The sequence below is a fragment of the Arthrobacter sp. NPDC058130 genome, assembly GCF_042884475.1.
GTDB lineage: Bacteria > Actinomycetota > Actinomycetes > Actinomycetales > Micrococcaceae > Arthrobacter.
Genome location: NZ_JBHVTV010000011.1, coordinates 111862 through 168029, shown reverse-complemented (window position 1 = coordinate 168029; position 56168 = coordinate 111862). Strand labels below are relative to the sequence as shown.

At 67.0% G+C, this 56168-nt stretch carries 51 protein-coding genes (2 of these 51 only partly in view); 34 read left to right on the top strand and 17 right to left on the bottom strand.

Going from position 1 to position 56168, the window contains the following annotated elements; all coding sequences use genetic code 11:
- From ACFVTM_RS17730 to ACFVTM_RS17715, 4 genes are all read left to right on the top strand, one after another.
- Positions 1 to 142: the 3' end of an acyl-CoA thioesterase gene (locus ACFVTM_RS17730; protein ID WP_390205096.1), read on the top strand. 290 nt of this gene lie to the left of the window's left edge; only the last 142 of its 432 coding nucleotides appear in the window; its start codon lies beyond the left edge, outside the window; its stop codon occupies positions 140 to 142.
- Between the two features lie 32 nt (positions 143 to 174).
- On the top strand, positions 175 to 477 hold the full coding sequence (locus ACFVTM_RS17725; protein ID WP_390205080.1) for a hypothetical protein: 303 nt from the start codon (positions 175 to 177) through the stop codon (positions 475 to 477).
- A 92-nt stretch (positions 478 to 569) separates the two neighbouring features.
- Positions 570 to 2801: an McrB family protein gene (locus ACFVTM_RS17720; RefSeq protein ID WP_390205078.1), complete on the top strand. Its 2232-nt coding sequence runs from the start codon at positions 570 to 572 to the stop codon at positions 2799 to 2801.
- Complete coding sequence (locus ACFVTM_RS17715) at positions 2794 to 4215, top strand: restriction endonuclease (protein WP_390205076.1); 1422 nt, start codon at positions 2794 to 2796, stop codon at positions 4213 to 4215. Before ACFVTM_RS17720 ends, ACFVTM_RS17715 begins: the two co-directional genes overlap by 8 nt.
- 46 nt (positions 4216 to 4261) lie before the next feature.
- Here the strand turns inward: ACFVTM_RS17715 and ACFVTM_RS17710 are convergent, their stop codons facing one another.
- From ACFVTM_RS17710 to ACFVTM_RS17700, 3 genes are all read right to left on the bottom strand, one after another.
- Entirely contained in the window at positions 4262 to 4636 is a 375-nt protein-coding gene (locus tag ACFVTM_RS17710) for a hypothetical protein (protein ID WP_390205074.1), read from the bottom strand.
- Between the two features lie 148 nt (positions 4637 to 4784).
- Complete coding sequence (locus tag ACFVTM_RS17705) at positions 4785 to 5237, bottom strand: very short patch repair endonuclease (protein ID WP_390205072.1); 453 nt, start codon at positions 5235 to 5237, stop codon at positions 4785 to 4787.
- Positions 5238 to 5307: 70 nt separating this feature from the next.
- Complete coding sequence (locus ACFVTM_RS17700; RefSeq protein ID WP_390205070.1) at positions 5308 to 5742, bottom strand: pyridoxamine 5'-phosphate oxidase family protein; 435 nt, start codon at positions 5740 to 5742, stop codon at positions 5308 to 5310.
- Between the two features lie 199 nt (positions 5743 to 5941).
- Between ACFVTM_RS17700 and ACFVTM_RS17695 the strand changes: the two genes are divergently transcribed.
- Together ACFVTM_RS17695 and ACFVTM_RS17690 are read left to right on the top strand one after the other, a co-directional pair.
- The gene (locus tag ACFVTM_RS17695) at positions 5942 to 6595 is read left to right on the top strand and encodes a DUF6318 family protein (protein ID WP_390205069.1); all 654 of its coding nucleotides are present in this window, start codon (positions 5942 to 5944) and stop codon (positions 6593 to 6595) included.
- Positions 6596 to 6990: 395 nt separating this feature from the next.
- Complete coding sequence (locus ACFVTM_RS17690) at positions 6991 to 7518, top strand: PKD domain-containing protein (RefSeq protein ID WP_390205067.1); 528 nt, start codon at positions 6991 to 6993, stop codon at positions 7516 to 7518.
- A 64-nt stretch (positions 7519 to 7582) separates the two neighbouring features.
- On the opposite strand, the gene ACFVTM_RS17685 is transcribed toward ACFVTM_RS17690, so the two are convergent.
- Positions 7583 to 8920, bottom strand: a complete 1338-nt coding sequence (locus ACFVTM_RS17685) for a GAF domain-containing protein (RefSeq protein ID WP_390205066.1) — start codon at positions 8918 to 8920, stop codon at positions 7583 to 7585.
- Positions 8921 to 9123: 203 nt separating this feature from the next.
- Between ACFVTM_RS17685 and ACFVTM_RS17680 the strand changes: the two genes are divergently transcribed.
- The 14 genes from ACFVTM_RS17680 to ACFVTM_RS17615 all read left to right on the top strand — a co-directional run bounded on the left by ACFVTM_RS17680 (position 9124) and on the right by ACFVTM_RS17615 (position 24541).
- Entirely contained in the window at positions 9124 to 10914 is a 1791-nt protein-coding gene (locus ACFVTM_RS17680) for an NAD(P)-binding domain-containing protein (RefSeq protein WP_390205064.1), read from the top strand.
- A gap of 143 nt (positions 10915 to 11057) precedes the next feature.
- Complete coding sequence (locus ACFVTM_RS17675) at positions 11058 to 12116, top strand: 2,3-butanediol dehydrogenase (RefSeq protein WP_390205063.1); 1059 nt, start codon at positions 11058 to 11060, stop codon at positions 12114 to 12116.
- Between the two features lie 78 nt (positions 12117 to 12194).
- Positions 12195 to 13265 carry an alkene reductase gene (locus ACFVTM_RS17670; protein ID WP_390205062.1) on the top strand — a complete coding sequence of 357 codons (1071 nt, stop codon included), beginning with the start codon at positions 12195 to 12197 and terminating at the stop codon, positions 13263 to 13265.
- A gap of 190 nt (positions 13266 to 13455) precedes the next feature.
- Positions 13456 to 14166, top strand: a complete 711-nt coding sequence (locus tag ACFVTM_RS17665) for a GntR family transcriptional regulator (protein WP_390205061.1) — start codon at positions 13456 to 13458, stop codon at positions 14164 to 14166.
- A gap of 193 nt (positions 14167 to 14359) precedes the next feature.
- A complete protein-coding gene (locus tag ACFVTM_RS17660) occupies positions 14360 to 15694 on the top strand; it encodes an MFS transporter (protein WP_390205059.1) in 1335 nt (444 codons plus the stop codon).
- Positions 15691 to 16800 (top strand): 2-hydroxyacid dehydrogenase, encoded by a 1110-nt coding sequence (locus ACFVTM_RS17655; RefSeq protein WP_390205058.1) that lies wholly within the window; start codon positions 15691 to 15693, stop codon positions 16798 to 16800. The genes ACFVTM_RS17660 and ACFVTM_RS17655 overlap by 4 nt, the downstream gene beginning before the upstream one ends.
- A 76-nt stretch (positions 16801 to 16876) precedes the next feature.
- Entirely contained in the window at positions 16877 to 17881 is a 1005-nt protein-coding gene (locus tag ACFVTM_RS17650) for a sugar phosphate isomerase/epimerase family protein (RefSeq protein ID WP_390205056.1), read from the top strand.
- 124 nt (positions 17882 to 18005) lie between these two features.
- Positions 18006 to 19778, top strand: coding sequence for a dihydroxyacetone kinase subunit DhaL (dhaL, locus tag ACFVTM_RS17645; RefSeq protein ID WP_390205054.1), 1773 nt, complete (start codon positions 18006 to 18008; stop codon positions 19776 to 19778).
- A complete protein-coding gene (locus ACFVTM_RS17640; protein ID WP_390205052.1) occupies positions 19775 to 20257 on the top strand; it encodes a ribose-5-phosphate isomerase in 483 nt (160 codons plus the stop codon). The genes dhaL and ACFVTM_RS17640 overlap by 4 nt, the downstream gene beginning before the upstream one ends.
- A gap of 2 nt (positions 20258 to 20259) precedes the next feature.
- A complete protein-coding gene (locus ACFVTM_RS17635; protein ID WP_390205051.1) occupies positions 20260 to 21246 on the top strand; it encodes a 3-hydroxyacyl-CoA dehydrogenase family protein in 987 nt (328 codons plus the stop codon).
- Positions 21247 to 21282: 36 nt separating this feature from the next.
- Complete coding sequence (locus ACFVTM_RS17630; RefSeq protein ID WP_390205049.1) at positions 21283 to 22050, top strand: SDR family NAD(P)-dependent oxidoreductase; 768 nt, start codon at positions 21283 to 21285, stop codon at positions 22048 to 22050.
- 12 nt (positions 22051 to 22062) lie between these two features.
- The gene (locus ACFVTM_RS17625; protein ID WP_390205047.1) at positions 22063 to 22191 is read left to right on the top strand and encodes a hypothetical protein; all 129 of its coding nucleotides are present in this window, start codon (positions 22063 to 22065) and stop codon (positions 22189 to 22191) included.
- 112 nt (positions 22192 to 22303) lie between these two features.
- Positions 22304 to 23653, top strand: a complete 1350-nt coding sequence (locus ACFVTM_RS17620) for an MFS transporter (protein WP_390205046.1) — start codon at positions 22304 to 22306, stop codon at positions 23651 to 23653.
- A 60-nt stretch (positions 23654 to 23713) separates the two neighbouring features.
- The gene (locus ACFVTM_RS17615) at positions 23714 to 24541 is read left to right on the top strand and encodes a triose-phosphate isomerase family protein (protein WP_390205045.1); all 828 of its coding nucleotides are present in this window, start codon (positions 23714 to 23716) and stop codon (positions 24539 to 24541) included.
- A 114-nt stretch (positions 24542 to 24655) separates the two neighbouring features.
- Here the strand turns inward: ACFVTM_RS17615 and ACFVTM_RS17610 are convergent, their stop codons facing one another.
- Positions 24656 to 28336: a TM0106 family RecB-like putative nuclease gene (locus ACFVTM_RS17610; protein ID WP_390205043.1), complete on the bottom strand. Its 3681-nt coding sequence runs from the start codon at positions 28334 to 28336 to the stop codon at positions 24656 to 24658.
- A 203-nt stretch (positions 28337 to 28539) separates the two neighbouring features.
- Here ACFVTM_RS17610 and ACFVTM_RS17605 point away from each other — a divergent pair, with 203 nt between their 5' ends.
- From ACFVTM_RS17605 to ACFVTM_RS17585, 5 genes are all read left to right on the top strand, one after another.
- Complete coding sequence (locus ACFVTM_RS17605; RefSeq protein ID WP_390205041.1) at positions 28540 to 31110, top strand: Tex family protein; 2571 nt, start codon at positions 28540 to 28542, stop codon at positions 31108 to 31110.
- Between the two features lie 225 nt (positions 31111 to 31335).
- Entirely contained in the window at positions 31336 to 32730 is a 1395-nt protein-coding gene (locus tag ACFVTM_RS17600; RefSeq protein ID WP_390205039.1) for an OFA family MFS transporter, read from the top strand.
- A 1-nt stretch (position 32731) separates the two neighbouring features.
- Entirely contained in the window at positions 32732 to 32863 is a 132-nt protein-coding gene (locus tag ACFVTM_RS17595) for a hypothetical protein (RefSeq protein WP_390205037.1), read from the top strand.
- Between the two features lie 106 nt (positions 32864 to 32969).
- A complete protein-coding gene (locus tag ACFVTM_RS17590; RefSeq protein WP_390205094.1) occupies positions 32970 to 34751 on the top strand; it encodes a gamma-glutamyltransferase family protein in 1782 nt (593 codons plus the stop codon).
- 161 nt (positions 34752 to 34912) lie between these two features.
- Complete coding sequence (locus ACFVTM_RS17585; RefSeq protein ID WP_390205035.1) at positions 34913 to 35401, top strand: GNAT family N-acetyltransferase; 489 nt, start codon at positions 34913 to 34915, stop codon at positions 35399 to 35401.
- Between the two features lie 107 nt (positions 35402 to 35508).
- Here the strand turns inward: ACFVTM_RS17585 and ACFVTM_RS17580 are convergent, their stop codons facing one another.
- The 4 genes from ACFVTM_RS17580 to ACFVTM_RS17565 all read right to left on the bottom strand — a co-directional run bounded on the left by ACFVTM_RS17580 (position 35509) and on the right by ACFVTM_RS17565 (position 38436).
- Complete coding sequence (locus ACFVTM_RS17580; protein ID WP_390205092.1) at positions 35509 to 36231, bottom strand: DUF2071 domain-containing protein; 723 nt, start codon at positions 36229 to 36231, stop codon at positions 35509 to 35511.
- A gap of 61 nt (positions 36232 to 36292) precedes the next feature.
- On the bottom strand, positions 36293 to 37081 hold the full coding sequence (locus ACFVTM_RS17575; RefSeq protein ID WP_390205034.1) for an isocitrate lyase/phosphoenolpyruvate mutase family protein: 789 nt from the start codon (positions 37079 to 37081) through the stop codon (positions 36293 to 36295).
- A 41-nt stretch (positions 37082 to 37122) separates the two neighbouring features.
- Entirely contained in the window at positions 37123 to 37509 is a 387-nt protein-coding gene (locus tag ACFVTM_RS17570) for a DUF1622 domain-containing protein (protein ID WP_390205033.1), read from the bottom strand.
- A 39-nt stretch (positions 37510 to 37548) separates the two neighbouring features.
- Positions 37549 to 38436: an SDR family oxidoreductase gene (locus tag ACFVTM_RS17565; protein WP_390205031.1), complete on the bottom strand. Its 888-nt coding sequence runs from the start codon at positions 38434 to 38436 to the stop codon at positions 37549 to 37551.
- Positions 38437 to 38624: 188 nt separating this feature from the next.
- Here ACFVTM_RS17565 and ACFVTM_RS17560 point away from each other — a divergent pair, with 188 nt between their 5' ends.
- The 3 genes from ACFVTM_RS17560 (at position 38625) to ACFVTM_RS17550 (ending at position 40549) form a co-directional block, all read left to right on the top strand.
- Complete coding sequence (locus ACFVTM_RS17560) at positions 38625 to 39242, top strand: TasA family protein (RefSeq protein WP_390205030.1); 618 nt, start codon at positions 38625 to 38627, stop codon at positions 39240 to 39242.
- Positions 39243 to 39335: 93 nt separating this feature from the next.
- Entirely contained in the window at positions 39336 to 40157 is an 822-nt protein-coding gene (locus ACFVTM_RS17555) for a signal peptidase I (protein WP_390205029.1), read from the top strand.
- Positions 40154 to 40549: an Hpt domain-containing protein gene (locus ACFVTM_RS17550; RefSeq protein WP_390205028.1), complete on the top strand. Its 396-nt coding sequence runs from the start codon at positions 40154 to 40156 to the stop codon at positions 40547 to 40549. The genes ACFVTM_RS17555 and ACFVTM_RS17550 overlap by 4 nt, the downstream gene beginning before the upstream one ends.
- Here the strand turns inward: ACFVTM_RS17550 and ACFVTM_RS17545 are convergent.
- Positions 40515 to 41744 carry an ATP-binding protein gene (locus ACFVTM_RS17545; RefSeq protein WP_390205026.1) on the bottom strand — a complete coding sequence of 410 codons (1230 nt, stop codon included), beginning with the start codon at positions 41742 to 41744 and terminating at the stop codon, positions 40515 to 40517. The two genes, ACFVTM_RS17550 and ACFVTM_RS17545, sit on opposite strands and share 35 nt — an antisense overlap.
- Before the next feature lie 63 nt (positions 41745 to 41807).
- The gene (locus tag ACFVTM_RS17540; RefSeq protein ID WP_390205025.1) at positions 41808 to 42815 is read right to left on the bottom strand and encodes a response regulator transcription factor; all 1008 of its coding nucleotides are present in this window, start codon (positions 42813 to 42815) and stop codon (positions 41808 to 41810) included.
- Positions 42816 to 43028: 213 nt separating this feature from the next.
- Here ACFVTM_RS17540 and ACFVTM_RS17535 point away from each other — a divergent pair, with 213 nt between their 5' ends.
- Positions 43029 to 43490: a hypothetical protein gene (locus ACFVTM_RS17535; RefSeq protein WP_390205024.1), complete on the top strand. Its 462-nt coding sequence runs from the start codon at positions 43029 to 43031 to the stop codon at positions 43488 to 43490.
- 113 nt (positions 43491 to 43603) lie between these two features.
- Here ACFVTM_RS17535 and ACFVTM_RS17530 read toward each other — a convergent pair whose 3' ends face one another.
- Complete coding sequence (locus ACFVTM_RS17530) at positions 43604 to 44497, bottom strand: MSMEG_6728 family protein (RefSeq protein WP_390205022.1); 894 nt, start codon at positions 44495 to 44497, stop codon at positions 43604 to 43606.
- 218 nt (positions 44498 to 44715) lie between these two features.
- Between ACFVTM_RS17530 and ACFVTM_RS17525 the strand changes: the two genes are divergently transcribed.
- Positions 44716 to 45243 (top strand): hypothetical protein, encoded by a 528-nt coding sequence (locus tag ACFVTM_RS17525; RefSeq protein ID WP_390205020.1) that lies wholly within the window; start codon positions 44716 to 44718, stop codon positions 45241 to 45243.
- Between the two features lie 115 nt (positions 45244 to 45358).
- On the opposite strand, the gene ACFVTM_RS17520 is transcribed toward ACFVTM_RS17525, so the two are convergent.
- Both ACFVTM_RS17520 and ACFVTM_RS17515 read right to left on the bottom strand, forming a co-directional pair.
- Positions 45359 to 46012: a transglycosylase family protein gene (locus ACFVTM_RS17520; RefSeq protein WP_390205018.1), complete on the bottom strand. Its 654-nt coding sequence runs from the start codon at positions 46010 to 46012 to the stop codon at positions 45359 to 45361.
- A gap of 299 nt (positions 46013 to 46311) precedes the next feature.
- On the bottom strand, positions 46312 to 48936 hold the full coding sequence (locus ACFVTM_RS17515) for an ABC transporter (protein ID WP_390205017.1): 2625 nt from the start codon (positions 48934 to 48936) through the stop codon (positions 46312 to 46314).
- A gap of 49 nt (positions 48937 to 48985) precedes the next feature.
- On the opposite strand from ACFVTM_RS17515, the gene ACFVTM_RS17510 reads away from it, so the two are divergent.
- Entirely contained in the window at positions 48986 to 50059 is a 1074-nt protein-coding gene (locus ACFVTM_RS17510) for an adenosine deaminase (RefSeq protein WP_390205015.1), read from the top strand.
- Positions 50060 to 50130: 71 nt separating this feature from the next.
- Here ACFVTM_RS17510 and ACFVTM_RS17505 read toward each other — a convergent pair whose 3' ends face one another.
- Positions 50131 to 51105 carry an aldo/keto reductase gene (locus tag ACFVTM_RS17505; RefSeq protein WP_390205013.1) on the bottom strand — a complete coding sequence of 325 codons (975 nt, stop codon included), beginning with the start codon at positions 51103 to 51105 and terminating at the stop codon, positions 50131 to 50133.
- Positions 51106 to 51307: 202 nt separating this feature from the next.
- Here ACFVTM_RS17505 and ACFVTM_RS17500 point away from each other — a divergent pair, with 202 nt between their 5' ends.
- On the top strand, positions 51308 to 53044 hold the full coding sequence (locus tag ACFVTM_RS17500; RefSeq protein ID WP_390205011.1) for a SulP family inorganic anion transporter: 1737 nt from the start codon (positions 51308 to 51310) through the stop codon (positions 53042 to 53044).
- 72 nt (positions 53045 to 53116) lie between these two features.
- Here ACFVTM_RS17500 and ACFVTM_RS17495 read toward each other — a convergent pair whose 3' ends face one another.
- Positions 53117 to 53563, bottom strand: a complete 447-nt coding sequence (locus ACFVTM_RS17495) for a type II CAAX prenyl endopeptidase Rce1 family protein (protein WP_390205091.1) — start codon at positions 53561 to 53563, stop codon at positions 53117 to 53119.
- Positions 53564 to 53963: 400 nt separating this feature from the next.
- Between ACFVTM_RS17495 and ACFVTM_RS17490 the strand changes: the two genes are divergently transcribed.
- Together ACFVTM_RS17490 and ACFVTM_RS17485 are read left to right on the top strand one after the other, a co-directional pair.
- Positions 53964 to 54875: a glycosidase gene (locus ACFVTM_RS17490; RefSeq protein ID WP_390205009.1), complete on the top strand. Its 912-nt coding sequence runs from the start codon at positions 53964 to 53966 to the stop codon at positions 54873 to 54875.
- 170 nt (positions 54876 to 55045) lie between these two features.
- Positions 55046 to 55843, top strand: coding sequence for an alpha/beta fold hydrolase (locus ACFVTM_RS17485; protein WP_390205008.1), 798 nt, complete (start codon positions 55046 to 55048; stop codon positions 55841 to 55843).
- 315 nt (positions 55844 to 56158) lie between these two features.
- Here the strand turns inward: ACFVTM_RS17485 and ACFVTM_RS17480 are convergent, their stop codons facing one another.
- Positions 56159 to 56168, bottom strand: the end of a protein-coding gene (locus ACFVTM_RS17480) for an alpha-glucosidase (RefSeq protein ID WP_390205007.1). Its footprint extends 1823 nt past the window's final position; only the last 10 of its 1833 coding nucleotides appear in the window; its start codon lies beyond the right edge, outside the window; the stop codon is at positions 56159 to 56161.

Below are 56168 nucleotides of genomic sequence, written 5' to 3'. Positions count from 1 at the left end.
GGATCCCGTGACGCGGGAGGACTGCGTGCGGGCCACGAGCCACCTTGCATTCGTCAACGAGGCCACCGGCCGGGTGCTGCGGCTGACGCCGGAGCAGAAGGAGCGGCTGGCCCCGTACACCCGCGCCCACCCGGTCCCATAGCCTCTACCCCGGGCACCGGCGGGGCTCCTACAATGAACAATCCCGAGGCTAAAGGAGGCCTGGTCGCTGTGAACATGGGCAACAGGATGCACGAGAAGCACTCCCGCAGGAAGAAGAAGTGGAGCGAACTCTCGCCGATGGCACGGTTCGGAACCATCGTCGCGGCCACGGTCCAGCTGACGCTGCTCATTGCGGCCCAGCGGGATATCTCGCGTCGGCCGGCCGAGGAAATCCGGGGGAGCAAGGCGCTGTGGCGACTTGCCACCCTGGTGAACTTCATCGGCCCGGGAACCTATTTCGTCGTCGGCGTGAAGCGCCGTCCCGCAGTCAAGTAGGCACCGCAGACGGGCAGCCAGCGGTCTACTGGACGGTAGCTTAGGGGCGGCGTTAAATGCGGGCGTTCAGTTTAAGCCTGTAAATTGAACGTATGACCCCAACCAAGAAGCCTGCCCTGCACCGCGCCCTCGGCATCTCCAAGGAGATTGAAGACGCGGCATGGTTTGTGCTGGGCCCGGGGCTGCTCGGCAAGGCGTCCGCCCTGGACGGCCGCACTAAAACCTGGTCTGTCCAGGCCGCCGCGGAGTTGCTGGAACGCCTGGAACGCGGCGTCCCGGACCCCAAGGCGCCCATGATGACCAACCTGCGCCAGAACCTGGAAGATGCCACCCGCGGGGCGAAGCAGCTGGCCGTGGAGCTGCTCTTCCTCCAGTCCCTGCCGCTGGCCCACGAGGTCAAGTCGCTGAAGGTAAAGCGGGCCCGCGTGGCCGAGGCGGCGTCCTGGCTGGAGCCTGCCCTGGAGCTTCCCGACGAGCTCTACGCGGGCATGACGGACCACGGCGTCATCCGGGACCGCACCGCGGAATTCAACTGGACCATCTGGGACCACCTGAAATGGCTCTGCCGCTTCGTGCAGCACGTCGCGCAGCGGCCGGCCCACGTCGTCCAGGCCGCGGTCAAGGATCCGCTGGCCTTCCACAAGCTTGTCGCCGGCACCCCGGATGACCAGCCTGCCATCCGCCGCAGCATTGAGTTCTTGGTCTGGCCGAGCTATTTCGAACCCGTGGTGGCCGACGTCGAACGCCAGGAGATCCGCGACGCCTTCGCTTCCCTGGTGGGCGGTGCCAAGGGCGACAGCGACGAAGACATTTCGGCGGACATCCACCGGATCCGCCTGCACCTGGACCAGCAGGCCGGGCAGCGGATCGACTGGTACTCCCGCCAGCTGGTGAGCCAGTGGCGGAAGGTCGGCGACCCTGGCCGCCGTGCCTGGCTCCTGCGCACCCACCACGACAACCCCGAGCTGCTGGGGGAGTGGCGGGACGAGGAAGCGGTGACGCTCGACGTCGAACACCTCCGCCTGCTGGACCCCGGCGTTACCGCCGGGCTGGTCCAGAACGCCGTTGACGAGGATTACAAGCACCTCGGCTACGTGGAGCGCGAGGACACCAAGACGGCCGTCTTCGCCTTCCTGACCGTAATGAAGCCGGGCGACCTTGCCCTATTCCAGAGCTCGGGCAAGGTCCGGATCGGCGTGATCCTTGGCGAACCGGAGCACGGAAAGGACAACCGCCGGCTCCGCCGCAAGGTCCGCTGGTTCGACGAGGAACACGACGTCACCGGTCTGCCCCGCCACGTCCAGCGGCAGCTGACCACGTCCGGCAACATCGTGGACATTACCCGCGTGATCCAGGCGCTCGAGGGGCTCCTGCCGGCAGAAGCCGAAGCCGAGGAGGGCGACGGCGCCGAGCCGGATGCCGCCGTCGAGCCGGCCCATGACGGGTTCCGGCCGCTGACGCCGGAGTTCGCCGCGTCCCTGCACATGGACCTGGACCCGCTGCAGGAAATCGCCGAACTCCTCGAGGAGAACCGGCAGCTGGTGCTCTACGGTCCGCCGGGAACGGGCAAGACGTACCTGGCCAAGCACCTCGCCGCCGAGCTCGCCGGCGACACCACGGACGAGCGGGTCAAGCTGGTCCAGTTCCACCCCTCGTACGCCTACGAGGACTTCTTCGAAGGCTTCCGTCCGGACAAGACGGACGAGGGCCAGGTGTCCTTCAAGCTCGTGGCCGGTCCGCTGCGCCGGCTCGCCGAGGAAGCGGCCAAGCCGGGCAACGAGAACAAGCCGTACTTCCTGATCATCGACGAGATGAACCGGGCGAACCTCGCCAAGGTATTCGGCGAGCTGTACTTCCTGCTCGAATACCGCGATGACCGGATCTACCTCCAGTACAGCCCCAACGAGCCGTTCACCCTGCCGGACAACCTCTACATCATCGGCACCATGAACACCGCGGACCGCTCCATCGCCATGATGGACGCGGCCATCCGACGGCGCTTCTCCTTCATCGAGCTCCATCCAAAGACGGAACCCGTGAAGGGCTCGCTGCTGCGGTTCCTCCAGGCCCGCGACCTGGACACGACGCCGGCCCTGCTGCTTGACGCCTTGAACGACGCGATCGACGAATGGGACCGGGACCTCATGATCGGGCCCTCCTACTTCATGAAGAAGTCCGCGCAGTCGCCCAAGGGCCTCCGCAGAATCTGGAAGTACGAGCTCATGCCGCTGCTGGAGGAGCACTATCACGGCCAGCTCAACCGCGCCCAGCTCGAGGAACGGTTCGGACTGGAAAACCTGCTGGCCCGTCTGGCGCATGCCTAGGCTGCCGCTGGCCGGTAACACCGTGGCGTTGGCCGGCAGCGCCGTCGCCGCGGACCAGGACGCGTCGGGGCGCGGTTTTTCCGTGCCCGGTGAGGCCGTGCCTGGTGCGCCCGGACAGGGTTCATCGGGACGGGCTTCGTCGGGACGGGTTTCGTCGGGACGGGGCGTCTCCGGACGCGGCGGCGCGAAGCCCTGCCGGCACATAGTCCTCGACGAACTCTCCGCCGGCGTCGTGGAACGGCTGGATCCGGACACCGCCGCCTACGTCAACGCCAGCGGCCTGGCCAAAGCCTCGCCGATGGGCATGGGCCTGTACCGGATCGAACCCGTCGGGACCGTGGGCTCCGTGCGCACCCCCACCGTGCAGCTCGAGGTGCGGCCGAAGGGACGGCTCGGGCTCAGCCGGCTCCTGTTCCTGCTCGGCTACGCAGGAGACCAAGGCTTCCGCGACGATTCGGTCGCCGCCGTGGAGCACGCCGACCTGTGGAGCGCCCTGGCCGAATCCCTGGCGCAGCTCGCGGACCGCGCGCTCAGCCGCGGCGTGCTGCAGGGGTACCTCATGGTCGAAGAGTCCCTCCGGACCGTCAAGGGCCGGATCCGGATTTCGGACCAGATATCCCGCCGGCCCGGAATGCTGGTGCCGCTGGAAGTCTCGTATGACGAATTCACCGAAGACATCGCGGAGAACCGGATCCTGCGCGCCGCGCTGGAACGGATGTCCCAGGTTCCGCGCGTGCGGCCGGAAGTCCTTAGCCGGCTGCGCCAGCTGAAGGGAAAGCTCGACGTCGTGACGCGCCTTCAGTCTGGCGCACCCCTGCCGCAGTGGCGGCCCAGCCGGATGAACACCCGCTACCACGCGGTTCTCCGGCTCTCCGAACTGATCCTGCGGAACGCCTCGGCGGAGGCGGGCGACGGCAAGCAACAGTCGGCGTCGTTCGTGGTGGACATGGCAAAGGTGTTCGAGGACTTCGTGGGGACGGCCCTGCGGGAGGCCATGGCCGCCTACCCCGGAGAAATGCGGCTGCGCTACAACGCACTGCTGAACGAGGCCGTCCGCGACTCGGACCGGATTGTGGTCCAGCCCGGTGCTGTCCACTTCCTCGGCGGCCAGCCCGTGATGGTGTACGACGCCAAGTACAAGGCCGCCGCCGACGCCGGCGCGTCCCTCTCGGGCGACCACTACCGGATGCTCGCTTACTGCACATCACTGCGGGTGCCGACAGCGTGGATCGTTTACCCCGGGTCAGGGGAGATCAAGCTGCGCAGGATTCTCAATACCGACATCGATATTGTCGAGTTCCCGCTGGACCTGTCCTTGCCGCCGTCGGAAATCCTGGCCTCCGTGGCGGATCTTGCCCAACAGTCCTGGGGCGAAGTGCTCCGGCAGGCCAGTATTGGTCGGTCGGCAAGCTAAACCCGTTCAGGCAATTGCCGGGCAGTTAGCTAGGCGGCTCCGCCAGTTAGGCGGATTCCTCCTGCTCGACGGAGACCGTCAGCATATGATCCAGGAGCGCCTTCTCCGGCTTGCCAGGGTTGTTGGTGACATGCCAGCGCAGTTTCTCCCGCACGTCGGCCTCGTCCGGGTTGGTGTCAGCGAGAACCTCGTTGATGATCGACATCGCCTGCCGGCGCAGCGGCTCCAGATCCGGGTCGGCTCCGCGGAACGGGCGGGGCCGGTTGGTGCGGTGTGTGGTGTGGCCGAGGCGGCGGAACTGAAGGACCGTGGGACTGGACTCTGTGCCACTGGAATCCGTGGGGCTGGAATCTGCCGGCGTGGAATCTGCCGGAGCAGCAGCCGGGTTGGGCTCGTCGTTGGACATCAGCAAGTGCGGCATTGTGCGCTCTCCCGTGTTTGTAGTACGCAGCGGTACTGTCCGAATAATCCCTATATGCCCCCGGAGTCGAATATTAGCTGAGGCGGTCCAGCAGGCACTGGAAGCGGGCCGCGCGACACGCGGGATTTCTGCTCGGTATCGGGTGTCCTCAGGAGGGTTTGTGCGTGGCCGGGCCTTGGAGGCCCTGGAGGAAAGCATCCAGGCGGAGCTCCAGCGCCGAGGAATCCTTCAGCTCGCACTCCCACACCGTGAGCACTTCCCAGCCATCGTGTTCGAGCTGGAGCCGCTGGGCGGCGTCGCGGTTCCGCGTTCGCGTGCGTTTGGTTTCCCAGAACTCGGCATTTGCTTGGGGTGCGTGCTGCCCCACCCGGCACTCGTGGAAGTGCCAGAAGCAACCGTTGACGAAGATGACCTTGTGGCGGCCGGCGAAGACGAGATCGGGGTTGCCCGGGAGTTTGCCGCCGCGCGCGCTGCCGTGCAGGCGGTAACGGTATCCCTTCGCATGCAGCAGCCTGCGGACCAGCATTTCCGGCTTGGTGTTCTTGCCCCGGATACGGGACATATTCCAGCTGCGCCGCTCCGGAGTCAGCTTGTCCGCCATTCTTTAAGTCTAGGCGGCTGCTGTGTCTAGGCGGCTGCTGTGTCTTGGCGGCTGCTGTGTCTTGGCGGTGCTAAATCTCCCGCTCCGGCTGTTCGCCGAACAGGAAATGGCGACCGCTGACCGACGTCGGCGTAATTTCTACGTAGAAGTCCTTCAAGGTTGGAACCCAGGACTTGAGCCCGAGGGCCTCGGCGGCGGCTATATCGGCCGATTTGTCCAGGACACGTGCGGTGCCGCGCAGGACCACGGACCACGCTTCGTCGGACAGGACGCCGTCCGTTTCGAAGAGCACTTTGGCGTTAATGGTGAGCTCGGCCAGTTTGTTGCCCGGGGCCGTGCGGAGTATTAGTTTCCGTCCGCCGACCACGTAGTTGACCGGGAAAATGTCGGGTTCCCCGGCCACAGTGACCACGAGCCTGCCGTGCTTGGTACCCTCCAACAGTTTCCAGGTCTGCTCATCGTTCAGTTGCAGGATGGGATTGCCGCCTTCGTGATCGAACATCATGCGTTCATTCTTCTGGTCGCAGCGGGGAAATAGCTAGGGGCTAAAGGACTCAAGCCGGGTGAGCTGCCGGATTGCCGGGCCTCCGACGAGAGTAGGCACACAGCTGTGGATAACTTCGACAGGCAAAATGTGACGTCAGTTACCATTAGGCATTGCTTGGACTCGCGCGTCTTGATTTCTATCGGGGGAGTAGCTGACCATGACATCTCGCACTTCGCTTTCCGGCCCCCGGCGCGCGTGCGCCGCCCTGTTGGTGTCGATCTCCCTGGTATCGGTCGCAGCGTGCAGCGGGGGAGGCACTCCACCTCCCGGACCTCCACCGTCCGAGTCTCAAAGCCCCGCCGCGTCCAGTCCGAGCGCGACACCCACGCCCGCCGCCAGTTACAAACCGGCCGACGCGACCGGCAAGGCGCAGAACGTCCCGGTTCCAGTGCTGCCCGAGGCCGCGAAGGCGGAGACAAAGGAAGGTGCTGTTGCCTTTGCCAAGCACTGGTATGCGCTGCTGAATTACGCTTATCAGACGGGGGAATTCCGGCTGATGGATGAGGTGACCGACTCATCGTGCAGGTTATGCGCGAAGGTGCGCCCGGGAATTGTGGAGTGGAATTCCGAAGGACGATGGATCGCAGGAGGTCTCGTCCAAGCGAAGGGGGCCTATACCAACTTCGTCAAGACATCCCAGGGTAGCTACCAAGTGACCACACAATTGGAGCAATCGGCGGGAACGTTGTATCGAGCGAACTCAAGTGTCGAGAAATCCGTGCCAGCCTCTCAAGTACTCGCGGATATCATGATTCTCCGTTTTTCTGACGGTCGTTGGACGGCGATGGATATTGACCGGATCGGTGCATGAATCGCCTCCGACCTTCAGCGCGAAGACAATGGGGCATCGGGACTATATTCGCTGCTGTCATTTCTTTTTCTCTAACTATTGGCACTGCGGCCAACGCCGGAGCGTCGGACGTTTTTTGGAACGAGACCGGCGTGGGCGTGTGGCGGTATGACTCGACGTTCGGAGTTTGGGTGGATGCACCCGGGAACGTTCCGGAGAGCCCATTCCAATACAAATTTGACTATCTGTGTCTGATAGATAACAACAACTTCGATCTTCCGTGTCTCGCGGCGACGGCAGAATGTAACGCTGGCCAAAATGGTCGCCCAGTTCGATGGTGGTGGAAGCTTGTTGTTGCGGGACCGAATGATTGGAGTCGCATCTCACCGGACCGCTGCGTCTACCTCGAAGAACCCGTGGACGTGCTGGGCCAGATCGCCGCCCAGATTCAGACCAAATTTCAGCAGCTCCCCATCAACGCCGGCAGCAGCGTCACACAGCCGAGTCCGCACACGCTCAGGGGCGCCGAGACAAATCTCTACGCGGAAGCCGCCGAACAATCTTTCAGCGTGGACATGCTCGGTCAAAACGTCGCCATCATCGCCAAGCCGGTGCAGTACACCTGGAGCTACGGCGACGGTACTTCGCTGGGCCCGCAAACGGCGGCCGGCGCGCCGCTTCCGCAGGACCGCTGGGGCGAGAAAACGCTGACCAGCCACGTCTACGCCCAGACCGGCGACTTCGCCGTGGTGCTGACAACGCATTTCCAGGGCACCTACTCGGTGAATGGCGGACCGGCACTGCCCATTCCCGGCCAAGGCCAGTTCAGCTCGCCGCCGCAGACCGTCAGCGTCTGGCGGTCGATCACCAGGAATTACGCAGATACCTGCCTGCAGAACCCTGAAGGCCAAGGCTGCCCCGGCGTCGCCGCACCTCCGCCCTAAGTTCGCCCCACCTAGCCCTAAGGCTGCCGTAATGCGAGGGCGCCACGGTTCGGCCTAGGCAGAGCTAGGCGCGCAGCTCGCGGTCCACCCGCGCCATCCGGGCGCTCACCAGTTGGCAACGGGGATCGTCCGGTCCGATCAGTGCCGCCACGGCCGCCGCCGCTGCCATATCGGTGGATCCCATGTCGCTCGCGCACCACCGCAGCATCAGCCCGGCATCCCGGCTGGAGCGCACCGACGCTCCCACGGCCGTGTCGAGCTCGTCGCGCATGAACCCGATCGCCAGATTGGCCGAACGCGGGAGGAGCCTCGCCGGATAAGCCGCGAATGCCTCGGCAACCCGGCCTTCCCGAAGGTGGGCTGCCACCACCGAGGCATCCGTCACAACATCGACGGTAGTAGAGAAGCGGTAGGGGTTCGCCTCCAGGACATCGCCCAGGATGCTGCGTATCCGGTGCATCTCGGTCCGGATCGCCGCGCCGGTGCCCGCGTCGCCGTGGATCTCGCACGCCAGTTCATCGGCACTCCAGCCCTGGTCACGCGAGGCCAGCAGGGCCAGGATCTCGGCACGGCGAAGTGTCAGCGGACGACTGACGCCGCCGTCGACCGCCGCGGACGGCGCGTCCCCCAAAAGCCGCAGCATGAGCCGGGACCGGGTGCCGCCGTCGCGCGTTGTCCGCTCGTCACGTGGTGCCGGCTGCCGTGGGCGCCCGACGCCGGAGTCGGGATCAGGCGCCGATTTCAGCAGCTCCTCCGCGAGCCGCACGCCACACCGCACCAGCCGCAGGCTGTCCGGGGTGACCGACTCGAACGGGCCGGAGACATCGAGGACGCCGACGATTTCGCCGGTCAAAGGGTCGCGAATCGGAGAGGCGGTGCATGCCCAGTCGTGATGGGTCCGCACGAGGTGCTCGGCCGAGAACAGCTGCGCCGGGGCGCCGGTCACCAAGGCTTCGCTGATGGCGTTGGTGCCCACCCCTGACTCGGACCAGTCGGCACCCTCCACGAACTCCAGGGAGTCCGCAAGCCGCAGTGCCTGTTTGCTTCCGACGCGCCACAGCACTTCGCCGTCGTGGTCAGTCACGATGAGCAAATGGCGCCCGGTCGCCGTCTCATCGGCCAGCAGCTGTGACAGTGCAGGCATGACCGCGGCCAGCCGATGGCCTGCGCTGAGGGAGCGGGCCTCGGAGACTTCATGCCGGTGCAGCGGACGGTGCTGGTCCGGATCGATGCCCAAGGCGAGGGAACGCTGCCAGGACTTGATGAGCGACGGCGACAGGCGGGAGTCCGGAGTGCCGGACATGGTGGTCTCGTGCGCGGCGCGGAGGATTCGGGCGTACTCCGCCGGCGCTGAAAACCTGAGGTCTGAAGGATGCGTGATGGAGCCATTGGCCTGCCGCATCCTCATACTCCCAACTCGCCCTCGAATCGTTGTGCCGGCTGCCACCCCGCCGCCGTCGGTCACTGTGCGCGCCGGCCGACAGCATGGGAGCCCGTGTAACCCGATTGTAACCCCCTGCGAACTTTACTTGTGATGCGGGTCACTGCGTGGTCTAGGGGTCACGCAACGGGAGCGACCCACTGTCAGCAACGGAAAGAGGAATCATGCCTGAGACACCAAACGGCGTCGTCGGGGCGTGGTTGGCGCAGTTCGATGAAGCACTGCGCAGCCACAACACGGACGCCGCACTTGAACTTTTCGACGACGATTCGTACTGGCGCGACTTCGTCTCCTTCACCTGGAACCTGAAGACCCTTGAGGGCAAGGAAGACATCCGGCGCATGCTCGACGCGACCCTGGATGAGGTGCAGCCAAGCAACTGGATCCTCGCCGAAGACGCCACCGGGGACGCCGCCAACGCCGAGGCCTGGGTGAACTTCGAGACCGCCCAGGCCCGGGGCTACGCGCACCTGCGCCTCCGGAACGGCAAATGCTGGACCCTGCTCACCACCATGCAGGAACTCAAAGGCTTCGAGGAAAAGAGGGGACCCAACCGGTCGAAGGGCGTCGCCCATGAAATCACCAAAGGCCGCAAATCCTGGTTGGAACTGAAAGAGGAACAGGAGGCGCGCCTCGGCTACGAAGACCAGCCCTACACCGTCATCATCGGCGGCGGCCAAGGCGGGATCGGGCTGGGGGCGCGGCTGCGAAGGCTCGGCGTACCCACCATCATCATTGAGAAGAATGAGCGCGCGGGTGACTCGTGGCGCAACCGCTACAAGTCCCTCCACCTGCACGATCCCGTCTGGTACGACCACCTGCCCTACATGAAATTCCCTGACGACTGGCCGGTCTTCGCCGCCAAGGACAAGATCGGCGACTGGTTGGAAAACTACACGCGGATCATGGAACTGAACTACTGGTCCAAAACCGAGTGCACCAACGCCCGCTTCGACGAATCCTCGGGGGAGTGGGTGGTGGAGGTCATCCGCGACGGCGCACCGGTCACCCTGCGCCCCAAGCAGCTCGTCTTCGCCCTCGGCGTTTCGGGGTACCCCAGCGTCCCCACGTTCGACGGCGCCGAGTCCTTCCTGGGGGAGCAGTACCACTCGTCCAAACACCCGGGCGGCGGAGACTGGACCGGCAGGAAAGCCGTGGTCATCGGCTCCAACAATTCCGCGCACGACATTTGTGCCGACCTCTGGGAACACGGGGCCGACGTCACCATGGTCCAGCGGTCCTCGACACACATTGCCCGCAGCGAATCCCTCATGGACCTGGCTCTCGGCGACCTGTACTCCGAAAAAGCGCTGGCCAACGGCGTCACCACGGAGAAAGCCGATCTGCTGTTCGCCTCGCTGCCGTACCGGATCCTGCCCGAAGCCCAGATCCCCGTTTATGCGGAGATGGCCCGCCGGGACGCGGACTTCTACTCCCAGCTCGAGGCTGCCGGCTTTGACCTGGACTTCGGCGTTGACGGCTCCGGCCTGTTCCTGAAGTACCTGAGGCGCGGCTCCGGCTACTACATCGACGTCGGTGCCTCGCAGCTGATCATTGACGGCCGGGTCAAGCTGGCCAATGGCGAGGTCAGCAAGATCACCGGCAACTCCGTCGTGATGGCCAACGGAACGGAACTGGATGCCGACGTCATCATCTACGCCACCGGTTATGGATCGATGAACGGCTGGCTGGCCGACCTGGTCTCGCCCGAGGTGGCCGACGCCGTTGGCAAGTGCTGGGGGTTCGGATCGGACACGCCCAAGGATCCGGGGCCGTGGGAGGGGGAACTGCGCAACATGTGGAAGCCCACCAACGTGGAGAACCTGTGGATCCACGGCGGCAATCTGCACCAGAGCCGCCACTACTCCAACTATCTGGCGCTGCAGCTCAAGGCGCGGATGGAAGGACTGCCGACGCCGGTGTTCGAGCTGCAGCCCACCCACCACACCCGCTGACCCACCCGCTGACAAGAACGGGTCGTGACAATCCCAGGCACGGCCACCAAACTGGGGTTACGGCCCCGCTGTGAACATCCAAGACATTCCGTGGATGCGTTCGATCGGGCGCATCCACGGCCTGGAATCCGAAGGTGAAACCCATGAAAGCAGCACGATTCCACGCCCGCAAGGATCTCCGGATCGAAGACATCCAAGAGCCGGAACTGCGTCCGGGAACGGTGAAGATCGCCGTGGCCTGGTGCGGTATCTGCGGCACCGACCTCCATGAGTTCCTCGAAGGTCCAATTTTCACCCCGCCGCCCGGGCACCCCCACGGGCTTACCCACGAGGCCGCCCCGGTCACCCTCGGCCACGAATTCTCCGGCACCATCGAGGAACTCGGGGAAGGTGTCAGCGGCCTGGCCGTCGGAGACAACGTCGTCGTGGAGCCGTACGTCGTCTGCAACGAATGCGGGCCCTGCCTCAGCGGCCACTACAACCTGTGCACCCAGTTGGGCTTCATCGGCCTGGCGGGCGGCGGCGGCGGCCTGAGCGAGAAGATCGTTGTCGATACCCGGTGGGTGCACCCTGTCGGCGACATCCCGCTGGACGAGGCCGCACTCATCGAGCCCCTCGCGGTGGCGTATCACGCCGTCGGCAGGAGCGGCCTCACGGCCGGGGACGTCGCCGTCGTCGGCGGTGCCGGACCCATCGGGCTCCTGACCGCCGCCGTCCTCAAAGGCATCGGCATCACCACGATCGTTACCGAGCTGTCGGCCGCCCGCAAAGAGAAGGCGACGTCGTCCGGAGTCGCGGACCACGTCCTCGACCCCAGCGCCGACGACGTCAAGGCCCGTGTGCTGGAACTGACCAACGGCGCAGGGGCCAATGCGGCATTTGAATGTGCCGGCGTGAATGCGGTGTTGGACACCATGCTCGACGTCGTGAAGCCCGCCGGCGTCGTCGTCAACGTCTCGATCTGGGGACACCCGGCCTCGGTGGATATGCAGAAAGTGGTGCTGAAGGAAATTGATCTGCGCGGCACCATCGCTTACTGCGGTGATCATGAGGCCGCCATCAAGCTCGTCCAGGAAGGAAAAGTCGACCTGAAACCCTTCATTACCGGGAGAATCGCCCTGGACGACCTAGTGGACAAGGGGTTCGACACGCTGATCAACCACAACGACACCGCGGTGAAGATTATCGTCCACCCGTCGTGATCCGAGTCTCACATGGAATAGTTGCAGACGCCGTGCAGTTACCGCTAGTGAACCCATTCACTGTGAAAGGAATTGCGCATGCTGTTTTCCCCGATGACCCTCGGCGACCTGAAACTGCCCAACCGACTCGTGATGGCGCCGTTGACCCGCGTCCGCTCCGGTCAAGAAGGAATCCCCGGGGCGCTGGTAGTTGAGCACTACCGCCAGCGCGCCTCCCTCGGCCTGATCGTCAGCGAAGGCACCTACCCGAGCCCGGCCGGCCGGGGCTTCCCGGGCCAGCCCGGGATCGTCACCGACGAACAGCTTCAAGGCTGGTCCAACGTCACTTCCGCCGTGCACGCCGAGGGCGGCCGGATCTTCGCCCAGGTTATGCACGCCGGCCGCGTCACGCATGCGGACACCACCGGTGGCCACGAAGTGGTCGCGCCCAGCGCCATTGCGATCGACGGCGAAACCCGCACCTACGCGGGCAAGCAGCCGTTCCCTGTCCCGCGCGCCCTCACCACCCAGGAACTGCCGGGTATCCTCGAGGAATTCGTCACGGCGTCCCGCAAGGCGGTAGAGGCAGGATTCGACGGCGTCGAGCTGCACTCGGCCAACGGCTACCTGCTGCACGAATTCTTGACTCCGTCCGCCAACCAGCGCGACGACGTCTACGGCGGCTCCCCGGAGAACCGGGCGCGCTTCGTGATCGAAGTTACCCAGGCCGTAGTGGATGCCATCGGCGCCGACCGCGTCGGCATCCGCATCTCGCCGGAACACAATGTCCAGGGTGCCCTCGAACTCGATGCTGCAGACGTCCGGGCCACCTACGGCCACCTCGTGGACGCTCTGGCTCCGCTGAAGCTGGCCTACCTCAGCATCCTGCACAAGGACCCCACCAGCGGCTTGGTCCAGGACCTGCGCGCACGGTTCAACGGCACGTTCCTGATCAACACGGGCTTCGGCGTCGTCACCACGCGCGACGAGGCCACCGCGCTGGTCGCCGACGGCCACGCTGACGCCGTCGTCGTCGGGCGCCCGGCCATCGCGAACCCGGACCTGGTGCGCCGCTGGCGCGAAGGCCTGCCGGTCAACGAGGCGGATCCGGCCACGTTCTACACCGAGGGCGCCGTGGGCTACACCGACTACCCGGCCTACCAGAGCTGACATGTAGATGCTCCTAGGGTCGGCGTAACTGGCGGCCGCGGAACTGGGCTCTGCCGCGCTACTAGTTAGGGCGGCGGCACCTCCGCCGCCGGACATGTCCAGCCTTGGCCACAAAGAGTGGGCAGAACACCGTTCTGCCCACTCTTTGCGCTAAAGAATGGGCATGTCCGGCGTCCTATAGGATCTGAACATGCAACTAGCTTCCTCCGGGAGTCGCCCTGAGGGCCACCACGCGGGCCGTCCCATCAGCCGCCAGGTCCTCGCCGACCACGTCTATGAAGAGCTTCTGGCGTCACTGATGGACGGGCGGCTCGAACCCGGGACAGCAGTGAGCATCGATGGAACCGCCAGGGAGCTCAATGTTTCCCCGACGCCGGTGCGCGAGGCGCTTGCGCGGCTCGAACACACCGGAATGGTCCGCCGCGTCGCACTCAAGGGCTACCGGGTTGCGCCGATGTTCACCCAGGAGGACTTCGCCGAACTGATGGAGGCGCGGCTGGCCATCGAGCCCGTCAATGCCCGCCTGGCGTGCGCCCGGTTGACGCCGGCGCACCATGCCGAGCTGGCCCAGGCTGTCGCCGACCTCAAGAAAGCGCCGCGGGGCCCGTCGTTTGCCGAGTACCGCGACTATCTGGAAGCCGACGAGCGCTTCCACCGCCTGATTGCGGAGCAGACCGGCAACCAGTTCATGGTGGCCGCCTATGCCGCCCTGGGCGGGCAGGTCCAGCGCTTCCGCCTCTTCGGCGGCGTCGGCATCACCGACGCGGAGCAGGCGATCGCCGAGCACCAGGCGGTCCTGGACGCGCTGTCCTCGGGCGACCCGGAGAAGGCCGCAATTTCCATGGCCGAGCACGTGCAGAAGGTGCGTGGTCGCGCCATCGCGGACGCTCCCGCAGAATAGTCTCCGCCCCGCAGGCCGCCACAACAGGCTCCGCGGTCGTCACGTCGGCGCCCTCCAAGCCGTGCGCAGACCCCCAAACGCGCCCCCGCAAAAGCTTTCTTGTGACCCCCTTCACAGCTGATAGAAGACCCTATAGGATCTTCGATTGTGACGGCTACGCTGCCGACATGGGGGACTCACAAGGGAGTGAAAAGTGCATACAGAGACTTTGGCCGCAGGGCCCAGGGAATCGGCAACGCGCCGCACCATCAAGAATCTGCGGTGGTGGATCCTTGGCTGGGCGCTGGCCGCCGGCATCATCAACTACATGGACCGCAGCGCGATCTCCATTGCCGCGCCGCAACTGATCAAAGACTTCGGCATGACTCGCACGGACATTGGGCTCCTGGGTACGGTGTTTTCCTGGACCTACGCATTTGCCCAGCTGCCCGCCGGCTGGCTCGTGGACAAGCTGGGCGCACGCCGGATGTACTTCCTGGCGATCGCGGGCTGGAGCATTGCCACTGCGCTGATGGCCATCGGCGGCAAGATGTGGCAGTTCATCACCTTCCGCTTCCTGCTCGGCATCACCGAAGCCCCGAACGGTCCGGCATCGGCCAAGCTGACCGCGGACTGGTTCCCCCGGGCCGAGCGCGGGCAGGCCACCGCCATCTGGGACAGCGGCTCCAAGTGGGGACCCGCCATCGCCCCGCCCATCCTGACCGCCATCATGCTCGCCTTCGGCTGGCAGGCCATCTTCATCTTCCTCGGCGTCGCGGGCCTCGTGCTGGCCCTGGCCTTCTTCATGTACTACCGCGCTCCCGAGGAGCACAAGCGCATCAGCGCGAAGGAACTGGACTACATCGAAAGCCAGCGCAGCACCCAGCTCCTGACGGCCAAGAAAGTCTCGTGGCTCGGACTCTTCAAGCACCGCCAGATCTGGGGCATGATGGCCGGCTTCTTCTGCGTCATCTGGATCTGGAATATCTTCATCGTCTTCCTGCCGCTCTACCTGCAGGAAGAACGCGGCGCCAGCATCGCCAACTCCGGCTGGCTCGCGGCCGTCCCGTACCTCGGCGCAGCCATCCTGGGCATCACCGGCGGCTGGGTCATGACGCGCTACTCGAAAAAGGCAGGCCGCGACCCGCTGCTGGCCAAGCGCCACGTGATGTCCATCGCCGCTATCGCCGCCGGCATCCTGATCTGCCTCATCCCGTTCGTGGATTCGCTCCCGCTCGCCATCGGTGTCATGACCGTGGCACTGGGCTTCGTCGCCACCATGCAGGCAGCCGCCTGGGCCATGCCCGGCGACATCGTGGACAACTCCCAGGTCGCATCCGTCGGCGCCATCCAGAACTTCGGCGGCTACTTCGGCGGCGCCTTTGCCCCGCTGCTGACCGGCGTCATCGCCGACGCGACCGGCTCCTACGCGCCGTCGTTCGTCATCGGCGGCATCATCGCGGCCCTCGCCGCCGTGGCCTACACGGTACTGGTCCGCGAACCCATCAAGGACAAGACCGCAACACTGCGGACGGAAATAGACGCATGAGCACAGCAACAAACGCGATGACGACGACGGCGGCCGCCACGGGTGCGGCCGCCCCGGCGCCGGGAATCACCCCTGTGGGAACCATCAGCCCGCCCTTCAACGTAGCCATCACCGCCGACGCCGCCCGGCCCGACGGAAGCTCCATCCACGGTGACCTGGGCCTGCAGCGGCTCAGCGAGAACGGCATCGGCTGGAGCGTGCTGCCCAGCTACACGGACCCGGTTCCGCTCGGCGACCTCGCCGGCGTCCAGGCCGTCCTGTCGCTGGGACACATCGCCTTCGACGCACGCACCGTGGACCATGCCCCGGACCTGAGGCTGATCGCCCGGTTTGGGGCAGGGTACGAGACCATCGATCTGGACGCCTGTACCCGCGCCGGCGTCGTGGTCACCAACACCCCCGACGCCATCCGGCGGCCGTTGGCAGTGGCGGGGCTTACCCTGCTGCTGGCGCTCTCGCACAAGCTCCTGGCCAAGGACAGGCTGACCCGGGCCTCGGACTGGGCGCAGCGCGAGCACTACCGGGGCGCGCCGCTGATGGGGCAGACGGTCGGGATCGTCGGCTTCGGCAGTGTGGGCGCCGAGCTCGCCCGCCTGCTGGCCCCACTCGGGATGAATGTGGTGGGCAACAACCGCAGCGGCCGCCACGCGGAGGCCGCCGAGCTCGGCGTAGAACTCCTGGGCCTGGACGAACTCCTGGAGCGCTCGGATTACGTGGTGCTTTGCGCCGCGCTGACCCCGGCGACCGAAAAGCTCATTGACGCCGCCGCGTTGGCCCGAATGAAGCCGAGCGCCTTCCTGATCAACATCGGCCGCGGAAAGCTCGTGGACACGGATGCCCTCCGGGTCGCCTTGCGGGAGAGCCGGATCGCGGGCGCCGGGCTGGATGTCTTCGAGCCGGAGCCCCTGCTTCCCGACGACGAGCTGCTGACCTTGGACAACGTGGTGCTGTCCCCGCATTCCCTGTGCTGGACCGAAGACTTCACCCGGGATGTCGCGGCCAGCGCCATTGCGGCGATCCTGTCCGTCGCGGCGGGGGAGCGCCCCGCCAACGTCCTGAATCCGGAGGTCTTCGCGACCGCGGCGTTTGCCGCGAAGGGCGCGTAACCCGGGATGTGACCTTGACAACATCCCCTGGAATAGTAAATCCTATAGGAAACAGGATTCCACGAAGGAGTGACCCATGGCTTACACAGCCGAAAACTGGCCCATCACCGCGGCCCTGCTGCAGTTCCCGGGCACCGACGCCCAGGGCACCCACATCAACGACGCTCCGGCCTCCGCCTGGGCCGAGGTCTTCACCGAGGTCAAGGACGCCGGTTTTGCCGACGCCGACCTGACGGACAGCTGGGTCCGCCCCGGCGACCTGAGCTCCGCCCGGCTCGCGGAGTTCAAGCAGGCCGCGGAGACCGTCGGCATCGGCATCCCGGTCATCTCCGCCATCCGGCGCAGCGTGATCGAGGAAGGGAACTGGGAAGCGAACCTGGCCTACAGCCACCGCACCATCGACGCCGCGGCCGAGCTTGGCTGCGAAGTGGTCTCCTTCGGGCTGCATCAGGCCATCACCGCCGAGCAGCAGAAGCAGCTCTGGTTCTGGACCGTCGAAGGCTACAAGGACCCGGTCGGGGACAAGGAAACCTGGGGCAAGGCCGTGTCCCGCCTGCGGGAACTCGGCCAGCACGCGGCCGAGGTCGGCGTCCTGCTCTCACTCGAAATGTACGAGGACACGTACCTCGGCACCGCGGATTCCTCCGTCCAGCTGGTCCAGGACATCGGCCTGGCCAACGTCGGCATCAACCCTGACATCGGCAACCTCATCCGGCTCCACCGCCCGATCGAGGACTGGCGCGAAATGGTCGCCAAGACCCTCCCGTACTCCAACTACTGGCACATGAAGAACTACATCCGCGATGAGGACGTGGCCCGTGACACCTACGTCGCCATGCCGGCCCCGATGGAAAGCGGCCTCATCAACTACCGCGAGGCGTTCAAGATCGCACTGTCGGTGGGCTTCCAGGGCATCCTCTGCACCGAGCACTACGGCGGCGACGGCCTGTCCGTCACGGCCAGCAACCAGGACTACCTCCGCCGCCAGGTTCTGCCGAAGACCGACGGCTACGCCCTCGGCCAGAGCCAAGTCGCCCAGGGACGGCAGCAGCCCGCAGCCACGGCACTCGCAGGCGTCTGATAGGCGCCTGAGACAGCGCCTGACACCGGGGCCTGGTGCGGCCGTCAAGCCAATTGGGGGCGGCCGCACCACCCCAGTTCTACCCCCCAGCATTACTTCTCCAACACGGATTCAATGAGGAACCATGACCCAGATCTTCGACAATCCCGCTGATTTCGCGGATGAGGCACTGGACGGCTTCGTTGCGGCCAACCGCGGCTACGTTGCCCGTGTCGACGGCGGCGTCGTCCGCTCCACCGAGGTCCCGGCCGGGCAGGTCGCCCTGGTGGTCGGCGGCGGCTCCGGACACTACCCGGCCTTCGCCGGCCTCGTCGGGCCGGGCCTGGCCACCGCCTCGGCCTGCGGCAACATGTTCGCCTCGCCCGCGGCCGGCCAGGTCTACCGCGTGGCCAAGGCCGCCAACGCCGGCGGCGGCGTGCTGCTGAGCTACGGCAACTACGCCGGTGACGTCCTGCACTTCGGCCAGGCCCAGCTGCGCCTCAACGCCGAGGGCATTGAAACCCGCACGGTCCTAGTCACCGACGACATCGCCAGTGCCCCGCTGGAGCAGATCGAGAAGCGCCGCGGCATCGCCGGGGACCTGACGGTCTTCAAGATTGCCGGCGCCGCCGCGGAGGCGGGACTGAACCTGGACGACGTCGAACGGCTGGCCATCCGGACCAACTACCGCACCCGCTCCCTCGGCGTGGCCTTCGACGGCTGCACCCTGCCCGGCGCGGACGCGCCGCTGTTCACGGTCCCCGCGGGGCACATGTCCCTCGGCCTGGGCATCCACGGCGAACCGGGCATCTCCGATCACCCCATGCCCACCGCCTCAGAACTGGCCGAACTCCTGGTCAGCCGGCTGCTGGCGGACAAACCGGACGACGCCGGCACCCGCGTGGTCGCAATCGTCAACGGCCTCGGCACGGTCAAGTACGACGAACTCTTCCTGCTGTTCGGCAAGATCGAGAAGCTCCTCACCGCCGCCGGCCTCACCGTGGTGGAACCGGAATGCGGCGAACTCGTCACGAGCCTGGACATGTCCGGACTTTCCCTCACCCTGTTGTGGCTGGACGAGGAACTCGAGCAGTACTGGGCCGCCCCGGCCGACACCCCCGCGTTCCGCAAGGGAAATCTGGCACCCCGTGCCCGCCGCGAACTCGCCGGTCCGGAAGCCGCCCAGGCCGCCGACGTCGAGCGCCCCACCGCAGCTGCGGCAGCCCTCGGCCAGCTGGCTGCCGACCTGCTCGGCCAGACGCAGAACGTGATTGTTGAGCATGAGGAAGAACTCGGCCGCCTGGATGCCATCGCCGGCGACGGCGACCACGGCATCGGCATGCGCCGCGGCGTGGACGCGGCAGTCACCGCGGCCGAACAGGCTGCGGCGAACGACGGCGGCGCGTCGCCGTCGCGCGTCCTGACCGCGGCGGGGGAGGCCTGGAGCGAACGCGCCGGCGGCACCTCGGGGGCGCTCTGGGGCTCGGCGATCATCGCGGCCGGACAAGCCTTGGGCAACCAGGACAGCTACAGCGGGGAGGACGCGGCCGCCGCGGTCACGGCCTTCGTTGACGCCATCAGCGAGCTCGGTAAGGCCGAGCTCGGTGACAAGACCATGGTGGACGCCCTCGTGCCGTTCCGGGACACCTTCCTCACCGCGTTCGACGCCGGCACGCCAGTGGCTGCCTCGCTCGCCGCAGCAGCGGAAGCCGCCACCGCCGCCGCAGACGGGACGTCCGAATTGCGCCCGCTCAAGGGCCGCGCCCGCCCGCTCGCGGAAAAGAGCCTCGGCCACCCCGACCCCGGTGCGGTGTCCTTCGCGCTCATCGCCACACGGATTTCCGCGCACACCGAAACTTCCAGCACAGGAACCCGGCTCGCTACCTCCGAGCCGGCGGAACAAGGAGCAAAAGCATGAGCACAACAACAGGCTGGCGCATCGTCGTCGGCAACGATGAAGCCGGCGTCGAATACAAGAACGCCCTGAAGGCCCTGCTCGAAGCCGACCCCCGCGTCGCCTCCGTGCTGGATATCGGCGTCGGACCGGACGACTCCACCGCCTACCCGCACGTGGCCGTCGACGCGGCCCGCAAAGTCGCCGAGGGCGACGCCGACCGGGCGCTGCTGATCTGCGGCACCGGCCTGGGCGTGGCCATCGCGGCCAACAAAGTCCCCGGCATCCGTGCCGTCACCGCTCACGACAGCTACTCCGTGGAGCGGTCGGTCCTGAGCAACAATGCCCAGGTCCTCACCATGGGCCAGCGCGTCATCGGCCTGGAACTCGCCAAGAAGCTCGTGGGCGAATGGCTGAGCCACCGCTTCGATGAAAACTCCTCTTCCGCCGCCAAGGTGGACGCCATCTGCTCCTACGAGCCCGAATACACGAAGGCAGTCTGAACATGACCGAATCAACTGAAACCGCAGCCGCCATCAACGCCGCCCGCAAGATCGCCGTCGTCGGCTCCGGCTACATGGGCGGCGGCATCGCCCAGGTCCTGGCGCTCGGTGGCGCCCGGGTTGCGCTCGCGGACGTGTCCGCCGAAGTGGCCCAGAAGAACTACGAGCGGCTCCTGGCCGAATCCGACGAATTCGTTGCCGCCGGGCTCTTCCCGGCCGGCTCCACCGCCATCCTGAAAGAAAACCTCTGGGCCGCAAAGGACATCGAGGAAGCCGTGGCGGACGCGGACTTCATCGAGGAAGCCGTCCCCGAGGTCATCGAGATCAAGCACCAGACCCTGGCCCGCATCAGCGCGGCAGCCAGGCCGGACGCCATCATCGGCTCCAACACATCCACGATCTCCATCGCCGACCTGTCCGAGCCGGTCACCAACCCGGAACGCTTCCTGGGCGTGCACTTCTCCAACCCGTCCCCGTTCATCCCCGGCGTCGAAATCATCCCTCACGCCGGCACCTCGGTGGCCACGGTTGGCGCCGTCCGCGACCTCGTGCACGCCGCCAACAAGCAGACCGCCGTCGTCAAGGACGTCACCGGATTCGTGCTCAACCGGCTCCAGTACGCGCTCTTCCACGAGGCCGCGCAGCTGGTGGAGCAGGAGATCGCGACGGCGGAAGACGTCGACACCCTGGTCCGCACCACCTTCGGTTTCCGGCTGCCGTTCTTCGGCCCCTTCGCGATCGCCGACATGGCCGGGCTGGATGTCTACAACTTCTGCTACAAGTCCCTCCAGACCGACTTCCCGGAACGCTTTGCGACGCCGAAGATCCTCACCGAACTGGTGGAGGCCGGAAAGCTGGGCACCAAGACCGGCGCGGGATTCCTCAACGTCCCGGCCGAGCGCACGCCGGAACTGATCGCGTACCGGAACAAGGCGTACGTGGCCATGCAGAAGCTCATCGACGAGCTCGGCCCCGCACCCATCAACTGAGTCTGCCCCGTCCACTTTCACCTCAGGAGCATCCCCATGAGCACTTTCCCCGCAGAACGCACTGCCATCATCACCGGCGCAGTGTCCGAGCGAGGCATCGGCCGCGCCACCGCCAGCTACCTGGCGGCGCAGGGCTGGAACATCGGCATCATCGACCTCGATGACGCACGCTGCAAGGCGGCGGCCAAGGAACTCGCCGCCGAGCACGGCGTCAAGGCCTTCGGCGCCGGCGCCAACGTGTCCGACGAAAGCTCGGTCCGCGCGGCCATCGACGCCATCGAGGCGGAGCTGCCGCAGATCGTGGCGCTCGCCAACGTGGCCGGTGTCAGCTCCCCGGTTCCGTACCTGGAACTCGACGCCGCCGAATGGGACCGCGTGCTCAACATCAACCTCAACGGTGTGCACTACGCCACCCGCCGCGTCGCGGAATCCATGGTGAAGAACAGGATCGGGCGCATCGTGAACATCTCCTCCGTTTCCGCGCAGCGTGGCGGCGGCACGTTCTCCAAGACGCCGTACTCGGTGGCGAAGGCCGGAGTGATCGGCCTGACCCGGGCGACGGCCCGCGAACTGGGCGAATACGACATCACCGTCAACGCCATCTCCCCGGGCCCCATCGACACTGACATCATGGGCGGCACCCTCAGCGAGGAACGCAAGGACGAACTCACCCAGGACCTCGTGGTCAACCGCGTTGGTTCCACCCGGGACATCGCAGCAGCCATCGCCTTCCTCATCAGCGAGGACGCCGGCTACATCTCCGGCCAGACGCTGAATGTGGATGGCGGACTCTACATGCACTAAGGAAGAAGCATCGTGGCACAACACAGCCAAACCCCCGCCGCCTCCGGATTCGCAGCCTGGAGCAAGGGACGGAAGATCTACCTCGCCGTCGGGATCCTGGCCTGCGTGGCCGGGGTACTGATGATCGCTTTTTCACGCTAGTTCCTTGGCCGGAGCCGCCCTGGCCCTTGGCGCCGGGCGGGTTCCGGCCGCTCTCCACGCAACTGATCCACCCACTGAGTTACACCACTGATTGCTCGACGAGGAGTTTTTGATGTCCCTAACAACAACGTCCACCCGGGACCTACTAGAGACACCGGTCCTTAAATCGGCCATCTCCAAGGCCTCCCGCCGGCTGATGCCGATGCTGGTGATCCTGTATGTGGTCGCCTTCCTGGACCGCACCAACGTGGGCTTCGCCGAAGCCGCCCTCGGCGTGGACAAGGGCATCACCGCCGGCGCCTACGCCCTGGGCGCCGGGATCTTCTTCATCGGCTACGCCCTGTTCGAAATCCCCAGCAACCTGCTCCTGACCAAGTTCGGGGCGAAGGTGTGGCTGGCCCGCATCGCCATCACCTGGGGCATCGTCTCCGCCTGCTTCGCGTTCGTCCAGGGCGAGACGTCCTTCATCATCCTGCGCTTCCTGCTCGGTGTCACCGAGGCCGGGCTCTTCCCGGGCGTCATCATGTTCCTGGCCGCATGGTTCCCCAACAAGGTCCGCGTCAAGATGTTCGCCATCTTCTACCTGGCCCAGCCGTTCTCCCAGATGATGGGCGCACCGCTGTCCGGCTGGCTGATCAACATCGGCGACCAGGTGCCCGGCGTCCAGGGCTGGCAGGTCATGTTCTTCGTCGAGGGCATGCTGGCCGTCCTCGCCGGTGTGGCCGCGTACTTCTTCCTCATCAACAGCCCGCAGGACGCCAAGTTCCTGGACAAGGACGAGAAGAAGGCGCTCCTGGACGTCATGGCCCTGGAAGACACCGTCAAGGAAGAATCCGGGCCGCGGGGTGTGCTCGCCGCCATGAAGAACGGCAAGGTCTGGTACTTCACCATCATCTACTTCTGCCTGCAGATCGCCGTGTACGGTGTTACGTTCTACCTGCCGCAGCAGGTGGCGCAGCTGACCGGCCAGAAGGTGGGTATCGCCGTCGGCCTGATGGCGGCCATCCCGTGGTTCTTCGGCATCTTCGCCTGCTACTTCATCGGCAAGGCTGCCAACACCGTGGTCCGCCGCCGGGTCTGGGGCACCGGGCTGTTCATCTCCACCGGACTCTGCATCTTCGGATCCGCGTGGGCCGGCGCGAACCACGTTCCGGCACTCGGCATCATCTTCATCAGCCTCGCGGTGTGCAGCTTCCTCTCGATCGGACCCATCGCGTGGTCCTACCCGACGGCATTCCTCACGGGAACGGCCGCGGCTGCCGGAATCGGCCTGATCAACTCGCTCGGAAACCTCGGCGGCTTCGTTGCGCCGATCCTGCGGACCTCGGTCAACCAGATCACCGCCTCGGACACCGGAACCATGGGCGTCTACGCCCTGGGCGTCCTCCCGTTCCTGGCGGCAGCCATGATGTTCGCGACCCGACGTTTCAAGAACAAGGCCGACGAACTGCTGGAGCAGTAAGGCCAGCCCGCACCCGCCTTCCAGCCCCCATCAACTGGATCCAGCAGAAAGCACCAACACATGCAGCACAGTCCCAACAGCCAGGCTCCCAGCACCCGCATCCTGGTGGGGGTCAGCACCAAGATGTACCTCGGCTACCGGGACAGCCAGGACTGGCTGGAGCGGCTGCTGCACGAAGTGGACACCCGTCCGGCCCTGGCGGCCGGGCGGGTTGTCCCGTTTGTCATTCCGTCCTTCCCGGTCCTGCCCGCGGCCGCCGGACTCCTGGCGGGTTCGCCGGTGCTGCTCGGGGCACAGAACTGCGGCTGGGCGGACGGCCCCTGGACCGGGGAGGTGGCCCCGTCCATGCTCGCGGAACTCGGCGTCCGGCTGGTGGAGATCGGCCACGCTGAACGCCGACAGCACTTCCACGAGGACGATGCCATGGTGGCCCTGAAAGTCCGGGCCGCGGACGACGCCGGAATCACCCCGCTGCTGTGCGTGGGGGAGCACGACGGCGGCAACCCGGCGGCCGCGGCGGACGTTGTGTACCGCCAGATCGAGTCGGCCGTCGACGGCGACTGGGACCTCGCGGGCCGGCTCACCATCGCCTACGAACCCGTCTGGGCCATCGGCGCTGCCGAGCCCGCAGACGCCGCATATGTGTCCGACGTCGTCCAGCGGCTCCGGGCTCAGCTCACCGCTGCCGGAGCGCCGGGGCTGCCGGTCATTTACGGCGGATCGGCCAAGCCAGGACTGCTGCCCACGCTCGACGGCGTCTCCGGCCTCTTCCTGGGCCGGTTTGCGCACGACCCCGCGAACTTCGGCACGGTGCTGGACGAGGCCCTGCTGCTGGCCGAGGGTTTCCCCGCGTCGGTGCCCGCCACCGCTGGACATGTCCTCCCCTGACCTTTGACAGCCAAGGGACATGTCCAGTCTTGGTCGTGAAGAGTGGGCAGAACACCCTTGTGCACACTGAGGGAGGCGAAGAATGGGCATGTCCCGAGGGGTGGCGGGCGAAGCTCAGGAAGCCACCGACCGCTGGCACAGGCCGATGAAGCCGCCCAGTTGTTCCATGCCCTCCGGATGGGTGGGCAGGTAGTTCGTCAGTTCCGGCGCGCGGACGATCACTGCGCGCCACTGTCCGCGGGAGACCGCTACATTGATCCGGTTCCGCGAGAGCAGGAACTCCATGCCCCGCGGAGCCTCGGCCACCGCCGAACACGCCATGGACACGATCACCACCGCGGCTTCCTGGCCCTGGAATTTATCCACCGTTCCGACGCGGACCTCGGCCAGGCCGGCGGCTTCCAGGGCTTCGCGGATCACGTTGACCTGGGCGTTGTAGGCCGCCACCACCAGAATGTCGGACGTTTCGAGGGGCCGGGCGCGCTGATCCGTGTGCCACTGCAGCCCCAGATGCCGCCGCACCTGATGGACCACTTCGGCGGCTTCCTCGGGCGATGACGTGGTGTTGCCCGCGTGCTCCACCATGACAGTTTCTATCCCGGCAGGAACTCCGTCCAGGCGTCGGAGCCCCGCGGCCGGCGCGGACCGCAGCTGCCCTTCGTAGGCGAGCTCGGACACGGCCAGGCACAACTCGGAATTCATGCGCCATGTGTCGGCCAGGAAATATCCGAGCTCCGGCGGAAGCGTCGCATGCCCCGCGGAAATCCAGCCCAGGGCGGACTCGTCGACCGGCTCCGGATGCGCACCCTGGCTGACCTGCGGCAACTGTTGGGGATCGCCAAGCAACAGCAGCCTGCTGCTGGCCTGCGCGACCGCTAGCGTATTGGCCAGGGAGAACTGGCCGGCCTCGTCGATCACCAGCAGGTCCAGCGACCCCGCAGGAACACTGGCCCCTGTCATGGTCCATGCCGTGCCGCCCACCAGTGCTCCGCCGGGCGAACCGAGGAGCCGTGCGACGTCCTGCGCCGACCGCTGGTCCCATTCGAGCGGCTCCCCGTGCTTCACGTCCTTGGCAACAACGGCGGGGTCCACTCCGGCCTTGGCCACTGCCGTCTTCAGCAGGTTCTCGACGACGGCGTGGGACTGGCCCACGACCCCGACTTTCCAGCCGCGGGCCACGAGCCGGGCGATCACGTGCGAGCCCACATGGGTTTTGCCGGTGCCGGGCGGACCCTGGACAGCCACATAGGAGTGGTTCAGGGCACCGACGGCTTCGGTGATGGCATCAATGTAGCGGTCCGTGCCCTCGCCGGGCTGGGGCAACGGCTGGCCCGCTGCAAGCCGCGGCGGCACCCGCCGGACCAGATCCAGGGCCGGGTGGCGAGGAAAAGCGGCACGGAGCATCGCGTCGTCCGGGCTCTTGCCGCTTCTGGTCGCCCGGCGCAGGCCGTCGGCGACAACTTCGGCCAGGCCCGCCAGCGCCTCCTCGAGGCTCTTGGTCTGGATGGGCTGGTCTTCGGTCAACGCGATGGGCAGCTGCGAGTAGGGTTCGATATTCCTCCGGAGCTTGTCCCGGATGACGACAGTGTCCTTCCCGTCCTCATGGCCGAGCTCCAGGATCTCGGTCCCGAACCAGCCGTTGCGCCCGGTCCCGTCGATGCCCGTGCCTTGGAGCCCGGAGGGAAGCGGGGGCCCATACATGCGGAACCAGGTGCTGCCTTCACGGAGGTCCGAACCGGGGCTGACGGTGCCGATCAGTTTTACCCGGCGTTCGGGCAGCTTGGCGCCGTCCTTCCACCAGTCCTCCAGCACCACCGCGTCCTCGACCAGGAAGACGTTGCGGTCCTGCTGGTGGTGGGTGTCGGGGCCGTTCTCGCAGCGGTCAAAGTGGGCCCACCAGAACGCCTTGCGCTCGCGGCGGTGATAGCTGACGGCTGCGGCCAGCATGGCTACAGCTTTTCGATCCTCCTCTGGCAGTCCGCCCTCCGGATCGGCGAACGCGGCCAGCGCCAGTTCGGCGGAACTTAGACCGGCATCCACCACACCGCCGTCATCCCCGGCGACGGTTTCCCTCGCACTGGTTTCCTTGGCGCCGGAGTCTTTGCCGCTGGGGGACGCGTTCGGGGCGCCGGCGCCCTGGGTGATCCCGCGCTCCTTCGCCAGGCCCAGGAGCCAGTTCCGGAGTTCGAGCGTGGACAGGCAGTCGTATTCGTTGTAGTCCGAGATGCTTGCCAGGATCTTTTCTGCTTCCTCGGCCCGCTCATTGTCCCGTGCATCGCAGTAGTGGGCGTAGGCAACCACGGAAGCGCCGGCGTCTTTGACGTCCCCGGAGCGCAGGTTGGTCCCCATGTAGAGCGGCTCGAGCTTCTTGATGCTGTAGGAGTTCTCGGAGATCCGGATGCTGTTCCGGACCGTCTGGTAGAGGTCCACCAGGAGGCCGTCCCGCAGCCACTGGTCCACGGTGTCCTCCCCGGCGACGTGCATCACGGAGAGCTTGCGGAGGGCCGTTTTCTCGTACGCGGCGTAGTGGTAGACGTGCATGTCCGGGAACTCTTGCCGGCGCTTTTCCACGTAGGCGAGGAAATCCAGGAAGGCTTGCTTCTCGGCCTCCCGGCTGTGGGCCCAGAACGGCCTGAAGACTCCGGCGGCGCCGGGCACGGTCGGGGCCTCGATGACGCCGAACAGGTACTCCAGCCCCCAGACCCCGGTGGCGCTTTCCTGCCAGAGCGGGTCGCCTTCGAAGTCGAAGAAGATGTCGCCGCTGCTGGGCGGCGGCAGCTCGGCCAGGGTGTTCTCCGGAATGACCGCGTAGCGGAGCGAATGCTCCTCGCCGTCCTTGATGTACCGGACGCCGCCGTCGGATCCGCCGATCCCGCTCTGCATCCTCGCCTGTTGCTGCAGGCGCAGGAGCGCGGCATTGGCCGCCGGGAGGCTGGCCTGCGCAAGGTCCTTGACCGAATAGATGCCCTGTTGGTGCAGCTTCTTGCGCTGCGCCGAGTTCATCCGCGCCACCAGGAGAAGGTCGTCGGTGGCTTTGACCATCTCCTGGCAGTAGTCGCAGCGGCCGCAGGCGGTGAGGCCGGCCGCTCCCCAGCGCACGGGGCCGGGCTGCGCCCTGTGGCCGGCGGTCAGGGCGAGGAAACGCTCCCGGCGTTCCCGGAACACCGGCAGGATGTCTGCGAGTTTGTGGTGGCTGCGGACGTAGTCGAAGCCGCCGCCCGGCAACGGGATAGTGGCCCCGAGCACCAGCGTTACGGCCGGGTCCGGGGTGACTCCGGCCTTCAGGAGCTGGTCACCGTAGGCGGCGAGCTGCAGCAGCGCCGTCACCTTCGCGTGGCGCGCCAGCTTGGTGTCGAACACGGCGTAGCTGCCATCAGCCTGCCGGACCAGGAAGTCGGAGCGCCCGTGGAACTGGCCGTCGAAGAAGGCTGCCTGGAACACGACGTCGGCGCCGGAACGCAGCGCTTCAATGGACTCCGAATGCTTGGCCAGCAGCGTGCCGCGGTCCATGGCTTTGGCCGGGACGACGTCGTAGACGCCGCGGGCGGTGGCCGGATCCCACATCCCGAACTCGGCGACGAAAGAGTCCAGCACCCGGTGCTCGTGAACATCGCCGAGCTTGGCCGCGTGCTTGAGCATCTCGTCATCCTCGAAAGAGGCCTTCGGCGAGCGGCCCAGCTTCTCGTCGAGTTTCCGGAGCAGCTGATATTCGCAGCTGGCCGCGATCACGAGGTCACTCGCGGAGAAGACCAGGTCCGGTGCGGAACCTGGCACGTCCGGTTCAAGAAAAAACACTGCGCCCCCGTTGTTGTGGCCCTTTTTGCTACGGCACGGTCTGCTTTGACCGCGTCGCCTTGTTTTGACCGCGTCGCCGGTGGTGACTGCCGCCGTCGATCTCTTCCTGCCAAGCTATCAAAGGCCACCGACAATCCAACCCGTAATCCACACCGACAGTCCGGCCGGTTCCCCGCTTCGCGCCGTAGGGCAAAATGGATGGGGTGACCCAACTCCCGCAGCGCCCCGCCTCATCCGCAGCTAGCCCGTCGCCGAAGACCGGCACCCCACAGGCTGGAGCTCCCGGTGCCGGGGCGCCAAAGGCCGGTGTACCGCAGTCCGGCGCGCCCCAGACGCAGGAGTCCGGCATCGCCGCCCAGATCGCCGGCGAGTTGGGCGTGCAGGCGTGGCAGGTCAAGGCCGCCGTTGACCTGCTCGACGCCGGGTCCACCGTTCCCTTCATCGCCCGGTACCGCAAGGAAGCCACCGGCACCCTGGACGACACCCAGCTCCGCGACCTGGAGGAGCGGCTGCGGTACCTCCGCGAGCTCGAGGACCGCCGCCGGAGCATCCTCGAAGCGATCGCCGCGCAGGGTGCCCTGACCCCGGAACTGCAGGCCGCCGTCGTCGGGGCCGACACCAAATCCCGGCTCGAGGACATCTACCTCCCGTTCAAAACGAAGCGGCGCACCAAGGCGCAGATCGCCCGCGAGGCCGGACTGGAGCCGCTCGCGGACGCCCTGCTCAAGCGCCCCGAGCTGGACCCGGACCGCGAAGCGGCCAAGTACCTCAACGCCGAACATTCCATCGGGGACGCCGCCGCCGCGCTCGCCGGTGCCCGCTCCATCCTGGTCGAACGCGTCGCGCAGGATGCCGACCTGGCGGAAACGCTGCGGGAGCGGCTGTGGACCCAGGGCCGGATGGTGTCCCGTGTGAAGAAGGGCAAGGACGCCGAGGGGCAGAAGTTCAAGGACTATTTCGAGTTCTCCCAGCAGCCGGCCGGGATGCCCTCGCACCGCGTCCTGGCGCTGCTGCGCGGCGAGAAGGACGGGGTGCTGGAGCTGGATCTCGCCGAGGCCGAACCGAACGACGACGCCGCTCTCACGGCCGCCCGCGGCCGGTACGAAGCCGCTGTGGCCAGGTTCCTCGGGATTGCCGACCGCGGCCGGCCCGCCGACGCCTGGCTGGCGCAGACCGCGCAGGTGGCGTGGCGTTCGCGGGTGCTGGCCCGGCTGACGGCGGACCTGCGGAGCCGGATGTTCGCCGCCGCCGAGGACGAGGCCGTGCGGGTCTTCGCCGCGAACCTGCGTGACGTGCTGCTCGCCGCGCCGGCCGGGAACCGCGCCACCCTGGGCCTGGATCCGGGCCTGCGCACCGGCGTGAAGGTCGCCGTGGTGGACGGCACCGGCAAGGTGGTCGCGACTGACACCATCTACCCGCACGCCCCGGCCCGGAAATGGGACGAGGCGCTGCGGACGCTTGTGGGCCTGGCGGAGAAGCACGGCGTCGAACTCGTCGCGATCGGCAACGGCACGGCGTCGAGGGAGACCGACAAGCTCGCCGCCGAACTGCTGAAGCAGCTCGGCGGCTCGGACTCTGCCAACCCAGAGGCCAACCCGGCCAAGCCGCAGAAGATCGTCGTGTCCGAGGCCGGCGCCTCGGTCTATTCGGCGTCGGCGCTCGCCGCCGCGGAACTGCCGGGCATGGACGTATCCCTGCGCGGTGCCGTCTCGATCGCCCGGCGGCTGCAGGATCCGCTTGCGGAGCTGGTGAAGATCGAGCCGAAGTCGATCGGCGTCGGGCAGTACCAGCACGACGTCACGGCCGCGAAGCTGGACCGCAGCCTGGACGCCGTCGTCGAGGACTGCGTGAACGCGGTGGGCGTGGACGTCAACACCGCCTCGCCCGCGCTGCTGAGCCGGGTGGCCGGCGTCGGGCCGCTGCTGAGCGAGAACATCGTGGCGTACCGGAACGAGCACGGGCCCTTCAACAAGCGCAGCGAGCTGAGGAAGGTGCCCCGGCTGGGCGCCAAGGCATTCGAACAGTGTGCCGGCTTCCTGCGGATCACCGGGGGAGCGGAACCGCTGGACGCCTCCAGCGTGCACCCGGAAGCGTACCCGGTGGCCCGAAAAATCAAGGCCGCTGCCGGAAAGGCGCCCGCTGCGGGGAGCTATGCGGCGCTGAATCCCCAGGACTTCGTGGACGGCAGCTTCGGGCTGCCCACGGTGCGGGACATCATCGCCGAGCTGGAGAAGCCCGGCCGTGACCCGCGTCCGGCCTTCGCGGCGGCGGCGTTCTCCGAGGGCATCGAGAAGATCTCGGACCTCAGGCCCGGGATGGTGCTGGAGGGAACCGTGACCAACGTGGCGGCGTTCGGCGCGTTCGTCGACGTCGGTGTGCACCAGGACGGCCTGGTGCACGTGTCCGCGCTGGCCAACCGGTTCGTCTCCGACCCCCGCGAGGTGGTGAAGTCCGGGCAGGTGGTCCGGGTCAAGGTGCTGGAGGCGGATCCGGAGCGGAAACGCATCTCCCTGACGCTGAGGCTCGACGACGAACCGGCAGCTTCCGGGGGCAGCGCACCGTCCGCCCGGCAGGGTCAGCCCCGGCAGGGGCAGCCTCGACAGCAGCAACCCCGGCAGGGGCAACCCGGGCAGCAGCCCCGCCAGGGACAAGACCCGAAGGCAGCCGGCCGGCAGTCGCAGCCGCAACGGTCGGCCTCCCAGCCGAGGCCCACGCCGTCGCCCGTCAACACCGCGATGGCCGAGGCCCTCCGGAAAGCCGGCTTGGGCAAGTAGCGCTCCGCAGCGCCCCGCCGAACGACGCCCCTTCCCGACGGCGCCCCCGCCGCTTATCGCTGAAAACCTACCGCTTGGCGCATAAGTAGTACGTTTGCTGACGATCTGCACCATGATGGCCGGAGGCGTCGGTCCTCTGCCGGAAGCTCGGTCAGAGGCCCTGGCAGGGGACCGTCGCTGCAAAGTGCCGGACACCGATGTCGTTGACGAGCAGGGGGAGCACTCATGGGCTGGCTGGACCGCGAACGAACCATCGCCGCGCCGGGATTCAACCGGTGGCTCGTACCCCCTGCAGCGCTTGCGGTGCACCTGTGCATCGGCCAGGCCTACGCGACGAGCGTCTACAAGACGGCCTTGGTGAAGCACTTCGGCGCCAGCCTGACCGAGATCGGCGTGATCTTCTCGATCGCGATCGTGATGCTGGGCCTCTCGGCCGCCATCATGGGCACCTGGGTGGACAAGAACGGCCCGCGCAAAGCGATGTTCACCTCGGCAGTGTTCTGGGCGAGCGGCTTCCTGATCGGCTCCCTCGGCATCTTCAGCGGCCAGCTCTGGCTCGTTTACCTCGGCTACGGGTTCATTGGCGGGATCGGCCTGGGCATCGGCTACATTTCCCCGGTCTCCACCCTGATCAAGTGGTTCCCGGACCGCCCCGGACTGGCCACGGGCATGGCCATCATGGGCTTCGGCGGCGGCGCCCTGATCGCCAGCCCCGTGTCCACGGCGCTGCTCAAGATGTACGACCCCAACTCCGGTGCCAAAGGCTGGGTGGCCAGCGGCGACGCGGTGGGCAAGCTCTTCCTCACGCTCGCCGTCGTCTATCTGGCCTACATGCTCTTCGGCGCTTTCACCATCAAAGTCCCCGCCGAGGGCTGGAAACCGGCCGGCTTCGACCCGACCAAGGTCAAAGCGGCCAAACTCGTCACCACAGAGAACGTCTCCGCGAAGAACGCCGTCAAGACCAGGCAGTTCTGGCTTGTCTGGGTCGCACTGTTCTGCAACGTCACGGCAGGCATCGGCATCCTCGAACAGGCCGCACCGATGATCCAGGACTTCTTCCGCCAGTCCGACGGCGTGTCCCTGGTCAGCGCCGCCGTGGCCGCCGGCTTCGTGGGACTTCTCTCGATCGGCAACATGTCCGGCCGCTTCGCCTGGTCCGCCACCTCGGACATCACCGGACGCAAGCGCATCTACATGGTCTACCTCGGCGTCGGCGCGTTGCTCTACACCGTGCTGGCGCTGGCCGGGTCGACGACGACCGTCCTCTACGTGGCGCTCGCATTCGTCATCATCTCTTTCTACGGCGGCGGGTTCGCGACCGTCCCTGCGTACCTGCGGGACCTCTTCGGCACCTTCCAAGTGGGAGCCATCCACGGCCGGCTGCTGACCGCCTGGTCCGCCGCAGGAATTGCCGGGCCCCTGATCGTCAACGCTTTCCTGGATGCCCAGGGCAAGCCCGGCGCGCTCAATGCTGCGTCGTACCAGCCCGCGCTGCTGACTATGGTGGGGCTGCTGGTGATCGGCTTCATCGCCAACCTGCTGGTCAAACCGGTGGACGCGCGTTTCCACCAACCTCGCCAGGATCGCGACCGGTCCGAAGAACCCGCCATGGAGGCTTGAGATGAGTGCAGCAGACCTTTCGCACGGAAAACCGTCCACCGGAAAATTAGTCATCGCGTGGGCCCTTGTCGGCGTGCCGCTCGCCTATGGCGTGTATGAGACCCTCACCCGCGTGGCGGCCCTCTTTGGCTGACACCGTGGTTAGAGAAGTCTCCGGCGGCCGCCCGCCCGCGGCCCGTGTGCCGTTCACAAGCCCGGAACCATTCACCACGCGGCCCACGCTGCAGGGCACCTTCGGGATGAGCACGTCCACGCACTGGCTTTCGACGGCGGCGGCCCAGGCGGTGCTCGAACGCGGCGGCAACGCCTTCGACGCCGCGGTGGCGGGAGCGTTCGTGCTCCACGTCGTGGAACCGCACCTCAACGGACCCGGCGGCGACATGACCGGTGTCTTCGTCACCGCGGACAAACCGGACCGGCCGGTAGTGCTGATGGGCCAGGGCCCGGCGCCGGCCCGGGCCACCGTGGAGCATTACCTTGCCGAAGGCCTGGACCTCGTTCCGGGCTCGGGAGCCCTGGCCGCCGCGGTGCCTGCCGCCGTCGACGCCTGGCTGTTATTGCTGCGCGACCACGGAACGTGGGAGCTGGACGCCGTGCTGGAATTCGCGATCGGCTACGCGCGGGACGGCCACCCGATGCTGGGCCGGGTCGGAACCACCATCGCCGCCGTGTCCGCACTCTTCCAGACGCATTGGCCCACCTCGGCAGAGTTGTGGATGCCCGGCGGAAGGATCCCTGACGAAGGCGAGCTGGTGTGGAACCCCGCCTACACCCGAACACTCGAACGGCTCGTGGAGGCCGGAATTTCGGCATCTACCCGCGAGGCAGGCATTGATGCGGCCCGCCGAGAGTGGCGGGAGGGGTTCGTGGCCCGGGCGATGGTGGAATCCGTCCGGACCCCGCACCGGCACTCCTCGGGTACGGATCATTGTGGGGTGCTCGCCCCGGCGGATCTGGCGGGGTTCGAAGCCGGGTACGAGGCGGCCACCACTGTGGAATTCCGCGGCCACACCATCGCCAAGACCGGTCCTTGGGGACAAGGGCCGGCGCTGCTGCAGACACTCGCCATCCTGGCCGGCTTCGAGGACCGTTGCCTCGATCCGTCCACTGAACTGGGGGCGCACACCATCCTGGAGGCGCAGAAACTCGCGCTTGCGGACCGGGAAGCGTACTACGGCGACACGGACGTGCCGCTGGACTACCTGCTGTCGGAGGAATACTGCGCCGGGCGGCGGGCCTTGATCTCGGAGCGGGCGTCCTACGATTTCCGGCCCGGCGCCGTGCCCGGCCGGGTGCCCTACCGGCCGCCGCTGCGTACCGACTACACGCCGCCGGCGCTCGCGGGCGATGCCTCCGGGGCCTCCGAGGTGTCCGCCGCCTCCGCGGCCGGGCTCGGCGTCGGAGAGCCCACCGTGGCACGTACGGGGGAGACCCGCGGCGACACGTGCCATATCGACGTCGTGGACCGGTGGGGAAACATGGTGTCGGCCACTCCGTCCGGCGGCTGGCTGCAGTCCTCTCCGGCGATCCCGGAGCTGGGCTTCTGCCTGGGCACGCGCCTTCAGATGACCTGGCTGGAGCCCGGCACGCCGTCCACGCTGACGCCCGGCAAGCGCCCGCGCACCACATTGACGCCGACCCTCGTGCTGCGCGACGGCCATGCCGTGGCCGCGCTGGGTTCGCCCGGCGGCGACCAGCAGGACCAATGGCAGTTGCCGTACCTGCTGCGCACCATCGTGGGCGGGTACTCGCCGCAGCAGGCGATTGACGCACCGACCTTCCATACGACGTCGATGCCCGGCTCGTTCTGGCCTCGCACCTGGGAGCCCGGCGGCGCCGTCGTCGAGGACCGGCTGGGGTCGGATGTTATCGAGGGACTGGAGCGCCGCGGGCATGTCGTCTCCCGGGCAGGTGATTGGGCGCTGGGACGGCTGTCCGCCGTCGTTCGGGATCCTGAGACTGGGATCCTGCAGGCCGCGGCGAATCCGCGGGGTGCGCAGGGGTACGCCGCGGGCCGGTAGGAGATTGCGCTCAGCCGATGAACTCTCGTTGAGTGCAAGGGCGTTGCTTTAGGCAGCTCTTTTTCTGGCCGTATTCCCGATACGGGACCGATTACAAGGGATCGGGTTGGACCTTTGTGTCTTGGCCTGGCTGTATTCCTGCTGGCAGGGATACTGGTGAAATGACTCTCGCTGAACTGGAAGTACCTGGCGGCCCATTCACCATAAGGAAAGCTGAAGCTTCTGATGTGGGGTCAATCGTTGGTCTTCTGGCGGCCGACCAGCTCAGAGCATCTGTCGATTCGATTGCGATCGAGGACCGGCTCTCCTACGATCTTGCTTTTCAGGCAATTGACTCTGATCCTGCGCACCTACTTGTCGCCGTCGTCTCGACGGAGAATGAGGTGGTTGCGACCATGCAACTGACATTCATTCCCGGACTCGCCCGAGCTGGAGCCCTGCGAATGCAGATTGAAGCGGTGCGCGTCCGGTCGAACCTTCGAAGCAATGGTCTTGGAGGGGCGATGATCAAGTGGGCGATCGCCGAAGGGCGTCGACGCGGTGCCAGACTGGTCCAGCTCACATCTGACGAGTCCAGGGTCGAAGCGCACCGGTTCTATGAGCGCCTTGGCTTCGAGCCCTCGCACGTCGGTTTCAAACTGTCTCTTTGAAGGCCAAAGCCGATTCTGGGCCTCCGGGCCGTGCCCCCAGGATTCACAGCCCCAAGGATCTGCGCAATCACCGACCTCAGATCACCGGAAATGCCTGAGCGGAGGACTTATGGCGTGGGCTCCAGGACCCGTGGCCGGCCAAACTGTGTGTGGACTCCGGGCGAAAACAGCACGGACTCGGGTGGTCCGGCGACTTCGATTCCCGCGGCGCGCACGAGCTGATCCTCAAGGCCGATCAGTCGCGCCCGGTACAGCGGCCATGCACTGTGCGTGTTGGGGATGTACAGGGTCCGGTCCTTGAATCGGGAATGCAGACCGAACCGGGCCGTCAGGTGGATGGACTGCGCGTCGGTCGCTGCGACGTCGGGCTCCGGGACGACGCTGAAGTTGCTCCGGGCGCCGCCCCGGAAGCGGCGCACGGAATACCCAATGGTCGCACCTCCTGCGCCAGCGCTCGGGTCCGCCAGGTCCGCGGAGTGCAAGCCGTTGGCACCAAGGAAGCTCGTGCGCGACCACACATATGGAATCCCGCCCGCCCGCGCCACCAGCACGGCCGCCAAGCGTGACGCATCCAGGCTGCGGAAAACGACGCCCCGGGTGCCGTCCGGTTCCCTGGAGTAGAGCCGGACATTGATCTCGTTGAAGCGTCCGAAATAGGGGATGCCGGGACCGCGACCAATTCCGGCGCGCTGCATGCGGAACCCGATCAGCCCCACCCAGGCGGATCCGTCGAAGACGTCGGGTGCGACGCCCGGTGGCATGAATGACGCCGCCACTGCCTCAGGGATGCGCCAGTGCAGGAAGACCGCGTCCACCCACCGCTGGTCCATGATGATCGGTGCCGGAACCCCGGGTGCATCCGGCCACGGATCTGCGCCCAATCGGATCAAATCAGTTCAGCTGCCGTGTGCCGTCTGGAAGCACCCCGCCGGCCAGCAGCTCCGCGGTGGCGTCGGCCAAGGCCGTGAGGGCCACCCGCTGGGTCCACGGGCCGTAGGAAATGCGGGCCACGCCAAGTTCCTGCAATTTCGCCGGAGCCAGGGAACCGGGCACGTTGATGACCGAAATCTTGTTCCAGCCGATTCCTTCCACCAGGGCGGTGACGGTGGCCTCGTCCAGCAGGCCGGGCACGAACACGTTGGTCGCGCCCACGTCGAGGAACGCCCGGCCGCGCTCAATGGCATCGGCCAGTACGGCGGCGCGGTCGCGGTCGCCGGCTTTGAGGAAGGCGTCGGTGCGGGCGTTGAGGACGAAGTCGACGCCCTCACCGGTGGCGGCGCGCACGGCGGCGCTCATCTGCTCAACGGCCTCGGAGAGCGGCCGCATCTGGTCTTCGATGTTCGCTCCGACAGCGCCGGCGCCGATCGCCTTGCGTACCGTTTCGCCGGGGTTCCCGTACCCGGCTTCCAGATCGGCGCTGACGGGCAGCGACGTTGCGGAGGCTATGAGCCCGACGGCGGCGATCATTTCGTCGACCGGGATGTGCTCGCCGTCCTCGTAGCCATGGGACGCGGCAATGGAGTGGCTGGCCGTGGCCAACGCCTTGGTTCCGGGGACGTCGGCGACCACTTTCGCGGTGATCGCGTCCCAGACGTTGATGACCTGGAGGATCTCCGGGGCATAGTGGAGACGGAGCAGTTCGGCGGCTTTGGGGGCATGGGAACGCACGTTTTCTGTCATCCCCCGAGCCTAACCGGGGCCCGAGACACCCGAAAGAGCCCCTACCTTGCGGCCGACGCCGAGGATCCCGCGGTCTGGGTCTGCCAGGGCCACCGCCCGGTGATTTCGAGCTCGAGCGAGAAACTCAGGAAGGTCCGGATGAGCACGATGATGGCGAGCACGCCGACGCTCTCGAAGGTTGGCGTCACGGCGACGGTACGGATGATGTCGGCCGCGACCAGCAGTTCCAGGCCAAGGAGGATGGAGCGGCCCAGCAGCTGCCGGTAGGACCGGTAGACGGAGAGCGGTTCGGATCCCGCGGGCCGGCGCCGGGGCTGGAATCCGCGCAGCGCCATGGGGATGGACACGATGGCGCCGACCACCATGACGGTCACGCCGGCGAAGTCCATGAAGCCGCCGACCGTCTCAATGATGTGCTGAAATTCCATGGTCCTCCTCAGGGAAAGTGGGCGGCGAACTCAACGGGCCTAGGGGTGCCGGACGCCGGTGCCGGCGAGAATGGCCCGGTAGCCTTCCCGGAAACTCGGGTACTGAAACTCGAAACCCGTACTGCGAAGCAGCCCGTTGCTGGCTCGCTTGTTGCCGCCCCGCGAGGCTTCGCCGCCCGCCGCGCTCACCGCCGCACCCACGGACTCCGACGCCGGCCGGGGGAGTCCCAGCTCCTCCGCCAGGAATCCCAGCACCTCGCCGAGCTCGGCCGGTTCATTGTCGACGCCCACATACACGGGCCCGGGAACCGCGTCCATGGTGCACAGATGGACGATTGCGGCGGCGGCGTCGTCGCGGTGGATACGGTTGGTAAAGCGCGACGACGCCGGAATGACAGCGGTTCCGCCGCGCACCTGGTCGATCAGTCGCGTCCGTCCCGGTCCGTAGATCCCGCCGAGGCGCAGCACCACCGGGGTGATGCCGGTGCCGCGCAGGCGGCTGTAGAGGAGCTCCTCGGCTTCGCGGATGATGCGGCCCGAGAAGCCGCCGGGTTCCGGCGTCGTGCGTTCATCAATCCAGCCGCCGGCGGCGTCGCCGTAAACGGCGGTGGAGGAAACAAACAGGACCCGGCGGACGCTGGCCCCGGACGCCAGGACGGCGTCCAGCACGTGGGCGAGACCGTCCACGTAGGCGGCCCGGTAGGCATCTTCAGTCGGGGAATCAGCGGCGATCGCGACCACGACGGCGGTCGTGTCCTCGGGGATGGGCGGCAGCTCGCCGGAGCCCAGGTCGGCCGCGACGCCCTCGATGGCGGCTGGAAGTTTTTCCGGCGACCGGCGCCATCCCACTACGCGGTGGCCGGCAGCCGCGAAACGCAGCCCGGCCTCGGTACCCAGATCGCCGCAACCGGCCAGCAGAACAGTCATGAGGCCAGTCTGCCAGCCTTCGGGAAACCCAACGGACAGGCTTGAGAAAATCTTGAACTGATCTTGTCGCCCACTGCGGCCTTGCCTTGAAGGAGGCCCGGCATTGTTGTAGGAGTCAGCCAGGGGGCTGGCGGACACAACATACGTCGCCCGGCCAACCACGGCCGGCTCCACGAAACGGAAATCCCATGGGTCTCAACCTCAAGTCCACGTCCAGCAAGGTCCTGGCCTCGGCCGCCCTCCTCGCCGCAGCTGCCGGTGTGGCCGGGATGGGTACCTACGGTGGCTTCACCGCCAGCACCTCGGCCTCGGCCGCGGTCAGCTCGGGCACTGTGAAGTTCGACGTCGGAACCGGCGCCAACAACCGCCTCAGCGTTGCCGCTTCCGGCGCCGTTCCCGGTGACAGCGTCCAGCGTGCCGTCACCCTGACCAACAGCGGTGACCAAAACCTGGCCTCAGTCACTCTCACCACCACGGCCGCCGCACCGTCCTCCAAACTGGACTCCGACTCCACCAACGGCCTCCAGCTGAAGGTTGATGCCTGCTCGGTGCCGTGGACAGAAGCCGGCACGTCGCCGTCGTTCACGTACACCTGTTCCGGAACTACCACCACGGTCCTGTCGTCCCGGGCCGTGGTGGGCAGCAACATCGCGCTGGCCGGCCTCACCTCCCTGACGGCCACGAAAACCGACTACCTCCGAGTCACCACCACGGTGCCGGTCACCGCGGACAACACGTTCCAGGGCCTGTCCAGCACCATCAACTTCGCGTTCGACGCCGTCCAGCGCGCCGCCGCCAACAAGTAGCCAGTCTCCGGGGGCTCAGTCCGGCCCGGTCTCGGCCGGACTGGGTCCCCGGTTTTACCCGTACTATCCACACCGGCAGGAGGGAACGATCCCGTGAGTGCAGCAATCAACGCAGGTCCCAGGGAATCCGTCGACCTCCCGTCAGCAGACAGCACCGGCCAGGAGAGCACTGTCCAGGAGAGCACTGTCCAGAAGAGCACCGGCCAGGACGCTGCACATCGGATTCACGGACGACGCCGGGCCGAACGGCCGCCGCACACCCGCGGCCGCCTCGTGCCCACGGCGGTTGGCTGGGCCGCACGTGCCCTGTTTACGCTCTTCCTCATTGTTGCCGCCCTGGTATTCCTCTTCCTCGCCGTCGGGCCGCGGTTCCTGAACTACCAGACGTCCACCATGCTCACCGGGAGCATGTCGCCGGGGATCAACCCCGGCGACGTCGTTGTCAGCGTGAGGACGCCGGTCTCCGATCTGAAGGTCGGTGACATCATCACCTACAGCATCCCGATTGACGATCACCGGATCGAAACCCACCGGGTGGCCAGCATCAAGCGCGACGACGCCGGCACGACGTCGGTGACCACCAAGGGTGACGCCAACCCGGGACCGGACCCCTGGACCGCCGTGCTGTCCGAGGACTACGTCTACACCCAGGCCGGCGTCGTACCGTATCTTGGCGACGGCATACGGGCCTTGCGTCAGCCGCTGGTCCAGTCCGTCCTCCTCTACGGCGCGTCTGCGCTGCTCGTCGTCGTCGTGCTGTCGGCGATCTGGCGGAAGCCGGCAGACCCGGCCGCCGGCGCTCTTGCCACCGAACCCGCCACCGAGGCACCCGCCACGGATGCCGTCACGGAAGTTGGCACGGAAGCCGTGACCGTAGCCGTCACAAGCGCCGGCTCTGAAGAGAGCAGGGGATGACGGGCCACGGCCTGGTCCTGGATACCCGGCAGATCGACCGGCTCGCCTTTGAACTGGATTCCCGTTCCTGCGCCGAAGGCTTCGTTGGGCTTTTCCTCGAAGCCTTGCCGGACCGGCTGGAGACCCTCCACCGAAGCCTGCTCGAAGGCAAGTGCGAGGGCGCCCTGGTCGCGATCCTCAGCATGGCAACCTCGGCAGCGATGGCCGGTGCCACACAGCTCGAGGGCCGGAGCCGGGCGATCGAGCGGAGCATCCGGGCCGGCGACCTGGATTCTGCACGAACCGGCGCCAGGGCACTGGACTCGAACGCTGCGGACTTTGCCCAGCACATGGCCGTTCTGCTTACTTCCGCGAAGCTTAGTTCCGCGGAGCCCGCGCAGCAGGGGCCGTAGCCTGTGCTGAGGACGCATGTGCCAAAGCGGGCAGCGTGACCGACACGGTGGTGCCGCCGTCGGGTCCTGAACTGATCTCCAGCCGTCCGCCGTGGGCCTTCGCTATCCGGAGGCAGGTTGCCAGTCCCAGTCCGGAACCGGGCGGGTCGTCGTCGCGATGCAGCCGCACCAGCGGTTCGGTGACGTGGTCCCGTTCCTGCTCTGGAATGCCTTTGCCGTTGTCGGTCACCTGAAGTTGAACGCCGTCGGGAACAGCTGATGCCGTGACCAGGATTCTCGGCGGGACGCCCGGGCGGGAGTAGGCCAGGGCATTGTGGATGAGGTTCTGCAGGAGTACGCGCAGCTGTCCGGCGTCGGCCTCCAGGGCGAAATCCGCAACGTCGACCTCCGCCCCGGCGTCCTTGAGGCACAGCGCCAGATCCTCTTCAATGTCCCGGACCACGGCCCTGAGCGACACGGGCTGGCGCCGGAGTGCGCCGCCGATGCGGGAGAAGGACAGGATGTCGTCCACCATGGCCAGCATGCGGCGGGATGTCCGGCCAATGATGCGGAAATCCTCAGCGTCCGTGGACCCCTGCAGCTCGCCCAGCTCGGTGAACCCGATGATGCTGGTCAGCGGGTTGCGCAGATCATGACTGATGCGGCTGGCAAAGGATTCCAGCAGTTCGTTGCTGTTGCGGGCCTCCTCCAGGCTCCGGGCGAGCATCCGGGCGTGGTGCTGGAGCTCGAGCACGGACACCACTTGGGAAGCGATGATCTCCAGCGCCGCCTGCTTTTCGGTGGAGAGCTCGGCGGGCGCGAGCGAAAACACACACAGCGACCCGAGCACGAAGCCGTTCGCCGTGGTGAGCGGGACCGAGGCGTAGAACCGGATGGCTGCGATCTGTCCCGTGACAAACGGGTGGTCCTGGAACATCGGGTCCAGGGACGCGTCAGGAACCACGGTGGTCCCGCCGCTGAGGAAGACGCGGCTGCACATCGACACTTCGCGTGAACACACCCCGGGATCGATTCCCATGGCGGCGATGTGGTGCTGCTCGTCTTCCGTAATGATGTTCACGACGCCGAACGGGATGCCCGTGGTGGTCGTGGCAAGACTGAGCAGGTTCTGGAGCTGTCCTCGCGTATCCGGAGAATCGGCTGCCGTCCCGGCGGTGTGCGGTTCAAGCTGGGGCAGGCCGTACTCCTCGAGCACGGACCTGCGCAGTGTCCCGGCTTCGTCTTCCCGCGGCCCAGGGGCTGGCGGAGGCGCGGCCAGCTAGCCCACCCCTTCGGCCGGCGCCATCCGGTATCCAACGCCCCGGACCGTGCGGATGAAGCGTGGTTCGCGGCCTTTGTCGCCGAGTTTCCGGCGCAGGTTGCCGATGTGGACCTCCACGAGGTGCTCGTCCATGGGCCACTCGGTACCCCACACCTTGGTCAGCAGGGCCTTCCGGGTCCAGACCCGTCGCGGCGCGCCGGCCAAGGCTTCCAGGAGATCGAATTCCGTGCGCGTCAGCACCAGTTCTACCCCGTCCAGCGACGCGGCCCGGCCCTCGACCTCCACCACGAGCGGACCGTGCCGGACGACGCCGGCGTCGTCGTGCCGGCGGTCGTGACGGCGGTCATGACGGCGGTCATGACCAGACGCGACGCCGGACCCGCCGGATGGGTTGAAAGCAGGGGCGCCCGGCGGGTTGCCGGGCGCCGCGTCGCTTGCCCGGCGCCGCGGAGGATCTTGCGGGGCGGTTGCCGCGCCGGCCGCCGCGTCGGCAACCGGGACCACAACGGGCGCGGCATCGCTCGCCCGGCGGCGCGGGGTGTCGTTCGTCCCGGCGGACATCCCGGTTGATGAAGCGTCGGCCGCCCGGGGCATGAAGTCCGTGGCCCGGCGCTGCGGCGTAGGGCGCTGCGGGGTTGGCCGGTGGCGGCGCAATACCGCCGTCACCCGGGCCTGCACTGTGCGGGGGCTGAAGGGCTTGCTGATGAAGTCGTCGGCGCCGGTTTCCAGGCCGATCAATTCGTCGATCTCGTCCGCCCGGGCAGTGATCATGAGGACGTAAGCCTCGGAGAATTTCCGCATCCGGCGGCATACCTCGACGCCGTCGAGATCGGGAAGGTTGAGGTCCAGGGTCACCACATCTGGGCTGTTTTCCTGGATGCTCACCAGCGCGTCGGACCCGGAGGCGGCCTCAAAAACGGCAAACCCCTGCATCTCGAGCGTCCGGCGCAGCAGCAGCCGAACATCGGCGTCGTCATCCACGACTACAGCTCGCAGCTGACTCACGGAACCACCCAAACCCCAGCTTGTAAGACGATGAGACCCCTGTGTCGCTGTGACCCCTTGTGTCACAGCTTGTGACACAAACCCCAAGGGCCACGGTGGATTTAGGCTAACAGGTTTTCTTGAGCAAATGTTGAAGCTTTTCGCGGCCTTGGGTTGAAGCTGCACTGCCAGAGTGGGAGTTATTGGATGGCCAGCTCTAACAGGAAGCAATCAGTGAACGTCCCCCAGCCCACACCGGCAGCCTCGCGGGTCAAGCCCGCCTGGCTGACGCGACTTCGCGGACTGCTCGCAGTCCCGGTAGCCGTGGCTCTGGTGTTGGGTGCTCCCGGGCTGGCGTTTGCGGCGTTCACAGCCAAAACCACCGCCTCCCTCAGCGTTGGAACGTACAAAGTTCCCGCGCCGGCATCGATCAACGGCACGCTGCAGTGCAACGCTCACGGACAGAAGAGCGCCGCCATCACCTTCACGGACTTTGCCGACGTCGACCGCGCCACGGGGTACACGGCGACGCTGACGCCGCCCACAGGGTCGCCGGCGGTGGTCCCGCTAACCGGGCAGGGCCAGAATGAGGTGACCATGACGTCCAGCAACGGCAAGGGAACCTATACCTTCACCCTGACGGCGAAGGTCGGGTCCTGGACCGGGGCAGCGTTGCAGCAATCGGTCACCTGCTGACGGTTCCTGAAGTGCCGCGTGTGGCGCCCGACGCCGGGACTGGCGCCAAACGCCGGACCGACGTCGGGCGGCTATCTCGCCCGCCGGCTGGCGGCACACCGGAATCGCGTCCGCTACCTCGCCGGAATCGGGAAGAAAGCCCTCGGGTCCTGCAGCAGGGCGGGGTAATCGAACGCGGAGCGGTCCACGATCTCGTCCACCTGGAAGTTGCGGGCGAACTGGCCGTCCACGGTGATCGGACGGCCCAGGACCTTGCCGATGGCGAAGGAAGTGCCGCCATTGACCGGGATGGCGACCACGGAGTTGCCGGGGAGCGTGGTGAACGCCTCTTCCTGCTGCTGGCGCTTGCGGGTGGGCTTCTTGACGAGCTGCTTCGGCGGCAGCTTGCGTACCTTCGGGCGGCGGGAGCCGGAATCGGCGTAGACGAACTGGTACTCGTCGTCCGCCGCGGCCTTGGCGCGTCCCACCGGCGGCAGGCTGACGGTCTTCAGCTGCTCGGGCTCGGTGTCGCCGAGCGGCAGGCGAAGCACCCACATGCGCTCGCCGGCAGGATCCTCGGGCAGGAGCTCGTGCTTGGGCTCGGGCCAGACGTACTCCAGGTCCGGGTCCGTGCCCGGGAAAACCTTGGAGTAGAACCGCGGATCCTTGGCAATGAGCCTGGACCGGTGGCTGAGGTGGAGATCCTCATTTCCCAGCCACGGGGGCATGGGGATTTTGGCGGCGTAGCCGGGGTGGGCCGCCTGCGGGGCGAACTCCATGATCTTCTCGCGGGTGGTGTCCTCGCCGCCGCGGGCCGTCCATTCATCCACCATGGCCAGGCCATACATGGTCAGCGCGGGAACGTACCCCATCCACATCCGGATGGCCGGGTGCGACTGCCAGCCGTACTCAGGGATCACCAGCGCACGCAGGATCTGCAGCGCCTCAACACGCTGCTTGCCGAGCCGCACGCGGTCCAAAGCCGCGGCACTCTGCTGGAAATCGGGGAAGGGGAGGAAAGTCTGCATCTCTCCAGTTTGAGGCCACGGACCAAATGCGCCAATTGCTGGGGTGCGCCGGTGAGAGTGCTCACATCGCGGAACATGGCAGACAGAGGCCCCGAAGAACGGCTAAAATAACATGAACCACTCCCGCCGCCACGGAAGACACGCCCATGACTTTATTAGCTGAGCCAGAATCAACAGTAACTGCTGCACCGGCGCCGTTTGTGCCCAAGTATGGACAAATGCTCAGCCCTGACGCCAACGGGATCGTGGTGCTGGAGGAATTCACGCTGGACCCGATTGCCGCCCTCGACGAACAACACGGGTTTCGCGCAGCAATGGCGTCGGTAGCGCTCACCATGCGGCGGCTTGTGGCCCTCCGGCTCTTCATCGCCGTGGTGGCGATCGCCAATCTGCCCCTCTTCCTGCTCTCGAGCGGCTGGCAGATCTACGTCATCTGCCTGGCGGTGGTGGTAGCGGTCCACGCCGCGGTGTCCTGGCTGAACCGGCACGAACCACGGATCCGGCAGCGCCACATGCTCGAACTGCATTTGCACCGGGAGCGGAGCGCCAACTACCGCAAGGTCCGGGACGCCGTGAAGTACGTCATTGACGCCCCTGCCCGGATGAACGAAAACCTGTACCTGGAGCTCCTGGCCGCGAAGCGGGTGGCCCTGCACCTGGCCATGGGCACGGTGGCCCTGTTGGACACAAGCGACGACGCCGCGTGGAAAGTCCAGATTGTCCGCGAACTCCCGCAGGCCGCCTGAGCCTGCACGGCTTACCCAGGCAGTACGGCTAACCCAGGCACCACGACACCGGAGCGTCCCCTTGCGGGACCGCTCCGGCGTCGTGCTTTAACCGTGTTGTGCTTTAGCGGGGTTCCTATCCGGGGAGCTGCAGCACCTGGCCCGGGTACACCAGGTGGGGATTGCTGATGGTCGCCGCGTTCGCGTCGGCCAGCGACTGCCAGCCGCCGGCGATGTTGAGCTTCCCGGCGATCGTGCTCAGGGTTTCGCCGCTCCGGATGGTGTAGGTCTGGCCGCTCACTGATACCGGTGCCGCGTGGCGCGGTGCCTGGACGGCGGCCTTGGGCGCTGCCTGCCGGGCAGGCACCTTGGCTGGGGTGGAAACCGCGGCGGGCTGTCGTGCTGCGGCTGCGCTCTGCGGAGCTGCCGCGCCGCCACGCAGGCCCAGCTTCGCCGCGCAGGCCGGCCACGCGCCCCAACCCTGACTGGCCTGAACTTTCTGGGCGACGGCGATCTGCTGCTCACGGCTGGCGTTCGCCGCGGACCCCGTGCCGCCATGGGCCGCCCACGTACTTTGGCTGAATTGCAGGCCGCCCGCGTAGCCGTTTCCAGTGTTGGTGTTCCACTTGCCGCTGCTTTCGCATTGGGCCAGCGAGTCCCAGACGTTCGACGGGGATTGCGCCGGTGCAGCGGCGTTCGCGGAGGTTGCGGAGAGTGCGACGGCGGCCATTGAAACAGCCGCCAGGGTGATGCCGCGGCGCGCGGCAGTGCCATAGGTGGATTTCTTCATTGTTGGGATGCTCCTGAGGGCCACCAGCGCTCGGTCCGTCCCCGGACGTTGTCGCGCCACTGCCCGCCCCTGACAATAGAGGTCATGTGCGGTGTCTACCGGTCGGGCAGTATTTGGTGGTGGTAGCACCGGGCATGCAATACCCGGTTGCCGGGCATGCACACTAGGTTAAGGCAGTCCCGGTCCGTTATCAAGACGTTATTTTTCCTAATTCTGCCGTTATCATCTCGCCGGGGCCCGACTGTCGCGGCCAGCCTCCAGGCCTATGAGCACGGACGCCGGCGAACATGCCCCGAGCGTCAGCCGCCGAGCATTAACGCCAGGTACGGAGCTGTCCTGCTCTTCTTGGAACGCGCGACGGCGTCGGGGGTCCCGATCGCCACGATCTGGCCACCGGCATCGCCACCTGCCGGGCCAAGATCGATCACCCAGTCCGCCGCGGCCACCACATCCATATCGTGTTCCACCACAATCACGGTGTTGCCTGCGTCGACGAGCCGGTGCAGTTGGGCCATGAGGAGCTGGACATCGGCCGGGTGCAGCCCGGTGGTGGGCTCGTCCAGTAGGTAGAGGGAGTGGCCGCGCTGGGCGCGCTGCAGTTCGGTGGCGAGCTTGATGCGCTGGGCCTCGCCGCCGGAGAGTTCGGTGGCCGGCTGACCGAGGCGGAGATAGCCCAGGCCCACCTCGCGCAGCGTTTGCAGGCTGCGCGCCGCTGCCGGGACCGCGTCGAGGAACTCTGCGGCGTCATTGACCGTCAGGCCCAGCACCTCTGCCACATTCTTGCCGCGGTACGTCACCTCGAGGGTTTCCAGATTGTAGCGCGAGCCATCGCACTCGGGGCACGGGCCGTAGCTGCCCGGCAGGAAGAGCAGTTCCACGGCCACGAAGCCCTCACCCTGGCAGGTCTCGCAGCGGCCGCCCGCAACGTTGAAGGAAAAACGCCCGGCCCCGAAGCCCCGCGCCTTGGCCTGGTCCGTGGCCGCGAATTCCTTGCGGACCGCGTCAAAGAGGCCGGTGTAGGTGGCCAGATTGGAGCGCGGCGTGCGCCCGATCGGTTTCTGGTCCACCTTGACGAGCCGGTCCAGCTGGTCCAGGCCGGAGACGGGTCCCACACGGAGCGGTTCGGCGGACTCACCGGCTTGGGCCTCCAGGTCCTCAGCAGCTGGTGCCCCCTCGGCCCCGGCTTCCGGGTGCAGCCGGGCGCCGACCACTTCGGCCAGGACCTGGCTGACCAGGGTGGATTTGCCCGAGCCGGAGACGCCGGTAACCGCGGTCAGCACACCGAGGGGGAAGTTGGCGTCGAGTTCGCGCAGGTTGTGCCTGCTGATGTCCCGCAGTTCCAGCCAGTCCGAGGCCTCCCGGCGGCCGCCGCCGCGGTGAGCACCGCTGTTGTGCGTACCGCCGTCGTCCGCCGCGTCCGGACCGGAGCCGTCAGCCGAACCATTCGGGAACAGGAACGGCCGCGTGACGGACGCGTTCACGTCGGCGAGGCCTGCCACGGGTCCGCTGTAAAGCACTTCGCCGCCGCCTTCACCGGCGCGGGGACCCACATCCACCAGCCAGTCCGCGCGACGAACGATGTCCATGTTGTGCTCCACCACGAACACCGAGTTGCCGGAGGACTTGAGCTGGTCCAGGACCGCCAGCAGGGGCTCGGCGTCGGCGGGGTGCAGGCCGGCCGAGGGTTCGTCCAGCACGTAGATCACGCCGAACAGTCCGGACCGGAGCTGGGTGGCGATCCGGAGCCGCTGCATTTCGCCGGGGGAGAGCGTGGGGGTGGACCGGCCGAGCGCGAGGTAGCCCAGGCCGAGATCCAGGAGTACAGTGACGCGCTGCAGGAGGTCGCGGGTAATGGCGACGGCTACCTCGTTGCCCTCGCCGGAGGACTGCTTGCGTGAGGCGGTTCCGGCCTCCGTGAGCTCGGTGGTGGGCCGGATGATGTCCGCCAGTTCCGTCAGGGGGACGGCGCTGAGGTCGGCGATGGTGCGCCCGGCGAAGGTGACGGCGAGGGCGGCGGGCGTCAGGCCGCTGCCGCCGCAGACCGGGCACGGACCTGTTTCCATGAAGCGGAGCACCCGGTCGCGCATGGTGGTGCTCTTGGAATCGGCGAGGGTGTGCATCACATAGCTCTTGGCGCTCCAGAACCGGCCTTTGTACGGCTTAGCGACGCGGTCGCGCTGGGGCGTCACTTCCACCACGGGCTGTTCCTCGGTGAACAGGATCCAGTCGCGGTCCTTTTTGGACAGCTTCCGCCAGGGGGTGTCGACGTCGTAGCCAAGGTGGGTGAGGATGTCGCGCAGGTTTTTGCCCTGCCAGGCGCCGGGCCAGGCGGCGATGGCGCCGTCGCGGATACTCAGGGACGTGTCCGGGACCAGAGAAGACTCAGTGACGGTGTGCGCGATCCCCAGGCCGTGGCACTCCGGGCAGGCGCCGGCGGCTGTGTTCGGGGAAAACGCGTCGGAGTCCAGCGGGCTGGCGCCGTCCGGATAGCTGCCGGCACGGGAGAAGAGCATGCGCAGCGAATTGGACAGCGTGGTGAGGGTGCCCACCGTGGACCGCGAAGTCGGCGTCCCGCGGCGCTGCTGGAGCGCGACGGCCGGCGGCAGCCCTGTGATCATTTCCACCTTGGGGTTGTGCCCCTGCTGGATGAGACGGCGGGCATAGGGCGCTACGGATTCGAAATAGCGGCGCTGCGCCTCGGCATAGATGGTGCCGAAGGCGAGCGAGGACTTGCCCGAGCCGGAGACGCCGGTGAAGGCGACGATCGCGTCGCGGGGCACGTCCACGTCCACGTTGCGCAGGTTGTTCTCACGGGCACCGCGCACCCGGACGAAGCCGTCCGTCGGATTGCCGGGAACCAGATCGGGAACCAGACGAGGTACGCTCGGGCGCGGCAAATCGGAAGCATGCTGTTTACGTTGCATTGATTCGACTCTATCGGTGATGGCCGGCGGCCGGGCATATCCTTACCGGATGGAAAAGAACGACGGCGAGACCCAGTTAACGGAGAAAGAGCCGGAAGAGCCGGACGAAGAACAGGAAGCGCCGGAGGCCGGCGAACCCCTCGCACTCCCTGTGGCCGAACTGCATCTGCATATCGAAGGAACACTGGAGCCGGAGTTGATCTTCGCGCTGGCGGAACGCAACGGGATCAAGCTGCCCTACGCGGACCTGGAGGAGCTGCGCTCGCGCTACCAGTTCACGGACCTGCAGTCCTTCCTGGACCTGTACTACGCCAACATGGCCGTGCTGCAGACCGAGCAGGACTTCGCCGACATGACCCGGGCCTACCTGAGCCGGGCGGCGCTCGCCGGGGTCAGGCATGCCGAGATCATGCTGGACCCGCAGGCCCACCTGTCCCGCGGGATATCGCTGGAGACATGCGTCAACGGCGTGGCCTCGGTGCTGGCCGGATCCCGTGAGGAGTTCGGCATCTCCACCCTCCTGATCGCGGCCTTCCTGCGCGACCTCAGCGAGGAATCGGCCCTCGAGGTGCTCGAGCAGCTGCTCGCCATGAACGCCCCGATCGCCGGAATCGGGCTCGATTCCGCCGAGGTGGGCAACCCGCCGGCCAAATTCGAGCGGCTCTTTGCTCGGGCCAAGGACGCCGGGCTGCACCGGATCGCGCACGCCGGCGAGGAGGGCCCGCCGTCGTACATCATCGACGCGCTGGACATCCTCGGCGTGGAGCGGATCGACCACGGCATCCGCTGCATGGAAGATCCGGACCTCGTGGAACGTCTGGTGGACGAGTTCATGCCGCTGACCGTGTGCCCGCTGTCCAACGTCCGGCTCCGGGCCGTAGACACCCTTGCCGAGCACCCGCTGCCGGCGATGCTGGCTGCGGGGCTGAACGTCAGCGTGAACTCGGACGATCCCGCGTATTTCGGCGGGTACGTGGACGACAACTTCGAGCAGCTCAGGTCCGAGATCGGCCTGTCCGAGTTCGACTGCGTGCGGATGGCCGCGAACTCGATCCGTTCATCCTTCGCCAGCGAGGAACGCAAGGCCGAGCTGCTGGCAGACCTGGCGGCGTCCGGGCACTAACCCCGCGTTGCCCTGTCAGTCATGGTCGCTAAAACGGGCGGATAGGGACCATAGATGATAGGGCAACGGAGCTAGGTGTCGATCGTGCCCATGTTCGGGTAGCGCGATCCGGCTGCCGCCCCGGCTGGAGCGAGCTCGTCCAGGCGGTTCAGGTCCTCGGCGGAGAGTTCGACGTCGGCAGCGCCCAGGTTCTCCCGCAGGCGGTCGCGCTTCTTGGTGCCCGGGATGGGAACGATGTGCTCGCCTTGGGCCAGCAGCCAGGCCAGTGCAAGTTGCCCCGGGGTGCATCCCTTCGCGTCCGCCAACTCCTTGACCCGGTCCACGAGCTGCAAATTTCGGGCAAAGTTCTCGCCCTGGAAACGCGGGGAGTGCCGGCGGAAATCGTCTGCCGCGAAGTCGTCGGGGCTGCGCAGTTGGCCGGTCAGGAAGCCCCGGCCCAGCGGGCTGTAGGGGACAAAGCCGATGCCCAGCTCGGCCAGGACCGGGAAGACCTTGGTCTCCGGCTCGCGTTCCCACAGCGAATACTCGGTCTGCAGGGCGGTGATGGGGTGCACCGCGTGGGCGCGGCGGATGGTGTCGGTGCTGGCCTCGGACAGGCCAAGGTGCCGGACTTTGCCTGCCTGCACCAGCTCGGCCATGGCCCCGACGGTGTCCTCGATGGGGACGGTCTGGTCCACCCGGTGCTGGTAGTACAGATCGATGTGGTCCACGCCCAGCCGCTGCAGGCTTGAATCGCACGCGGCGCGCACGTAGTCCGGGGAGCCGTTGATGCCCACCCAGGATCCGTCGGCCCGGCGTTCGTTGCCGAACTTGGTGGCCAGGACCACGTCATCCCGCCGGCCGGCAATGGCCCGGCCCACAAGGACCTCGTTCGTGAACGGGCCGTACATGTCGGCGGTGTCGAGCAGGCTGCCGCCGGCGTCGAGAAAGGCCTGGATCGTGGCGATGGACTCGCTGTCGTCGCCGTGGCCATAGAACTCGCTCATTCCCATGCAGCCCAACCCCAGGGCCGAGACGGTGAGCGAACCGAGCGTACGGGATTCCATGGATAGCTCCTCAACAGAACGGTGGGGGCAGCCTCCGGCACCTGATCGGGCAGATCCTCATCGGGCAGCGGGACGGCACGCAGTTGGCAGACCGCCACTCTAGGCCCATCCGGCCGGGGGCACAACGGCCGGCGGAGACGCCGCTCGGGGCTCACCCTTGCCGGGGGATGCGCCGGGTGGTGCCGCGCGGCAGAGTGCAGATATGACCAACACCACCGGACAGCAGCGCAAGGGTTCGCTGCGCCAGGTGATGCCCGGACTCGACGTCGCCGCCGCGTACCAAAAGGACTGGCTCGGCAAGGACATCATCTCCGGAATCGTCCTGGCAACGCTGCTCGTTCCCCAAGGCATGGCCTACGCGGAACTGGCAGGACTTCCGGCGATCACCGGGCTGTACACCACCGTCCTGTGCCTGGTCGCCTACGCGATCTTCGGCCCGTCCCGCATCCTCGTCCTGGGCCCGGACTCCTCCCTCGGCCCGATGATCGCGGCCACGGTCCTGCCGCTGGTCGGGTCCGGCGGGGACCCGCAGAAGGCGGTGGCGCTCGCGTCGATGCTCGGGCTCATGGTGGGCGTCATCATGATCCTGGCCTCGGTGGCCAAGCTCGGCTTCATCGCGGACCTCATCTCCAAGCCCACGATGATCGGCTACATGAACGGCCTGGCGCTCACCATCCTGGTCGGCCAGCTCCCGAAGCTCTTCGGGTTCAAGGTGGACAGCGACAACTTCATCGGTGACGTCGTCGGCTTCGTGCAGGGCGTGGCCAGCGGCGAGACAGTGCCGGCCGCGGCCGCCGTCGGCATCACGGGAATCGTGCTGATACTGGCCCTGCAACGGTGGCTGCCCAAGGTCCCGGCAGTGCTCGTCATGGTGGTGCTCGCGATCGCGGCCACCTCGCTGTTCGACCTCGCCGATATGGGCGTCTCCCTGGTCGGGGACCTCCCGCAGGGCTTCCCGCCCTTCACCATCCCGCACGTGGCGTTCTCGGACATCGTGCTGATGCTTGCCGGCGCCGTGGGAATTGCGCTGGTCTCGCTGACGGACACGATTTCGACGGCGACGGCGTTCGCCGCGCGCTCCGGCCAGGAGATCCGGGGCAACCAGGAGATGATCGGGATCGGTGCCGCGAACCTGGCCGCGGGCCTCTTCCAGGGCTTCCCCGTCAGCACCAGCGGCTCCCGGACCGCCGTGGCAGAACGGTCCGGCTCGAAGACCCAGCTCACGGGCCTGACCGGTGCCCTGCTGATCGTCCTCATGCTCGTGCTGCTGCCCGGAATGTTCCGGAACCTGCCCCAGCCCGCCCTCGCGGCCGTGGTGATCACGGCGTCGGTCTCGCTCTCCGACATTCCGGGCACCGTGCGGCTCTTTCGCCAGAGCAGGACCGAGTTCGGCCTATCGCTCGCGGCCTTCCTCGGGGTGGTGCTCCTGGGAGTCCTGCCCGGCATCGGCATCGCGGTGGGACTATCCATCCTCAATGTCTTCCGCCGGTCGTGGTGGCCGTACCAGACAGTGATCGGGCGGGTGCCGGGGCTCGAGGGGTTCCACGACGTCAACGTCCATCCGGATGCGAAACACCTGCCCGGCCTGGTGATCTACCGTTTCGACGCGCCGCTGTTCTTCGCCAACGCCACCACCTTCCGGGACAACATCCGGCGGCTCGCGCGGGCCGAACCCAGTCCGCGGTGGATCCTCATCGCGGCCGAACCTATTACGGACGTGGACACCACCGCCGCGGACATGTTGCTCGACCTGGACCGCGAGTTGAATGAGCAGGGCACATCGCTGGTCTTCGCGGAGCTCAAACACCGGGTCCGGGAGAAGGTGGAACGATTCGAGCTCACACGCGAGATCGAGCCGCAGCACTTCTACCGCACCATCGAAGCTGCTGTCGCCGCCTATTCCGCCCAGACCGGCGCGGATTGGAGTGCCGGGGACTGAGCACTAGGCCAGGCCGGCGGCCAGGGCAATGGGCCCGGCATGGGACGGCAGGGGTGAGGACATGGCTCCTCCTTAGCGGTGGACTCGAGCCGGTCCGGAACGGAGCAGCACTGAGTCGATGGCCGAGGCAGGCGCCGTACGCCAGGCACCCCGGTCCAGGAGAACGGTGGTGAGGACGGTAAGGACCACGACGACGAAATAGATGAGTTCCGCCCGGTCAGCCTCGGCACCGGAGAAGCCGAAGGAACCCACCGTGAACGTTCCTTGGGCGTTGTGGAACAGGTATGTCAGCAGCACGCTGCCGCCGGTGCGGTTGAACAGCCACACGTACAGAAAGGTGATGGCGAACGTGGTGGGCAGCCCGATCAGGCTGAGCTGCCCGAACAGGACCAGCGGCAGGTGCCAGAGGGACACCACGACGCCGAGCAGTGTCGCGGACCGCAACGGAGTCCACCTGGCCTGAAGCAGAGGCACGGCATATCCGCGGAAACCGGGCTCCTCTCCCAGGGGGCCGTCCAGCGGATTGACCAGGCAGGAACTCGAACTGCGGCATCAGTCCGGCCGCATAGAGAGGCCAGGTGCACCAGGAAATCGCGAAGGCCAGGACAAAGAACGCCGGGAGGCGGTGACGCTGCAGCCAGAGTTTGAAGCGGGCCATGACGGCTCCTGAGCAACAGGGACGGCTCATTGTCCGCCCACGGGCCTCCCGGCATCCAGCACTCCACAAAGCCGGCATCGCAAAGCAAAGGCTACCCGGGCAGCAAAACTACTAGCGGGTAGCGGTGAGTTGAACCCTCGCGCCGCCCGCTCAGCCCTGTAATAGTGGGTCACGACACATAGAGTTAACGCAATCCACTCGCAAAAACCAACCTTTCCTTGGCAAGATGCAGGTGGATCAATTGCTTCTACAAGGAGACCCATGGGCGCGAACATCGCGGAAAACACCAACCTTCGGCTCAAGGCCGTGCTGGATGTCCTGGCAGAGGAGGTATGGACTGGCGAGAAGCTGAACGCCGGAGCCGTACTGGGCGAGGCAATCGCACGGGTGCCCCTCAACGACCACGAAAGCGAGCTCCTCAGCGGCGGCATTCCCCGCGGCCACAAGACCCTGACCACCGCCACGGGAAAGCTCGTCAAGGCCGGCTGGCTGGTCAAGGGACGCTCCGGCTGGTCAATCACCGACGACGGCCAGCGCGCCACGGTTGCCTTCGCCGACCCTGCCACCTTTGCTACAGCGCTCGACGACGGCACGGCGGTTCCGGCCGGCACGCCGCTGCCGTCCGCTCCCGCAGTTAAGCCGGTGAAGGCAGCAAAGCCGGTGACGGCAACAAAGCCGGCCGCCAAGGCCGACGCCAACGGAGCGCCGTCGAAGACATCCAAGGTTGCCGGCAAGGCCGCCAAGCTCGTCGAGGAGGCCGTGGCCCCCGTGGCCAAGGCCGTGCGGAAGCGCAAGCCCGCCGCTAAGGCCGCGGCGGCAACCGAAGTTGCGTCCGAAGCCCCGGCGGCACAGGCTGTCAGCGTCGAAACCATCGATCAGCCGGAGGCAGTCGCGGTTGCCGGTGACTTCAACGTCCTGATCGGCGCGCCCGCGAACTGGGCGCCGCAGTATGACGAAGCCCAGATGGAACTGGACCAGGTGGACCAGCTCTGGAAGCTCGCCGCGGACATCCCGGCCGGCTTCTACACCTTCAAGATCGCCCTGAACCGCTCGTGGGACGAGAACTACGGCGCATTCGGCGTGTTCGACGGCCCCAACCACGAGGTGCACCACGGCGGCGGCCTCCTGGTCATTCAGTACGATCACCGCACGCGGGACATCGTCCTGCCGTAGGCAGCAACACCGTAGGCAGCAACACCGTAGGCACCGACACCCAAGTCCTGCCGACGCGCAAATGACCCTGCGAACCCGAATTCGGGTGTCGCAGGGTCATTTGCGCGTCGCGGACGGGTTTGCGCCTCCTGAGCCTGCCCGGGGACCGCGGACCGACCTAGCATTGCCTCATGGACACGGTCGAGGTTGCGGGCCTGCGAATCCGGTATCAGCGGGCGGGCCAGGGTCCGCCGCTGGTCCTGCTGCACGGCGCCTACGAGGACAGCCGGATCTGGCGTCGGCAGCTCGACGGGCTGTCGGATGAATTCACGGTCGTCGCCTGGGATGCCCCCGGGTGCGGCGGCTCGGACGATCCGCCGCCGGACTTCACCGGCGAGGACTTGGCCGGCGCCCTGGCCGGGTTCCTGCGGGAAGCCGTGACGGGCGCCCCGCACCTCCTCGGGCTGTCCATGGGCTCCGGGATTGCCCTCGAGTTCTACCGGACCCACCCGTCCATGCCTGCGTCCCTGCTGCTGGTCTCGGCGTATGCCGGCTGGGCGGGATCCCTGCCGCCCGAGGAAGTGGAACGCCGCTACGCCCAAGTACTGGCCGAACTCGAGCAGCCGCCGGAACAATTCATCCCCGTGTGGATGCCCACGTTATTCACGGACCGTGCTGATCCGGCGGATGTCCAGGAAACCGGCGCCATCATGGCCGACTTCCATCCGAACGGCATGCGGGCCCTGTTGCACGCGAACGCCCATGCGGACTATCGCGATGTCCTGCCGGGCATCGCGGTGCCCACCATGCTGCTGTACGGCACGGAGGATGTCCGCTCGCCGCTGAGCGTGGCCCGCGAGATGAACCGGCGGATTCCGGGCTCGACGCTCGTGCTGATTCCCGACGTCGGGCACATGGCCGCCGTCGAAACACCGGAGGCCTTCAACGCCGAAGTCCGCCGGTTCCTGCACGGGGTTACCGGCGGGTGACGCCCGCTAGAACCGGGTGGGGTCCGGCCGCGGAGGCACCGGGCCGGGGTCCGGAATCGGGAGGGGATTGGGCGTCGGGAACGGCCCCGGTGCCGGTGACGGCGTGGGCGCGGGGCCGGGTACCGGATCAGGTCCCGGAACCGGCGGCGGCGTGACCGGGCCGGGTTCGGGCGGGAACGGATCCCCGGGTTCGGGCGGCGGCGTCGTGGGGCCTGGCTCCGGCGGAAACGGATCGGGTTCGGCGGGCGGGGGAATGGTCATGCCTGGCTTCCTTTCTTGGCTGGCGATTCGTGGCTGGAGTTCCGGATACGACGATCAGCCGCCG

What these genes read in the sequence shown, in the direction of transcription:
- ACFVTM_RS17695 (WP_390205069.1), top strand. Translation starts at nt 5,942, where the DNA reads ATGACATCTCGCACTTCGCTTTCCGGCCCCCGGCGCGCGTGCGCCGCC.
- ACFVTM_RS17550 (WP_390205028.1), top strand. Translation starts at nt 40,154, where the DNA reads ATGACGGGCCACGGCCTGGTCCTGGATACCCGGCAGATCGACCGGCTC.
- ACFVTM_RS17600 (WP_390205039.1), top strand. Translation starts at nt 31,336, where the DNA reads ATGGGCTGGCTGGACCGCGAACGAACCATCGCCGCGCCGGGATTCAAC.
- ACFVTM_RS17680 (WP_390205064.1), top strand. Translation starts at nt 9,124, where the DNA reads ATGCCTGAGACACCAAACGGCGTCGTCGGGGCGTGGTTGGCGCAGTTC.
- ACFVTM_RS17655 (WP_390205058.1), top strand. Translation starts at nt 15,691, where the DNA reads ATGAGCACAGCAACAAACGCGATGACGACGACGGCGGCCGCCACGGGT.
- ACFVTM_RS17675 (WP_390205063.1), top strand. Translation starts at nt 11,058, where the DNA reads ATGAAAGCAGCACGATTCCACGCCCGCAAGGATCTCCGGATCGAAGAC.
- ACFVTM_RS17685 (WP_390205066.1), bottom strand. Translation starts at nt 8,920, where the DNA reads ATGCGGCAGGCCAATGGCTCCATCACGCATCCTTCAGACCTCAGGTTT.
- ACFVTM_RS17720 (WP_390205078.1), top strand. Translation starts at nt 570, where the DNA reads ATGACCCCAACCAAGAAGCCTGCCCTGCACCGCGCCCTCGGCATCTCC.
- ACFVTM_RS17510 (WP_390205015.1), top strand. Translation starts at nt 48,986, where the DNA reads ATGGAAAAGAACGACGGCGAGACCCAGTTAACGGAGAAAGAGCCGGAA.
- ACFVTM_RS17700 (WP_390205070.1), bottom strand. Translation starts at nt 5,742, where the DNA reads ATGATGTTCGATCACGAAGGCGGCAATCCCATCCTGCAACTGAACGAT.
- ACFVTM_RS17515 (WP_390205017.1), bottom strand. Translation starts at nt 48,936, where the DNA reads ATGCAACGTAAACAGCATGCTTCCGATTTGCCGCGCCCGAGCGTACCT.
- ACFVTM_RS17580 (WP_390205092.1), bottom strand. Translation starts at nt 36,231, where the DNA reads ATGGACCAGCGGTGGGTGGACGCGGTCTTCCTGCACTGGCGCATCCCT.
- ACFVTM_RS17565 (WP_390205031.1), bottom strand. Translation starts at nt 38,436, where the DNA reads ATGACTGTTCTGCTGGCCGGTTGCGGCGATCTGGGTACCGAGGCCGGG.
- ACFVTM_RS17500 (WP_390205011.1), top strand. Translation starts at nt 51,308, where the DNA reads ATGACCAACACCACCGGACAGCAGCGCAAGGGTTCGCTGCGCCAGGTG.
- ACFVTM_RS17630 (WP_390205049.1), top strand. Translation starts at nt 21,283, where the DNA reads ATGAGCACTTTCCCCGCAGAACGCACTGCCATCATCACCGGCGCAGTG.
- ACFVTM_RS17585 (WP_390205035.1), top strand. Translation starts at nt 34,913, where the DNA reads ATGACTCTCGCTGAACTGGAAGTACCTGGCGGCCCATTCACCATAAGG.
- ACFVTM_RS17490 (WP_390205009.1), top strand. Translation starts at nt 53,964, where the DNA reads ATGGGCGCGAACATCGCGGAAAACACCAACCTTCGGCTCAAGGCCGTG.
- dhaL (WP_390205054.1), top strand. Translation starts at nt 18,006, where the DNA reads ATGACCCAGATCTTCGACAATCCCGCTGATTTCGCGGATGAGGCACTG.
- ACFVTM_RS17705 (WP_390205072.1), bottom strand. Translation starts at nt 5,237, where the DNA reads ATGGCGGACAAGCTGACTCCGGAGCGGCGCAGCTGGAATATGTCCCGT.
- ACFVTM_RS17615 (WP_390205045.1), top strand. Translation starts at nt 23,714, where the DNA reads ATGCAGCACAGTCCCAACAGCCAGGCTCCCAGCACCCGCATCCTGGTG.
- ACFVTM_RS17620 (WP_390205046.1), top strand. Translation starts at nt 22,304, where the DNA reads ATGTCCCTAACAACAACGTCCACCCGGGACCTACTAGAGACACCGGTC.
- ACFVTM_RS17570 (WP_390205033.1), bottom strand. Translation starts at nt 37,509, where the DNA reads ATGGAATTTCAGCACATCATTGAGACGGTCGGCGGCTTCATGGACTTC.
- ACFVTM_RS17485 (WP_390205008.1), top strand. Translation starts at nt 55,046, where the DNA reads ATGGACACGGTCGAGGTTGCGGGCCTGCGAATCCGGTATCAGCGGGCG.
- ACFVTM_RS17520 (WP_390205018.1), bottom strand. Translation starts at nt 46,012, where the DNA reads ATGAAGAAATCCACCTATGGCACTGCCGCGCGCCGCGGCATCACCCTG.
- ACFVTM_RS17530 (WP_390205022.1), bottom strand. Translation starts at nt 44,497, where the DNA reads ATGCAGACTTTCCTCCCCTTCCCCGATTTCCAGCAGAGTGCCGCGGCT.
- ACFVTM_RS17560 (WP_390205030.1), top strand. Translation starts at nt 38,625, where the DNA reads ATGGGTCTCAACCTCAAGTCCACGTCCAGCAAGGTCCTGGCCTCGGCC.
- ACFVTM_RS17665 (WP_390205061.1), top strand. Translation starts at nt 13,456, where the DNA reads ATGCAACTAGCTTCCTCCGGGAGTCGCCCTGAGGGCCACCACGCGGGC.
- ACFVTM_RS17635 (WP_390205051.1), top strand. Translation starts at nt 20,260, where the DNA reads ATGACCGAATCAACTGAAACCGCAGCCGCCATCAACGCCGCCCGCAAG.
- ACFVTM_RS17725 (WP_390205080.1), top strand. Translation starts at nt 175, where the DNA reads ATGAACAATCCCGAGGCTAAAGGAGGCCTGGTCGCTGTGAACATGGGC.
- ACFVTM_RS17670 (WP_390205062.1), top strand. Translation starts at nt 12,195, where the DNA reads ATGCTGTTTTCCCCGATGACCCTCGGCGACCTGAAACTGCCCAACCGA.
- ACFVTM_RS17595 (WP_390205037.1), top strand. Translation starts at nt 32,732, where the DNA reads ATGAGTGCAGCAGACCTTTCGCACGGAAAACCGTCCACCGGAAAATTA.
- ACFVTM_RS17715 (WP_390205076.1), top strand. Translation starts at nt 2,794, where the DNA reads ATGCCTAGGCTGCCGCTGGCCGGTAACACCGTGGCGTTGGCCGGCAGC.
- ACFVTM_RS17505 (WP_390205013.1), bottom strand. Translation starts at nt 51,105, where the DNA reads ATGGAATCCCGTACGCTCGGTTCGCTCACCGTCTCGGCCCTGGGGTTG.
- ACFVTM_RS17575 (WP_390205034.1), bottom strand. Translation starts at nt 37,081, where the DNA reads ATGACAGAAAACGTGCGTTCCCATGCCCCCAAAGCCGCCGAACTGCTC.
- ACFVTM_RS17525 (WP_390205020.1), top strand. Translation starts at nt 44,716, where the DNA reads ATGCTCAGCCCTGACGCCAACGGGATCGTGGTGCTGGAGGAATTCACG.
- ACFVTM_RS17590 (WP_390205094.1), top strand. Translation starts at nt 32,970, where the DNA reads ATGAGCACGTCCACGCACTGGCTTTCGACGGCGGCGGCCCAGGCGGTG.
- ACFVTM_RS17650 (WP_390205056.1), top strand. Translation starts at nt 16,877, where the DNA reads ATGGCTTACACAGCCGAAAACTGGCCCATCACCGCGGCCCTGCTGCAG.
- ACFVTM_RS17710 (WP_390205074.1), bottom strand. Translation starts at nt 4,636, where the DNA reads ATGCCGCACTTGCTGATGTCCAACGACGAGCCCAACCCGGCTGCTGCT.
- ACFVTM_RS17640 (WP_390205052.1), top strand. Translation starts at nt 19,775, where the DNA reads ATGAGCACAACAACAGGCTGGCGCATCGTCGTCGGCAACGATGAAGCC.